Annotated in this window: 41 protein-coding genes, 2 rRNA genes and 1 pseudogene; 31 read left to right on the top strand and 13 right to left on the bottom strand. The window is 60.6% G+C overall.

Annotated features, from left to right (window positions below; genetic code table 11):
• The 5 genes from CAF65_RS27170 to recD form a co-directional block, all read left to right on the top strand.
• Positions 1-80, top strand: a 23S ribosomal RNA gene (locus CAF65_RS27170); the annotation flags it as partial.
• Between the two features lie 145 nt (positions 81-225).
• Positions 226-341, top strand: a 5S ribosomal RNA gene (rrf, locus tag CAF65_RS27165).
• A 156-nt stretch (positions 342-497) separates the two neighbouring features.
• Positions 498-3,947, top strand: a complete 3,450-nt coding sequence (gene recC / locus CAF65_RS27160) for an exodeoxyribonuclease V subunit gamma (protein WP_085719063.1) — start codon at positions 498-500, stop codon at positions 3,945-3,947.
• Positions 3,947-7,636 carry an exodeoxyribonuclease V subunit beta gene (recB, locus tag CAF65_RS27155; RefSeq protein WP_085719062.1) on the top strand — a complete coding sequence of 1,230 codons (3,690 nt, stop codon included), beginning with the start codon at positions 3,947-3,949 and terminating at the stop codon, positions 7,634-7,636. The genes recC and recB overlap by 1 nt, the downstream gene beginning before the upstream one ends.
• Positions 7,633-9,720 carry an exodeoxyribonuclease V subunit alpha gene (recD, locus tag CAF65_RS27150; protein ID WP_085719061.1) on the top strand — a complete coding sequence of 696 codons (2,088 nt, stop codon included), beginning with the start codon at positions 7,633-7,635 and terminating at the stop codon, positions 9,718-9,720. Before recB ends, recD begins: the two co-directional genes overlap by 4 nt.
• A 32-nt stretch (positions 9,721-9,752) precedes the next feature.
• Here the strand turns inward: recD and CAF65_RS27145 are convergent, their stop codons facing one another.
• The gene (locus CAF65_RS27145; protein WP_085719060.1) at positions 9,753-10,700 is read right to left on the bottom strand and encodes a LysR family transcriptional regulator; all 948 of its coding nucleotides are present in this window, start codon (positions 10,698-10,700) and stop codon (positions 9,753-9,755) included.
• A gap of 150 nt (positions 10,701-10,850) precedes the next feature.
• On the opposite strand from CAF65_RS27145, the gene CAF65_RS27140 reads away from it, so the two are divergent.
• Positions 10,851-12,377 carry a CoA-acylating methylmalonate-semialdehyde dehydrogenase gene (locus CAF65_RS27140; RefSeq protein ID WP_008018847.1) on the top strand — a complete coding sequence of 509 codons (1,527 nt, stop codon included), beginning with the start codon at positions 10,851-10,853 and terminating at the stop codon, positions 12,375-12,377.
• A 10-nt stretch (positions 12,378-12,387) separates the two neighbouring features.
• Positions 12,388-13,275 (top strand): 3-hydroxyisobutyrate dehydrogenase, encoded by an 888-nt coding sequence (gene mmsB, locus CAF65_RS27135; RefSeq protein WP_085719059.1) that lies wholly within the window; start codon positions 12,388-12,390, stop codon positions 13,273-13,275.
• 409 nt (positions 13,276-13,684) lie between these two features.
• On the opposite strand, the gene gabP is transcribed toward mmsB, so the two are convergent.
• A complete protein-coding gene (gene gabP, locus CAF65_RS27130; protein WP_085719058.1) occupies positions 13,685-15,085 on the bottom strand; it encodes a GABA permease in 1,401 nt (466 codons plus the stop codon).
• A gap of 501 nt (positions 15,086-15,586) precedes the next feature.
• Positions 15,587-15,931: a cupin domain-containing protein gene (locus CAF65_RS27125; protein WP_007900627.1), complete on the bottom strand. Its 345-nt coding sequence runs from the start codon at positions 15,929-15,931 to the stop codon at positions 15,587-15,589.
• Between the two features lie 265 nt (positions 15,932-16,196).
• On the opposite strand from CAF65_RS27125, the gene kynB reads away from it, so the two are divergent.
• Both kynB and kynA read left to right on the top strand, forming a co-directional pair.
• Positions 16,197-16,862: an arylformamidase gene (gene kynB / locus CAF65_RS27120; RefSeq protein WP_085719057.1), complete on the top strand. Its 666-nt coding sequence runs from the start codon at positions 16,197-16,199 to the stop codon at positions 16,860-16,862.
• Positions 16,859-17,713: a tryptophan 2,3-dioxygenase gene (gene kynA / locus CAF65_RS27115; RefSeq protein ID WP_085719056.1), complete on the top strand. Its 855-nt coding sequence runs from the start codon at positions 16,859-16,861 to the stop codon at positions 17,711-17,713. The genes kynB and kynA overlap by 4 nt, the downstream gene beginning before the upstream one ends.
• A 55-nt stretch (positions 17,714-17,768) precedes the next feature.
• Here kynA and CAF65_RS27110 read toward each other — a convergent pair whose 3' ends face one another.
• The 4 genes from CAF65_RS27110 to antA are packed head-to-tail and all read right to left on the bottom strand — an operon-like array spanning position 17,769 to position 22,140.
• The gene (locus CAF65_RS27110) at positions 17,769-19,172 is read right to left on the bottom strand and encodes an amino acid permease (RefSeq protein ID WP_085719055.1); all 1,404 of its coding nucleotides are present in this window, start codon (positions 19,170-19,172) and stop codon (positions 17,769-17,771) included.
• A gap of 44 nt (positions 19,173-19,216) precedes the next feature.
• The gene (gene antC, locus CAF65_RS27105) at positions 19,217-20,239 is read right to left on the bottom strand and encodes an anthranilate 1,2-dioxygenase electron transfer component AntC (protein ID WP_085719054.1); all 1,023 of its coding nucleotides are present in this window, start codon (positions 20,237-20,239) and stop codon (positions 19,217-19,219) included.
• A gap of 18 nt (positions 20,240-20,257) precedes the next feature.
• Positions 20,258-20,749: an anthranilate 1,2-dioxygenase small subunit gene (antB, locus tag CAF65_RS27100; RefSeq protein ID WP_085719053.1), complete on the bottom strand. Its 492-nt coding sequence runs from the start codon at positions 20,747-20,749 to the stop codon at positions 20,258-20,260.
• Positions 20,749-22,140, bottom strand: a complete 1,392-nt coding sequence (gene antA, locus CAF65_RS27095) for an anthranilate 1,2-dioxygenase large subunit (protein ID WP_085719052.1) — start codon at positions 22,138-22,140, stop codon at positions 20,749-20,751. The genes antB and antA overlap by 1 nt, the downstream gene beginning before the upstream one ends.
• 385 nt (positions 22,141-22,525) lie before the next feature.
• On the opposite strand from antA, the gene CAF65_RS27090 reads away from it, so the two are divergent.
• Positions 22,526-23,539, top strand: a complete 1,014-nt coding sequence (locus CAF65_RS27090; protein WP_085719051.1) for a helix-turn-helix domain-containing protein — start codon at positions 22,526-22,528, stop codon at positions 23,537-23,539.
• A gap of 15 nt (positions 23,540-23,554) precedes the next feature.
• Here the strand turns inward: CAF65_RS27090 and CAF65_RS27085 are convergent, their stop codons facing one another.
• Positions 23,555-24,028, bottom strand: coding sequence for an Lrp/AsnC family transcriptional regulator (locus CAF65_RS27085; RefSeq protein WP_085719050.1), 474 nt, complete (start codon positions 24,026-24,028; stop codon positions 23,555-23,557).
• Positions 24,029-24,249: 221 nt separating this feature from the next.
• On the opposite strand from CAF65_RS27085, the gene kynU reads away from it, so the two are divergent.
• The 3 genes from kynU to CAF65_RS27070 all read left to right on the top strand — a co-directional run bounded on the left by kynU (position 24,250) and on the right by CAF65_RS27070 (position 28,416).
• Positions 24,250-25,500, top strand: a complete 1,251-nt coding sequence (kynU, locus tag CAF65_RS27080; protein WP_085719049.1) for a kynureninase — start codon at positions 24,250-24,252, stop codon at positions 25,498-25,500.
• A gap of 104 nt (positions 25,501-25,604) precedes the next feature.
• A complete protein-coding gene (locus CAF65_RS27075; RefSeq protein ID WP_085719048.1) occupies positions 25,605-26,918 on the top strand; it encodes an OprD family porin in 1,314 nt (437 codons plus the stop codon).
• 88 nt (positions 26,919-27,006) lie between these two features.
• Positions 27,007-28,416 carry an amino acid permease gene (locus CAF65_RS27070; RefSeq protein ID WP_085719047.1) on the top strand — a complete coding sequence of 470 codons (1,410 nt, stop codon included), beginning with the start codon at positions 27,007-27,009 and terminating at the stop codon, positions 28,414-28,416.
• A gap of 30 nt (positions 28,417-28,446) precedes the next feature.
• Here CAF65_RS27070 and CAF65_RS27065 read toward each other — a convergent pair whose 3' ends face one another.
• Complete coding sequence (locus CAF65_RS27065) at positions 28,447-29,337, bottom strand: LysR substrate-binding domain-containing protein (RefSeq protein ID WP_085719046.1); 891 nt, start codon at positions 29,335-29,337, stop codon at positions 28,447-28,449.
• Positions 29,338-29,554: 217 nt separating this feature from the next.
• Between CAF65_RS27065 and CAF65_RS27060 the strand changes: the two genes are divergently transcribed.
• Positions 29,555-30,334, top strand: a complete 780-nt coding sequence (locus tag CAF65_RS27060) for a sulfite exporter TauE/SafE family protein (protein WP_085719045.1) — start codon at positions 29,555-29,557, stop codon at positions 30,332-30,334.
• On the opposite strand, the gene CAF65_RS27055 is transcribed toward CAF65_RS27060, so the two are convergent.
• Positions 30,309-30,623, bottom strand: coding sequence for a putative quinol monooxygenase (locus CAF65_RS27055; protein ID WP_085719065.1), 315 nt, complete (start codon positions 30,621-30,623; stop codon positions 30,309-30,311). The two genes, CAF65_RS27060 and CAF65_RS27055, sit on opposite strands and share 26 nt — an antisense overlap.
• Positions 30,624-30,786: 163 nt before the next feature.
• On the opposite strand from CAF65_RS27055, the gene CAF65_RS27050 reads away from it, so the two are divergent.
• The 8 genes from CAF65_RS27050 to CAF65_RS27015 all read left to right on the top strand — a co-directional run bounded on the left by CAF65_RS27050 (position 30,787) and on the right by CAF65_RS27015 (position 39,427).
• Positions 30,787-31,377, top strand: coding sequence for an NAD(P)H-dependent oxidoreductase (locus tag CAF65_RS27050; RefSeq protein ID WP_085719044.1), 591 nt, complete (start codon positions 30,787-30,789; stop codon positions 31,375-31,377).
• A 66-nt stretch (positions 31,378-31,443) separates the two neighbouring features.
• Positions 31,444-32,355: a LysR family transcriptional regulator gene (locus CAF65_RS27045; protein WP_085719043.1), complete on the top strand. Its 912-nt coding sequence runs from the start codon at positions 31,444-31,446 to the stop codon at positions 32,353-32,355.
• Between the two features lie 103 nt (positions 32,356-32,458).
• Complete coding sequence (locus CAF65_RS27040; RefSeq protein WP_085719042.1) at positions 32,459-33,352, top strand: NAD-dependent epimerase/dehydratase family protein; 894 nt, start codon at positions 32,459-32,461, stop codon at positions 33,350-33,352.
• Between the two features lie 212 nt (positions 33,353-33,564).
• On the top strand, positions 33,565-35,010 hold the full coding sequence (locus tag CAF65_RS27035; protein ID WP_085719041.1) for a SulP family inorganic anion transporter: 1,446 nt from the start codon (positions 33,565-33,567) through the stop codon (positions 35,008-35,010).
• Between the two features lie 221 nt (positions 35,011-35,231).
• Complete coding sequence (locus CAF65_RS27030; protein ID WP_085719040.1) at positions 35,232-36,581, top strand: GntP family permease; 1,350 nt, start codon at positions 35,232-35,234, stop codon at positions 36,579-36,581.
• Positions 36,582-36,595: 14 nt separating this feature from the next.
• A complete protein-coding gene (locus tag CAF65_RS27025; RefSeq protein ID WP_085719039.1) occupies positions 36,596-37,456 on the top strand; it encodes a MurR/RpiR family transcriptional regulator in 861 nt (286 codons plus the stop codon).
• Between the two features lies 1 nt (position 37,457).
• Complete coding sequence (locus tag CAF65_RS27020) at positions 37,458-38,915, top strand: amidohydrolase family protein (RefSeq protein ID WP_085719038.1); 1,458 nt, start codon at positions 37,458-37,460, stop codon at positions 38,913-38,915.
• A 143-nt stretch (positions 38,916-39,058) separates the two neighbouring features.
• Complete coding sequence (locus tag CAF65_RS27015) at positions 39,059-39,427, top strand: glyoxalase superfamily protein (RefSeq protein ID WP_085719037.1); 369 nt, start codon at positions 39,059-39,061, stop codon at positions 39,425-39,427.
• A gap of 26 nt (positions 39,428-39,453) precedes the next feature.
• Here CAF65_RS27015 and CAF65_RS27010 read toward each other — a convergent pair whose 3' ends face one another.
• Entirely contained in the window at positions 39,454-40,482 is a 1,029-nt protein-coding gene (locus CAF65_RS27010) for an AraC family transcriptional regulator (protein ID WP_085719036.1), read from the bottom strand.
• Between the two features lie 209 nt (positions 40,483-40,691).
• On the opposite strand from CAF65_RS27010, the gene CAF65_RS27005 reads away from it, so the two are divergent.
• The 6 genes from CAF65_RS27005 to CAF65_RS26980 all read left to right on the top strand — a co-directional run bounded on the left by CAF65_RS27005 (position 40,692) and on the right by CAF65_RS26980 (position 50,473).
• Positions 40,692-42,287 carry an FAD-binding oxidoreductase gene (locus CAF65_RS27005; RefSeq protein ID WP_085719035.1) on the top strand — a complete coding sequence of 532 codons (1,596 nt, stop codon included), beginning with the start codon at positions 40,692-40,694 and terminating at the stop codon, positions 42,285-42,287.
• A 5-nt stretch (positions 42,288-42,292) separates the two neighbouring features.
• Complete coding sequence (locus CAF65_RS27000) at positions 42,293-43,882, top strand: glycerol-3-phosphate dehydrogenase/oxidase (protein WP_085719034.1); 1,590 nt, start codon at positions 42,293-42,295, stop codon at positions 43,880-43,882.
• 20 nt (positions 43,883-43,902) lie between these two features.
• Entirely contained in the window at positions 43,903-45,471 is a 1,569-nt protein-coding gene (locus tag CAF65_RS26995) for an FGGY-family carbohydrate kinase (protein WP_085719033.1), read from the top strand.
• A 239-nt stretch (positions 45,472-45,710) separates the two neighbouring features.
• On the top strand, positions 45,711-47,000 hold the full coding sequence (locus tag CAF65_RS26990; protein WP_085719032.1) for a phospholipase: 1,290 nt from the start codon (positions 45,711-45,713) through the stop codon (positions 46,998-47,000).
• A 60-nt stretch (positions 47,001-47,060) separates the two neighbouring features.
• A complete protein-coding gene (locus tag CAF65_RS26985) occupies positions 47,061-49,016 on the top strand; it encodes a DUF1302 domain-containing protein (protein ID WP_178076751.1) in 1,956 nt (651 codons plus the stop codon).
• Between the two features lie 83 nt (positions 49,017-49,099).
• The gene (locus CAF65_RS26980) at positions 49,100-50,473 is read left to right on the top strand and encodes a DUF1329 domain-containing protein (RefSeq protein ID WP_085719030.1); all 1,374 of its coding nucleotides are present in this window, start codon (positions 49,100-49,102) and stop codon (positions 50,471-50,473) included.
• Positions 50,474-50,648: 175 nt separating this feature from the next.
• Here the strand turns inward: CAF65_RS26980 and CAF65_RS29185 are convergent, their stop codons facing one another.
• On the bottom strand, positions 50,649-51,512 hold the full coding sequence (locus tag CAF65_RS29185; RefSeq protein WP_371919031.1) for a methyl-accepting chemotaxis protein: 864 nt from the start codon (positions 51,510-51,512) through the stop codon (positions 50,649-50,651).
• A pseudogene (locus tag CAF65_RS29180) lies at positions 51,507-52,433 on the bottom strand (methyl-accepting chemotaxis protein); the annotation flags it as partial. The gene CAF65_RS29185 and the pseudogene CAF65_RS29180, both read right to left, overlap by 6 nt.
• 394 nt (positions 52,434-52,827) lie before the next feature.
• On the opposite strand from CAF65_RS29180, the gene CAF65_RS26970 reads away from it, so the two are divergent.
• The 3 genes from CAF65_RS26970 to CAF65_RS26955 all read left to right on the top strand — a co-directional run bounded on the left by CAF65_RS26970 (position 52,828) and on the right by CAF65_RS26955 (position 55,794).
• On the top strand, positions 52,828-53,499 hold the full coding sequence (locus tag CAF65_RS26970; RefSeq protein WP_085719028.1) for a histidine phosphatase family protein: 672 nt from the start codon (positions 52,828-52,830) through the stop codon (positions 53,497-53,499).
• A 33-nt stretch (positions 53,500-53,532) separates the two neighbouring features.
• Positions 53,533-54,366: a phosphatase PAP2 family protein gene (locus tag CAF65_RS26965; protein WP_085719027.1), complete on the top strand. Its 834-nt coding sequence runs from the start codon at positions 53,533-53,535 to the stop codon at positions 54,364-54,366.
• Between the two features lie 432 nt (positions 54,367-54,798).
• Positions 54,799-55,794, top strand: a complete 996-nt coding sequence (locus CAF65_RS26955; RefSeq protein WP_256578750.1) for a metallophosphoesterase — start codon at positions 54,799-54,801, stop codon at positions 55,792-55,794.
• The last annotated feature ends 216 nt before the right edge of the window (positions 55,795-56,010 follow it).

The raw sequence follows: 56,010 nt of genomic DNA, 5'->3' as shown, positions 1-56,010 counted from the left end.
TACGACGTTGATAGGTTGGGTGTGTAAGCGCTGTGAGGCGTTGAGCTAACCAATACTAATTGCCCGTGAGGCTTGACCATATAACACCCAAGCAATTTGACTACTCGAAAGAGCATCAGATTGCGGTGTGTGAAGACGCAATGAACCGAAAGTTCGCACAACACACAAATCTATCGCATACCCAATTTGCTGAAACGTCGAAAGACGGGTCGGCACACCGAATTTCTTGACGACCATAGAGCGTTGGAACCACCTGATCCCATCCCGAACTCAGAAGTGAAACGATGCATCGCCGATGGTAGTGTGGGGTTTCCCCATGTGAGAGTAGGTCATCGTCAAGATTAAATTCCGAAACCCCTATCTGCATACGCAGGTAGGGGTTTTGTTTTTGGCCGCAGAAAAGCTCATACGACAATACCGGACAGGTCCAGGCTGTCACCGTCACCCTACAATGCTAAGGTTTGCCCCTGGCGTTTGTATTTTCCAAGGAAGCCTTTATGCCGGACGCGACGTCCCTCAGTGCTGGTTTTATGGTGGTTCACGGCAATCGCCTGGACGAGTTGCGCAGCCTGGTGGTCAGCTGGATGCGTCGCTACCCGCTGGCTCCCCTGGAGAATGAAATTGCCTTGGTGCAAAGCAACGGCATTGCCCAATGGCTGAAGCTGGCACTGGCGGAAGATTCTGAGGATGACGACATGGGCGGCTGTGGCATCGCCGCCGCCATCGACGTGCAGTTGCCCGGTAGTTTCATGTGGCAGCTCTATCGCATGGTCCTCGGCCGCGATGAGATTCCGGCCAAGTCCCTGCTCGATAAAGCCCCGCTGACCTGGCGCTTGATGCGCCTGCTGCCGCAGTTGATCAATCAACCGCACTTCGAGCCGCTGCAGCGTTTCCTGATCCATGACACTGACCTGCGCAAACGCTACCAATTGGCCGAGCGTCTGGCGGACCTGTTCGACCAATACCAGGTCTATCGGGCTGATTGGCTGGAAGACTGGGCAGAAGGTCGACATCAAACAAGAAACGCCAGGGGCGAAGCCAAGCCCCTGACGCCGGCCAATTGCTGGCAGGCAGAGTTATGGCGCGCACTCTTGCTGGATGTGGGGGAAGAAGGCATGGCGCAAAGCCGTGCCGGCGTCCATCAGCGCTTTGTGGAGCGTATCAACAATCTTGAAGTCGCACCCAGGGGATTACCCTCGCGAGTGATCGTTTTCGGGATTTCTTCGCTGCCTGCCCAAGCCTTGGAAGCGTTGGCGGGACTCGCACGCTTCAGCCAGGTCCTGCTGTGCGTACACAACCCCTGTCGTCACCATTGGGCAGACATCGTCGCAGATAAGGACCTGTTGCGGCATCAATACAAGCGTCAAGCCCGCAAAGGCGGGATGCCGGTAGTGATCGATCCGCAAACCCTGCACCAGCATGCTCACCCGCTGCTGGCTGCCTGGGGTAAACAGGGGCGGGACTATATCAACCTGCTCGACAGCCATGACGATCCCAGCAGCTATCGCTCGGCATTCCGCGACGGGCGCATCGACCTGTTCAGTGACGGTCAGCCGCTGAATGTGCTCAACCAGCTGCAGGATGACATCCTCGAGTTGCGTCCCCTCAACGAAACCCGCGAGCGTTGGCCGGCCATCGATCTGCAGAAGGACGAATCGATCCGTTTTCACATTGCTCATAGTGCTCAGCGAGAAGTCGAGATCCTTCACGATCAACTGCTCGCGCGCTTCAGCGCCGACCCGCAACTGCGCCCTCGGGACATCATCGTGATGGTCCCGGACATCGACAGCTACGCCCCGCACATTCGGGCCGTGTTTGGTCAGCTTGACCGTCAGGATCCGCGCTTCATTCCGTTTACCCTGGCGGACCAGGGCCAGCGTGGTCGCGACCCGCTGCTGATTGCCGTCGAGCACTTGCTCAAGCTGCCCGACAGCCGATTCCCCGTCAGTGAGATTCTCGATCTGCTGGACGTCCCGGCGCTGCGCGCGCGCTTTGGTGTCGAGGAGCGTGACCTGCCGACGCTGCACCGCTGGATCGAAGGTGCCGGCATTCGCTGGGGCATGAATGCCGAGCAACGTGCCGGGCTCGGGCTGCCGAATGAACTGGAGCAAAACAGCTGGCGTTTCGGCTTGCGCCGGATGTTGCTCGGTTATGCCGTTGGCAGCGCCGATGCTTATGAGGGAATCGAGCCCTACGACGAAATCGGGGGGCTGGACGCCGCGCTCATCGGCCCGCTGGTTGCGCTGCTGGACGCGCTGGAAGTGGCTCACCACGAGCTCTCCCAGCCTGCACCGCCACAGCAATGGGGCTTGCGCTTGCAGGCGTTGGTGCAGCTGTTCTTCCTTGCCAGTAACGAACACGACGACTACTTGCTGGCTCAGCTCGAAGAGCTGCGTGAGACCTGGCTCGAGACCTGCGAGTCCGTCGGGTTGCAGGACGAGCTGCCGCTGACTGTCGTCCGTGAAGCCTGGCTCGCAGGTCTGGATCAGGGCCGTTTGTCTCAACGCTTCCTGGCCGGTGCGGTCAACTTCTGCACCTTGATGCCCATGCGTGCTATCCCGTTCCGACTGGTCTGCCTGTTGGGCATGAATGACGGCGATTATCCGCGCGCGCAACCGCCGCTGGATTTCGATCTGATGGGCAGTGATTACCGCCCAGGCGATCGCTCCCGACGCGAAGATGACCGCTATCTGTTACTGGAAGCCTTGTTGTCGGCACGGGACCAGCTCTACATCAGTTGGGTGGGCCGCAGCATCCGCGACAACAGCGAGAGACCTGCTTCGGTACTGATCGGCCAGTTGCGTGACCACCTGGCCAGCGGTTGGCAATTGGCGCAAAGCGACAAGGACCTGATTGAGGGCATGACCCGGGAACACCCGTTGCAACCCTTCAGTGCGCGCTACTTTCACGAAGGGGATGACTCGTTCAGCTACGCCACCGAATGGCAGGTCCTTCATCAAACCACAGAGCAACAGGCAAGTGCCGAAGTGCTCGAGGCTCACGTTCAGGATGAACCACTCAGTCTCGGTCAACTGCAGGATTTCCTGCGCAATCCGGTACGGCACTTTTTCAGCCAGCGACTGAAGGTTTTTTTCGAGGCGGCAGAAGTGCCGTTGGCTGATGAAGAGCCTTTTGTCCTGGACGCATTGCAGCGTTACAGCCTCAGCGACCGTTTGCTCGAAGCGGGGCTGGCAGATCCCGGAAATGCCGGGCAGGCACTGGAAGATCAGGCGAGGCGACTGCAAAACAGCGGGTTGCTGCCCATGGCCGGATTCGGTGAGTGCCTGCAACGTGAATTGATCGAGCCATTACCTGACTTGCTGCAACGCCACCAGCAGCTCCTGGCTTTGTGGCCAACACCGCTGGGTAGCGCGTTGCCCGTCACTCTTGAACTGCAAGGCCTGCACATTGAGGGTTGGCTCAGCGGCCTGCACCAGCGCGCTGATGGTGGCTTGCTGACCATCACTACGATCCCCAACAGTATCGGCTCGATCAAGTCGCGCAAATGGCATCGCCTGACACGTCCGTGGGTCAATCATCTGATCGCTTGTGCCAGTGGAATGGCGCTGACCACCGCACTGGTGGCCAGCGACGACAGCCTGTTGCTCGGTCCGCTGGACGAGGCCGTAGCACAGGAAATTCTCGGCGACCTGTTGATGGCCTGGCAGTCGGGTATGCGCCAGCCTCTGCCAATCGCGGTCAAGACAGCCTTCGCGTGGCTGGATCAAACCGACCCGGTCAAGGCCGAGGCCGTTGCGCGCAAGGCCTATGAAGGCGACGGGCAGACGACGGACGGAGAACGGGGCGAAAGCCCTGCACTCGCCCGCCAGTTCGCCGATTACGCTGCCTTGACCGCCGATGAGACGTTCCCCCAATGGTGTGATGCGCTCTATCGCCCGCTTCTTGAAGCCCCTTGGCGTTCACTGTCCAGTGAGGAGCCGCGTTGATGAGTACGAAGACACCTCTGGCCCTGGCATTCCCGCTGCGTGGCAGTCAACTGATCGAAGCCAGCGCCGGCACCGGCAAGACGTTCACCATTTCCGCGCTGTACCTGCGCCTGGTCCTTGGCCATGGTGACGAGGGCTCAGGGTTCGGGCGAGAGTTGCTGCCGCCGCAGATCCTCGTCGTGACCTTCACCGATGCCGCGACCAAAGAGTTGCGCGAACGCATTCGCACGCGGCTCGCCGAGGCCGCGCGATATTTTCGCGATGAAACCCCGGCCCCCGACAGCTTGATTGCCGAGTTGCGTGGTCAGTACTTGCCCGAGCAATGGCCCGGGTGCGCAAACCGCTTGGATATCGCCGCCCAGTGGATGGACGAGGCGGCGGTTTCTACCATCCACAGTTGGTGCCAGCGCATGTTGCGCGAGCACGCCTTCGACAGCGGCAGCCTGTTTACCCAGACCCTGGAAACCGACCACAGCGACTTGCTGGGGGAAGTCCTGCGTGATTACTGGCGGCTGTTCTGTTACCCGATGCAAGGTGACGCGCTCAATTGGGTGCGCAGCAATTGGGGCGGCCCGGCGGCGTTGCTGCCGCGGATTCGTGCGCTGTTCGCCAGCGAGCGGGATACGCTGCAAGGGAAAGAGCCCGCCGAGGTGATTTCGCAGTGCTTGCAAGAGCGACGGGTTGCCCTGATCGAACTCAAGCAGCCCTGGCTGCAGTGGGCGGACGAGTTGCTTGCCATCTGTCACCAGGGCGTTGCCAGCAAGGCTGTCGACGGTCGCAAGATGCAGGCCCGCTATTTCGAGCCCTGGTTCGAAAAGATCAAGGCCTGGGCCAAAGACGAATCCCTTGAACAGCTGGATATCGGCACCGGCTTCACGCGCCTGACCCCTGATGGCATGGCCGAAGCCTGGAAGGGCGAAACGCCTCGACATCCGGGGCTCGATGCGATGGCCGGCCTCAAGGCCAGTCTCGATGGGCTGCCAACACCCGATGCCGCCGTATTGCAACACGCCGCCCGCTGGGTCGGGGCACGATTCGAAGAAGAGAAACGCCGCCGTGCGGAAATGGGTTTCGACGACATGTTGCTGCGCCTTGATGCGGCCTTGCAGTCCGATGGCGGCGAGCGACTGGCAACCCTGATTCGTGAGCAGTTTCCGGTTGCACTGATCGATGAGTTCCAGGACACCGACCCGGTGCAATACCGGATCTTCGAGAGCATCTACCGGATTGAAGAGAACAGCCCCGAGTGCGGCCTGTTCCTGATTGGCGACCCGAAACAGGCGATCTACGCTTTTCGCGGCGCCGACATCCATACCTATCTGCGCGCTCGACAGGCCACCACTGGCCGCCTGCACACCCTGGGCACCAACTTTCGCTCAAGCCATGGCATGGTCAACGCGGTGAACCATGTGTTCGAGCGTGCCGAAGCCCGGGAGTCAGGGCGCGGGGCTTTCCTCTTCCGGGAGAAGAATGGCGACAATCCGGTTCCGTTCACGCCGGTTGCCTCCCAGGGCCGCAAAGAAGTCCTGCGCATAAATGATCAGGCAGTCCCGGCCTTGAACATCTGGCACCTGGCGACCGAACAACCGTTGTCCGGTGCGGTGTACCGGCAACATCTGGCGGCTACCTGCGCCAGTGAAATCACGGCGTTGCTCAATGGCGGACAACAGGGGCAAGCGGGGTTCACCCAGGACGGCAAAGCCTTCAGAGGCCTGCTGCCGGCGGACATCGCCATCCTGGTACGCGATGGCAAGGAAGCGCAGGCGGTTCGTGCCGAATTGGCCGCCCGGGGCGTGCGCAGTGTTTACCTGTCGGACAAGGACTCGGTGTTCGCCGCTCAAGAGGCTCATGACGTGCTGACCTGGCTCAAGGCCTGCGCCGAGCCGGATGTCGAGCGACCATTGCGGGCAGCGTTGGCCAGCATCACCTTGAACCTTTCGTTGACTGAGCTGGAGCGGTTGAATCAGGACGAGTTGGCCTGGGAATCCCGGGTCATGCAGTTCCGTGGCTATCGCGAAGTCTGGCGCAAGCAGGGCGTATTGCCGATGCTGCGGCGCTTGCTGCACGACTTCCGTCTGCCCCAGGCGCTGATTGCACTCAGCGACGGTGAGCGGGTATTGACGAATCTGTTGCACCTGTCCGAATTGCTGCAACAGGCGGCCGCGGAACTCGATGGCGAGCAAGCACTGATCCGGCATCTGTCCGAGCATCTGGCATTGTCCGGGCAGGCTGGCGAAGAGCAGATCCTGCGCCTGGAAAGTGATGAGCAATTGGTCAAGGTGGTGACCATTCACAAGTCCAAAGGCCTTGAATACCCGTTGGTGTTCCTGCCGTTCATCTGTTCGGCGAAACCGGTGGATGGCAGCCGTCTGCCGTTGCACTACCACGACGAATCAGGCAATGCCCAGGTCTCGTTGAAGCCGACCGCAGAATTGATTGCCCTGGCCGATGATGAGCGCCTGGCCGAGGATCTGCGCTTGCTCTATGTCGCCCTGACCCGGGCGCAACATGCCTGCTGGCTGGGGGTGGCTGACCTCAAGCGCGGCAACAACAATGGCTCGGTGCTGCACCTGTCGGCATTGGGTTATCTGTTGGGGGGCGGTGCGCCATTGACCGAGTCCGCGGCGTTGCAGCAGTGGTTGCGAGATCTGCAACAGGACTGCCCGGCGCTGGCCTATGCCCGGATGCCTGAAGCGACTGCCGAGCAATACCAGCCACCGCAAAACGACGCGGCGCTGCTGCCTCCGTTGATCCCGAAACGCAAGGCCAGCGAAAACTGGTGGATCGCTTCCTACAGCGCATTACGCATTGGCGACACCCTGAGTGTCGGCTCGGACGAGGCGCCAGAGAGCCCGCAGGCGCAAAAACTGTTCGATGACGAACGCCTTGACCCGCAGGCCCCGAGAGAAGTGGTGGCCGGTGGTGCCGATATCCATCGCTTCCCGCGTGGCCCGAACCCCGGCACCTTCCTCCATGGTCTGCTCGAATGGGCGGGAGGCGAGGGTTTTGCTGCTGGGCCACAAGATGTGAACGACGCCATTGCCCGTCGCTGCAATCGTCGAGGCTGGGAGGGCTGGATCACCACGCTCAGTGACTGGCTGCAGCATCTGCTCAAGTCGCCGTTGGCGCTGGGCGCCGGACAGGCACCGGTGATATTCGGGCAGTTGACGCAATACCAGGTCGAGATGGAGTTCTGGTTCGCCAGCCATAAGGTCGATGTGCTCAAGCTCGACGCGTTGGTGTGCCAATACACCCATAACGGCGTGGCCCGGGTGGCCGCCGAACCGGTGTTGCTCAACGGCATGTTCAAGGGCTTCATCGACCTGACGTTCGAGCACAATGGCCGCTATTACGTTGCCGACTACAAATCCAACTGGCTTGGCGCCGATGATGCGGCCTACACCCTGCAGGCCATGGAACAGTCGATTCTCGACAACCGTTATGACCTGCAATACGTGTTGTACCTGTTGGCCCTGCATCGCCAGCTCAAGGCGCGTCTTGTCGATTACGACTATGACCGGCATGTCGGTGGTGCGTTGTACCTGTTTTTGCGTGGTACCCGTGCGGCCAGTCAGGGCGTGTTTTTTGCCCGTCCGCCAAGAGAACTGATCGAGCGTCTGGACAGACTGTTCCAGGGCAAGCCAGAGCCCAAGGCCGAGCCCGCCTGGGAACAGGGAGTACTGTTATGAACCGCACATTCGCCGATTTGTTGCCCACATCGCTGGCAGCCGAAAGCCTGTCTGAACTGGCGCCGCTGAGTCGCGCCGACGACTTGCTGTTGTTGCTCACGCGTTGGGTCGAGCGAGGCTGGTTGCGAGCACTGGACAAAGCCTTTGTGGCGTTTCTGCATGAGCTGGCTCCGGATGGTGATCCGCTGGTGTTGCTGGCTGCCGCGCTCACCAGCCACCAATTGGGCCACGGGCATGTCTGCCTTGACCTGTTCGAGACACTGAAAGAACCTGACTTCGCCCTGTCATTGCCACCCGAGGGTGACGTGCAGGGCGGCGCAATGCTGTTGCCGTCGCAATTGCTGGGCTCGCTGGACGGGGCCCATTGGTGCAAGGTGCTGGCCGCCAGCAACCAGGTCGCACTGGCTGTCGACAGTCGTGACCACGTGCGCGAACGACCTTTGGTTTTATCGGGCAAACGCTTGTACCTGCGCCGCTATTGGGCCTACGAGCGACGGATCGACCTCTCGTTGCGCGAGCGTCTGACGGAACAGGAGTCCACGCCGAACGACTTGCTCCAGCGCCTCACCGGTTTGTTTGGTCCTGCCCGGCCCGGCGAGGTGATCGACTGGCAGAAGCTCGCCTGCGCACTGGCGACCCGCAGCGCCTTCAGCATCGTGACGGGGGGGCCGGGAACCGGCAAGACCACCACCGTCGTGCGTTTGCTGGCGTTGCTCCAGGCGCCAGCGGTCGAGGCCGGCAAGCCCCTGCGCATCCGCCTCGCCGCACCGACCGGCAAGGCCGCGGCGCGTCTGACAGAATCCATCAGCCAGCAAGTACGGACCTTGAAGGTTTCGCAAGACATTCGAGACAAGATCCCGTCCGATGTCACCACCGTTCACCGCCTGCTCGGCAGCCGGCCCGGGACTCGCCATTTTCGACACCATGCGGGCAATCGTCTGCCGCTTGATGTGTTGGTGGTGGACGAGGCCTCGATGATCGACCTGGAAATGATGGCCAATCTGCTCGACGCATTGCCTGCCCATGCGCGCCTCGTGCTGTTGGGTGACAAGGACCAGTTGGCTTCGGTAGAAGCCGGAGCGGTACTGGGGGACCTGTGCCGCGACGCCGAGGCTGGCTGGTACAGCCCACAGACACGCCAGTGGCTGGAAGCCGTCAGTGGCGAAAGTTTGCAGGCCAGCGGATTGCAGGAGGATACGCAGGGCGCTCATCCACTGGCCCAACAGGTGGTGATGTTGCGCCATTCCCGGCGATTCGGTGAGGGCAGCGGTATTGGTCAACTGGCTCGCTGGGTCAACCAGCAGCAACCCGATGAAGCACGCAGGTTGTTGTCTGCGCGCAGCCATGACGATGTGTATTCCCTGTCCCTGAAGGGGGAGCAGGACCGGGCCCTGGAACGTCTGCTTCTCGACGGCCATGGTGAGGGCCCGCAGGGTTATCGACATTACCTGAGCGTGCTGCGTAATCAGCGGCCGCCACTCGACAGCCCGCTGGAGGGTTCGCGCTGGATTGATTGGGCTCGACAAGTGTTGCAGGCCTTCGACGCGTTCCAGTTGCTATGTGCCGTACGCAAGGGACCCTGGGGTGTGGAGGGCTTGAACCAGCGAGTGACGGACGCCTTGCTGAGGGCACGCCTGATCGACAGTGACCAGCAGTGGTACGAAGGCCGCCCCGTACTGATGACCCACAATGATTACGGGCTGGGTTTGATGAACGGCGATATCGGCATCGCCCTCAAGCTCCCGGAGCAGGAGGGCCATGAAACCGGGAGGCAGGTCCTGCGAGTGGCGTTCCCGCGAAATGATGGCCAGGGTGGCGTGCGATTTGTCCTGCCCAGCCGCCTGAATGATGTCGAAACCGTATACGCCATGACCGTGCATAAATCCCAGGGCTCGGAGTTCGCGCATACCGCGTTGATTCTGCCTGACGCCTTGAATCCGGTACTCACCAAGGAACTGATCTACACCGGAATTACCCGGGCCAAGGACTGGTTCACCTTGATCGAGTCGCGTGCGGGCGTGTTTGAAGAGGCGGTGAAACGCAGGGTCAAACGCTTGAGCGGGCTGATGCTGGAGCTCAAGTAAGGCCGCGACTGACAGCATTTGCTGCGAGCCCATCAGTCGGCGAACAGCATCTCCCGACTTTCACCCATCAACAGACCCTGATTGCGCTCAGTCACCTCACGGATGTAATCCCACAACAGGGTGATCCGCTTGAGCTTCCTCAAATCCTCCCGGCAGTACATCCAGAACTGTCGAGTGATGTTGATTTCCTGCGGCAACACCGGCAGCAGGCTCGGGTCCTGAGTGGCGAGGAAGCACGGCAGGATCGCCAATGAGCGTCCCTGCTGCGCGGCCACGAACTGCGCGATCACGCTGGTGCTGCGCAGGTTGGCACTGGCGCCGGGCAATACATTGGCCAGATACAACAGCTCCGAGCTGAACGCCAGGTCGTCGACGTAACTGATAAACGAATGTTTCGCCAAGTCTGCCGGGCGGCGGATGGCCGGGTGGTTGTCCAGATAATCCTGGGTTGCGTACAGCTGCAACCGGTAGTCGCACAGTTTGCAACAGACGTACGGGCCATGCTCCGGACGCTCCAGGGCGATGACGATGTCGGCCTCGCGCTTGGACAGGCTGATGAAGTGCGGCAGCGGCAGGATATCCACCGAGATCGCCGGATAGGTGTCAACGAAGTGGCTCAGTTGCGGCGTGATGAAAAAGCTGCCGAAGCCTTCGGTGCATCCCATGCGCACATGACCGGACAGCGCCACGCCGGACCCGGAAACCTGCTCGCACGCCATGTGCAAGGTGCTTTCGATCGACTCGGCATAGCCCATCAACCGCTGGCCTTCAGCGGTCAAGACAAAGCCGCTGGTCCGGGATTTCTCGAACAGCAATGTGCCCAGCGCCGTTTCCAGGGAACTGATGCGCCGCGACACTGTGGTGTAGTCCACCGCCAGGCGTTTGGCCGCGGTGCTGGCTTTGCGGGTGCGGGCGACTTCCAGGAAAAACTTGAGGTCGTCCCAGTTCAATGAGCCGAGGGAGGTGATGTTTTTTTGCATGTTGGACCGGTTTTTATGTGCGTTCTTATTAGAAGTTTGCACATCTATACTCCAAAAACAGCCCGTTAACCAATTCGCGGCACACGCCTCTTCTCAAGGCGACTATTTCGCCTTGGCTCCCAAGATAACAACAAAGATCTGGAGACCCACATGAACGTATCGCTCACGCCCAATGACACCACCGTGCAAAAGGTCAAACTGTTGATCGACGGCCAGTGGGTCGAATCCAAGTCCACCGAATGGCACGACATCATCAACCCGGCGACCCAACAGGTGCTGGCCAAGGTGCCGTTTGCCACCGCTGAAGAAGTCGATGCTGCCGTCAGCGCCGCTCATCGTGCATTCCAGACCTGGAAGCTGACACCCATTGGCGCGCGCATGCGCATCATGCTCAAGCTCCAGGCGCTGATCCGCGAACACTCCAAGCGCATCGCCGCCGTCCTGAGCGCCGAGCAGGGCAAGACCATTGCCGACGCCGAAGGCGATATTTTCCGTGGCCTGGAAGTGGTCGAGCACGCCTGCTCCATTGGCAGCCTGCAAATGGGCGAGTTCGCCGAAAACGTCGCCGGTGGTGTCGACACCTACACCCTGCGCCAGCCGATCGGCGTGTGCGCGGGCATTACTCCGTTCAACTTCCCGGCGATGATTCCGCTGTGGATGTTCCCGATGGCCATCGCCTGCGGTAACACCTTCGTGCTCAAGCCGTCGGAACAGGACCCGATGTCGACCATGCTGTTGGTGGAACTGGCGATTGAGGCGGGTATTCCGGCTGGCGTGCTCAACGTCGTGCATGGTGGCAAGGATGTGGTGGATGGGCTTTGCACCCACAAAGACATCAAGGCCGTTTCCTTCGTCGGTTCGACCGCCGTCGGTACTCACGTCTATGACCTGGCCGGCAAGCACGGCAAGCGTGTGCAATCGATGATGGGCGCGAAGAACCACGCCGTGGTGCTGCCGGATGCCAATCGCGAACAAGCGCTGAATGCGCTGGTGGGCGCCGGTTTCGGTGCCGCCGGTCAACGTTGCATGGCCACTTCGGTGGTGGTGCTGGTGGGCGCGGCCAAGCAATGGCTGCCGGATCTCAAGGCGCTGGCGCAAAAACTCAAGGTCAATGCCGGCAGCGAGCCGGGCACCGATGTCGGTCCGGTGATCTCGAAAAAAGCCAAGGCGCGGATTCTCGATCTGATCGAAAGCGGCATCAAGGAAGGCGCGAAACTGGAGCTGGACGGTCGCGAGATCTCGGTTCCCGGTTACGAGAAAGGCAACTTTGTCGGCCCGACCCTGTTCTCCGGCGTGACCACCGACATGCAGATCTACACCCAGGAAATCTTCGGCCCGGTGCTGGTGGTGCTGGAAGTTGCCACCCTCGATGAAGCCATCGCCCTGGTCAACGCCAACCCGTTCGGCAACGGTACGGGCCTGTTCACCCAGAGCGGTGCAGCGGCGCGCAAGTTCCAGAATGAAATCGATGTCGGCCAGGTCGGTATCAACATCCCGATCCCGGTGCCGGTACCGTTCTTCAGTTTCACCGGTTCGCGCGGTTCCAAGCTTGGCGACCTCGGCCCGTACGGCAAACAAGTGGTGCAGTTCTACACTCAGACCAAGACCGTCACCAGCCGCTGGTTCGATGACGACAGTGTCAACGACGGTGTGAACACCACCATCAACCTGCGTTAAGGAGCCGGACATGAAAATCGCTTTTATCGGTCTGGGCAACATGGGCGCCCCGATGGCGCGCAACCTGATCAAGGCCGGCCATGCGCTGCGCCTGGTCGACCTGAACAAAGCCGTGCTGGCGGAACTGGAACAACTGGGCGGTAGCATCAGCGCATCGGCCCGCGAAGCGTCAGAGGGCGCGGAACTTGTGATCACCATGTTGCCTGCCGCCGTGCATGTGCGCAGTGTGTGGCTGGGTGAGGACGGCGTGCTCGCCGGTATCGGTAAAGGCGTACCGGCGGTGGATTGCAGCACCATCGATCCGCAGACTGCGCGGGACGTGGCCGCTGCCGCCGCGAAACAGGACGTGGCCATGGCCGACGCGCCGGTCTCTGGTGGCACTGGCGGTGCAGCCGCCGGGACACTGACCTTCATGGTTGGCGCCACGCCTGAGCTGTTCGCCACCCTGCAACCGGTACTGGCGCAAATGGGCCGCAACATCGTCCATTGTGGTGAGGTCGGCACCGGGCAAATCGCTAAAATCTGCAACAACCTGCTGCTAGGGATTTCCATGGTCGGCGTCAGCGAGGCCATGGCGCTGGGCGACGCCCTGGGCATCGACACCAAGGTGCTGGCGGGCATCATCAACAGTTCCACCGGGCGTTGCTGGAGTTCGGAGATGTACAACCCATGGCCGGGCATCGTTGAAACGGCACCGGCGTCGCGCGGTTACACCGGCGGCTTTGGGGCCGAACTGATGCTCAAGGATCTGGGGCTGGCTACTGAAGCGGCGCGTCAGGCGCACCAGCCGGTGGTACTCGGCGCGGTGGCCCAGCAGTTGTATCAGGCGATGAGCATGCGTGGGGAAGGCGGCAACGACTTCTCGGCGATCATTAACAGTTATCGCAAACCATTGTAGGAGCGAGCTTGCTCGCGATGGTCGTTAACGATAACGCGGGGTATCTGACACACCGCGTTGTCCTCGGGTTTTTCGCGAGCAAGCTCGCTCCTACAGGCAAGGCATGTGCGCATCAACATTTACCGGGGGGCCGCGTCGGGCGGCTTCCCGGTTTTTTCATCGGAAAAGGATCGCAGGCTTTGTGAGGGACGTTACCAGGGATGATCGCCCATCCGGACGCTGGCAAATGTCGACTCATTTCGCGCTTGCTCCAGAGTAGTCACCGTCACCGTACCGACGGATACGCTGGAGCTCGATGACATTGTGGTCATGTCCTCACAAAGAGCGATGGCGTCCAAGGCACGGTAGCGTGTAACGCCCCTGCCTCGGGTACGCGCAATTATCAGGTTCTTGCAGGTTCTCTCTTGTGTTATCCCACTGACGTTGCTCTTGCGGATTGCGCAGGCTGACGCGATGTGACCAGGCCGATAAAGGAGATCGCCAGCGCCAGGCCAATGGTCGTGCTCACTTCGGAGCGGTGTTGCGGGGAGACCATCATCACAGCCAGCGCAGCGCAAATGAACGCGATCACCAGCCATGTGAGCCATGGAAACAGCCACATGCGAAAGGTCAGTTCGACGTTCTGTCGACGCAACATCCGGCGCATGCGCAACTGCGATACCGCAATGGCCAGGTACACCAGCAAGGCGATCGCGCCGGAGCTGGCCAGCAGGAACTCAAACAACCCGGCGGGCATGAAGTAGCTCCAAACGGTAATCGCCGCCCCCAACACGGTACTGGCGATGACCGCCGCCCGTGGCACGCCTTCGGAGGAGGTCGCCTTCAGCACTTTCGGCGCATCGCCACGACGCCCCAGCGAGTACAGCATGCGCGAGGCAATATAAATCGAGGAGTTCATGCAACTGGCCACGGCAATCAGCACCACCACGTCCACCATGAACTTGGCGTGGGGAATGTTCATGATTTCCAGTGCGCGCTGGTAGGAGCCTACCGAAGCCAACAGCGGGTCGTTCCAGGGCACCACGGAGATGACCACGAAAATCGACAGCAGGTAAAACACCCCGATGCGCCAGATCACCGAACGGGTTGCCTTGGCAATGTTCTGTGCCGGGTTGTTGGATTCGGCGGCGGCGATGGTGACCGCCTCGGTACCGATGAAGCTGAACATGATGGTGATGAAGGCGCCGACTACCGCCGACAGGCCGTTGGGAGCAAACCCGCCGTGCTCGGCCATCAGACCGCTCAATCCACTGACTTCCCGATCGGGAATCCAGCCCATCAACACGGCAAAACCCACACCGATGAAACCAATGATCGCCACGACCTTGGCCATGGCGAACCAGAACTCGAATTCGCCGTACTTGGAGACACTGAACAGGTTGGTCACCACCAGTGCAATGATCGACACCAGGGCAAACAGCCAGGCATCGATCTGCGGAAACCACTGGTTCAACACATGGCCGGCGGCCAGCGCTTCGATAGGGATCACCAACACCCAGAACCACCAGTAGAGCCAACCGATGGTGAAGCCCGCCCAACGGCCGATGGCCTGGTCGGCATAGGTGGAAAACGAACCGGTGTCCGGATTGGCCACCGCCATTTCACCGAGCATGCGCATGACCAGAACGACAAGCAGGCCAGAGAACAGATAGGCCAGCAGGACGGCCGGGCCAGCCGCCGCAATGGCATGCCCTGAGCCCACGAACAAACCGGCGCCGATAATCCCGGCGATAGACAACATGGTGACGTGACGAGGCTTGAAGCCCTGCGCCAGTTGGCCACTCGAATCCTTGGAGCTCGGGCTGATCATTATTGTTTTTCTCTGGTGAACGACATTTAGGCGTGCTGATGGGGGGCCGCGATCATCACGGGTTGCCTGTTGCTCTTTCTGAAAGCGGCGCTCTCCAGGCGCTGCTGTTCTAGTCAAACCCATCATCGTTATGTGGTTATTTCGATAAAAAGCAGCGCCACCTTACCCGGCTTGTCTGACGTACCAGTTTTCTGATCGCGTCACCACAGTGTCTGAAATCGACACGGGCAAGCTTTGCGTTCGCGATTAAAACCAGTCGGTCACGGAATGGCAATAAGCAACCATTTTGTTTGGTCGAGAGATCTGCCAGGTACACGGCGAAAGAGGGCGTGTGGGCGTTTTGAGTGTGCAGGGCGTTTTCGGGAGGGGCCGAATGCAGGTGTTGGTGATTGCGCAGGGCATGTGCCGCAGCGAGTAGCTATTTTGGTAGCCACTCGTTGCGTCAGGGTACTGCGAAGACGATTTACAGGTTGCAGCGGGCTGTGGTTTTAGCGGGGGTGTTCAAGCAAACACAAAATACTTGCGCACGGTTTCCACTACTTCCCAGGTGCCTTTCATCCCCGGCTCGATGACGAAAATGTCACCGGCGCGCAGGTGGATCGGCGCCATGCCTTCCGGGGTGATGATGCAGTAGCCTTCCTGGAAGTGGCAGTATTCCCACTTCACGTATTCCACGTACCACTTGCCCGGCGTGCAGATCCAGGTGCCCATGATCTTGCTGCCGTCTTCGCTGGTGTAGGCGTTGAGGTTGACGGTGTGCGGGTCGCCTTCGAGTTTTTCCCATTTGCAGGCGTCGAGTACGGGCAGCGGGTGGGTGTCGCGAAGAACGGTAATCGGTGCGGTCATGATGACTCCGGGCATGAGGGAGAGCTGAAGTCGCACCCTATAGGGCTTGGCCGGGCATCAGTTGTCTGTGCTCGACATTGATGTATCCAGAAACGCAGCGGTCATTGCCTGGCCGCGTTATCCGAAGCAGTTGAAATTTACCCTCGATAATTGATCGATTTCCGGCGGTTTCTGCGAAAGACCCAAGCATTACCGAAAGTTTTCGCAAGAACATGCACAGGTATCGCTCGTATCATTCACTTCGGAAAAGGCCGAGAGCTTTGCTATGAAAAAAACAATGTCGTGGTGGGACATCAGCCCACCCCTGAGTACCGCAACCCCGACCTGGCCGGGTGATACGCCGTTTCAGGAAGAACGCGTCTGGAGCTTGGGGCCCGAGTGCCCTGTGAATGTCGGGCGCATCACGCTGTCGCCGCACACCGGCGCCCATGTCGACGCGCCACTGCACTACAGTGCAGATGGCAAGGCCATTGGCGAAGTGTCGCTGGACGTCTATATCGGGCCTTGCCGGGTGTTGCATTGCCTGGACAGCGGCCAACTGGTGCAGCCGGAGCAACTGCGGGGGCGCCTGGACCATCTCCCTGAGCGCGTCTTGCTGCGTACTTATCGAAACGCACCGCTGGCCACCTGGGACCCGAATTTCGCCGCCGTCGCCAAAGAAACCGTCGATCTGCTGGCCAGCCTCGGCGTGCGGCTGATCGGCATCGATACGCCGTCGCTGGACCCGCAGCAATCCAAGACCATGGATTCGCACAACGCGGTGGCGCATCACGGCATGGCCATTCTCGAAGGCATCGTGCTCGATGAAGTCCCCGAAGGCGATTATGAACTGATCGCGCTGCCGTTACGTTTTGCCAACCTCGATGCCAGCCCGGTCCGGGCCATATTGCGTCCACTGAATTCACCGCAACGTGAGGAGCCTGCTCAATGAGCCAATGTCCCTATTCTTCGGCCAATCCGACTGCGGAATGGCATAACGCCGAGTTGGATTTTTCCGACTCCATGAGCTACGGCGACTACCTGGACCTGGGGCGCATTCTCAGTGCGCAGCACCCGTTGTCACCCGACCACAACGAGATGCTGTTCATCATTCAGCACCAGACCTCCGAGCTTTGGATGAAGTTGATGTTGCACGAGCTCAAGGCTGCCCGCGAACACATGCGGGCGGGCGAGTTGCCGCCCGCTTTCAAGATGCTGGCGCGAGTCTCGCGGATCTTTGATCAATTGGTGCATGCCTGGACGGTACTGGCGACCATGACGCCCACCGAGTACCACTCGATCAGGCCTTTTCTGGGGCAGTCGTCGGGTTTTCAGTCATTCCAGTACCGAGAGATCGAGTTCATTCTGGGCAACAAAAGCGCGACCTTGTTGCGGCCCCACGCGCATCGTCCGCAGCTGTTGGAGGCGCTCGAAAAAGCCATGGCCACACCATCGCTGTATGACGAAGCGATTCGCTTGATGGCCAGTGCCGGTCTGACGATTGATCCACAGCGTTTCGAGCGTGACCCGACCAGCCCGACACAGCATGACGCCTCGGTCGAAGCCGCCTGGCGAGTCGTCTACAAGGATCCTTCGCGCTACTGGGACCTCTATCAGTTGGCCGAAAAACTCATCGATCTGGAAGACTCGTTCCGCCAGTGGCGCTTCCGCCATGTGACCACGGTCGAGCGGATCATCGGTTTTCAACCGGGCACCGGCGGCACTGAAGGTGTTGGCTATTTGCGCAAGATGCTCGACACCGTGCTGTTTCCAGAGTTGTGGCGAGTGCGTTCGACCCTCTGATTGCGGATAAGAAAAGCCCCGGCACTCACTGAATGCCGGGGCTTTTTTTGCGCGTTTACTGCGCGACTGGCAGGTTGCGATGCGCGGCCATGCGAATCCGGTAGAACACGTAGATGATCGCGATCCAGATCGGCACGGCAATCACCGAGGCACGGATACCGGGGATCATCCACATCACGTAAATGACCATCGCCATGAACGCCAGGCACAGGTAGTTGGTGTACGGCGACCAGAAAGCCTTGAAGCCCGGCACGATGCCGCGCTCAGTCATGGCCTTGCGGAACTTCAGGTGCGTCAGGCTGATCAGCGCCCAGTTGATCATCAAGGACGCGACCACCAGGGCGAACAGCAACTCCAGCGCTTCGTGCGGGGCAACGTAGTTGACCACCACCGCAAGCATTGTGATCAGCGCCGAGACGCCAAGCGCCAGCAACGGCACGCCCTGCTTGTTCACCTTCATCAGTGCCTTGGGCGCATCGCCCTGTTCAGCCAGGCCGAAGAGCATGCGGCTGTTGCAGTAGACACCGCTGTTGTAGACCGACAGCGCGGCGGTGAGCACCACGAAGTTGAGGATCTGTGCGGCGGTGTCGCTGCCGATCAGGGAAAAGATCTGCACGAATGGGCTGCCGCTGTAGGCATCGCCGGACGCGCCCAGGGTTTGCAGCAGTTGGTCCCATGGGTACAGCGACAGCAGCACGGTGAGAGCGCCGACGTAGAAGATCAGCACCCGGTAAACCACCTGGTTGATGGCCTTGGGAATGACTTTGCGCGGTTCGCTGGCTTCGGCGGCGGTGATGCCGACCAGCTCCAGGCCACCGAAGGAGAACATGATGAACGCCATCGCCATCAGCAAGCCGCTGTAGCCGTTGGGGAAGAACCCGCCGTGGTCCCACAGGTTGCTCACCGAGGCCTGCGGGCCGCCGGTGCCACTGAACAGCATGTAGCAGCCCAGTGCGATCATGCCGATGATCGCCACCACCTTGATGATCGCGAACCAGAACTCCATCTCGCCGAAAATCTTCACGTTCAGCGTGTTGATCAGGTTGACCAGCACGAAGAACACCGCGGCGCTGACCCAGGTCGGCACCTCCGGCCACCAGAACTGTATGTACTTGCCGACAGCTGTCAGCTCCGCCATGCCCACCAGCACATACAGTACCCAGTAGTTCCAGCCGGACAGAAAGCCAGCGAAGCTGCCCCAGTAGTTGTGGGCAAAATGACTGAAGGAGCCGGCGACCGGCTCCTCGACGATCATCTCGCCGAGCTGGCGCATGATCAGGAAGGCGATAAACCCGGCAATCGCATAACCGAGGATCATCGACGGCCCGGCGGACTTGAGCACTCCGGCAGAGCCGAGGAACAACCCGGTACCAATGGCTCCGCCCAAGGCGATCAGTTGAATGTGTCGATTCTTCAACCCTCGCTTGAGTGTTCCCGTTTGTAAAATATCGTCCGCCATCGCGTTCCCTTCTGAGTTTTTGTAGTCAGGCTTGAATTAAGGGGTCAAATATTACTCTCAGTGAACTTTTCGTAATACAGGTGCACGTTATCCAGCGCCTGCTCCTGCAACCAGGACTTGATCGATTCGACCATCGGCGGCGGGCCGCAGACGTACATGTCAGCCTCGGCATCACGCAGTTCGCTGACATCGAAGTGCTCGGCGATGTAACCGCGTTTCCCCGCCCACTGCGGCGATGGCTCGCTGACCACTTCGGTGTAGCGAAACCCCGGGATGCGCTCGGCATAGGCGGCGATGCGCGCTTGTTCGCACAGATCGGCGGCGTCTCGCACACCGTAATACAGATGCACCGGTAGCCCGCAGCCTCGTTCGGCCAGTTCATCCAGCATGCCCAGCAACGCCGACAGCCCGGTGCCGCCGGCCACCAGAATCAGTGGCTTGGCGACGTGACGCAGGTAAAACGCTCCAAGCGGCGCCTCCAGGGCAATGTTGTCGCCGACCTGGCAACGCTCACGGATGTAATTGCTCATGACTCCGTCGGGCAGCAGACGAATCAGGAACTGCAACTGATTGTGGCAGCCCGGCCGGTTGGCGAATGAGTACGAGCGCAGGCTCTCGGTGCCGGGTACCTGCAACCGGGCGTACTGCCCCGGCAGGTAGTCCAGCGGTTGCGTGGCGCTGCCCAAATCCAGATGCAGGATCGCCGTACTGGCCGACACCTGGCTGACGGCGGTGACCGTCGCGTGGAGCCGATCCGGCCCGCTGGCATTGCACAGGCTGGATGCGAAGTCGAAGTAAAACGCCGCATCGGACTTCACCCGCGTCTGGCAGGTGAGCATTTTGCGCTGTTGCAAGTCCAGGCTGGAGAGGGCTTCCTCGTCCACATAATCCTGGCTGTAGTCGCCGGATTCGCAGCGACCCTGGCAGGTTCCGCAGACGCCTTCGCGGCAATCCAGGGGAATGTTGATGCCGTTGCGCAGGGCGGCGTCGAGCAGGATTTCGTTGGGCTGTACCGGAAAGAACAGGGTTTTGCCGTCGGCAAAGCTGAACGCTACTTTGTGATTCATGCCTCGGTCTCCATGGATTCAGAGGTGGTAAAAGTCGAGTACCGAGTTGATGGTGTCGTTGAGCAGCAGCACATGCTTGCGGCTGATCAGCCAGCTGTCGGCATGAGGCTTGAGATGATAGGTCGCGCGGCCAAAGAACTGCTCGGCCGTGGCCAGTCGATAGAACAGGGTGTGCCAGTTCAGGCGCACCTCCAGCTCGCCGTTCTCCAGTTCGTCGATCCGCACGTTGTTGATCAAATGCAAGGTGCGCGGCATCGGCGTCGAAGACGCGGACTTGCCCGTGCGCAAGCGGAACACGCGGTCTTCCAGGCCGGAACGGTTGGGGTAGTAGATCAGCGACATTTCACGTTTCGGATCGCGGGTGTAGACGTGTTCCGAGTCCCATTGCGGCAGGTGGAACTCACTCTGTTTGTCGAACAACTGGAGATAGGCGTCCCAATCCTGGGCATCACACAATTCGGATTTGCGATAGAAAAACTGTTCGATCTGGTACTGCAATTGCGCATTCATCATTGCACCTCACGGAGTTTCAGGGATTTCGCGTCCAGGCCATCGAGCAGGAATTTCTGCCAGTTGCTGTGCTGGTTGACGTACAGCCCTTCGTGGGTGAATTCAGTGCCGGTCATGGCCGGGGCAATGCCGATCGCCTCGCTGTTGGGCGTGGCGCCGGTGGCCCATTGGTGACTGCCTCGGGAAATGTCGCTCCAGCGCTCCAGGCGCGCCTGGAAACCGCGCTGGGCTTCACGGAATTCCACCAGGTCATCCGGTGTACCCAGGCCCGAGACGTTGAAGAAGTCCTCGAACTGGCGAATGCGGTTTTCGCGGTCGGCGTCCGACTCGTTTTTCACCCCCAGGCACTGGCTGATGATCTCGGTCTTGTTCCAGGCCACCGGGCGGATGATGCGCAGTTGCGAGCTGATCTGATCGAGGAAAAACAGGCTTGGATAGATGTTCAGGTTGCGCAGGCGATGCATCATCCATTCGGCTTTTTGCTGGCCGTGTTCTTCGACCAGGCGCGGCATGATCGTAGCGTAGCCGGAGCGCACCGTCGGGTTCGGCATGTCGCTGAACAACACGCTATGACCATTGTTGAAGGCGAACCAGCCGTCATCGGTATTGGCGTCGCCGGCACCGAGTTTGCTGTAGTCGAGGGTACTGCCGCTGCTGGTGCCGTTCTCGCTGTTGACCTGCTGGCGGTGTTGCACCGTGGCCACGTAGTTATAGTGAACGGTGCTGACGTGGTAGCCGTCGAGGCCGTTTTCGTTCTGCAGTTTCCAGTTGCCGTCATAGGTGTAGGCCGACTTGCCGGGCAGCACTTCCAGCTCACCGGTTGGTGACTGGGCAACCATCATGTCGAAGAACACCTTGGCGTCGCCGAGGAAGTCTTCGAGGCTGTTGTCGGCGTGTACGTCGAGGCTGATGAACACGAAGCCCTTGTAGCTCTCGATACGGGCCTTTTTCAGGCCCCGGGTGGCCTTGTCGAAACCTTCCGGGTACTCGCCGGGCGCCTTGACCTTCACCAGGCGGCCGTCGCTTTTGTAGCACCAGGCGTGGAACGGGCAAGTGAAGGTCGACTGGTTGCCCTTGCCGACGCGGGTCAGGGTTGTGCCGCGATGCTGGCAGGCGTTGATCAGGGCGTTGAGTTTTCCTTCGCCATCCCGGGTGATGATCATCGGCTGACGGCCGGCGCGCAGGGTGACGAAGTCGTGATTGTTGGCCAGCTCGCTTTCGTGGCAGGCGTAGATCCAGTTCTTCTCGAAGATCAGTTCCATCTCCAGATCGAACAACTGCGGCTCGGTGAAAATGTCCCGGGCGATGCGGAACACGCCCTCTACCGGGCGGAAATCCAGGCAGCCTTCGATAAACGCTTTCCACTGCTCGACGTTTTTTTCGCCACTCATGGGTGTGTACCTGTTTTTATTGGGGCTAATCGTGGGCTCATTAGAGGGGGCAGGGCGGGTAGGGGTCTATCCGGTTAGTCGGCGAAGGCAGTCCATAAAATTGGTGCGGTAACACCCACCCGGTATCAGGCTGGGCAGCGACGACTCAAACGGCACACCACGCGATGAACGGCTGCCCCTGTTTGCAGCAATCAGGTACTGTTTTGTGCAGCGTCGAATGCTGTTTGATAGCGATTGCCTGCCTATGGCCGGCGGCGTTATCCGCTTAGTCGAGGATTGCTATCCGCTAAGTTGGCGCTGGTGTTTTGTGGCTTGGAACTTGCCTTTCCAATCCGGAGACGCGCCGTCAGAGCGCGCCGAAAAAATAGCCCGTGGGTGCGCCGTGATGAACAGCAAAACTGATCCGCAGTGTCGCGACATTCGTGTCGACAGCGATGACCTTGAGGCCGCGAGGCGCTGGATGTCCGGTATCTGCGGGCCGCATCGACTCGTCACCACGACGCCCGAACGGATCCGTTTTCATCACAGCGCCAATATGTTCAAGTCGATGGCCACAACCCTTGGCACCATCGAGTACGGCACAGATGTCACCATCGATATCGAGGACGCCGAGCACTTCAGCAGTTACAGCCTGAGTCTGCCGCTGGTGGGCGAGCAGGAGTTGAGCAAGAACGGCAGCGTGGTGAAGTCCGACCGCGATCAAGGGGTGATCATTTCCCCGAATGAAAACCAGCTGTTGGCGATCTCCGGCGATTGCCGCAAGGTCCAGGTGGTGATTACCCGAGTCGCCATGAGCGAGTCTCTGGAGGGGCTTCTACAGCGGCCTCTGGATACGCCGCTGCGGTTCGAGCCGGTGATGGACGCGGTCGACGGAGCGTCGGCCTCATGGTGGCGCATGGCGCGCTATTTCATCGCCGAGCTGGAGCGCAGCAGCGAACTCTATGAGCAGGTGGCCTTCACTCGGGACATTGAAAGTTCGCTGATCAAAGGCTTGATCCTCGCTCAGCCGAACAACTATTCAGAAGAACTGCGAAACGTGCTGGGCGTGAAGTTGCCGCACTACCTGATCAGGGCCCGGCAGTACATCCATGCAAACGCCCGCGAAGCCCTGCACCTGGAGGACATCGAAGCCGCCGCCGGCGTCTCGCGCTTCAAGCTGTTCGAGGCGTTCAAGAAGTACTTCGCCTTGTCGCCGATGGTCTACCTGAAAAAATACCGCTTGAACGCCGTGCGTCAGGAGATTCTTGAGCACGGTTCTGCGCGCAATATTTCCGCGATCGCCATGGGCTGGGGCTTCACCCATCTCGGGCGTTTTTCCGCCGAGTACCGCAAGTTGTTCGACGAAACCCCGACCATGACGTTGCAGCGCAACGAAGCCCGCCGCATGCGTGGCTTCTGAAGGGGCAGGGCGCCCTTATTTGCGCACCACCAGATCCAGCAATTCGTCGCGTTCCTTGATTTTCTGCAGGACGATTTCCGAGCGGATATCGGTGACGCCCGCCGTGCGGTTCAGGTGGTTCACGATGAAATCCGAGAAGTGTTTCAGGTTGCGCGCCTGTACTCGCAACACATAGTTGCTCGCCCCGGTAATCACATACGCGGTGACCACTTCCGGCCACGACTGGACCTTCTTGATGAAGGTCTCGTGCCAGTCCGCGACGTCCTGTCGCAACGACACATGAACGATGGCTTCCAGTTCGATTCCCAGCCGTTCGGCATTCAGCACCGCGCGATAGCCGGTGATGATTCCCTCGCTTTCCAACAGGCGTAATCGACGCAGGCAAGCTGACGGCGACAGTGCGACTTTCTCTGCCAATTCCTGGTTGCTGATACGACCATCCTGTTGCAGTTGGTGAAGAATTCGCAGGTCTGTCGAGTCAAGATTCATGGTTGAAATAAATCCGTGTTTATTGGCGTTGGAGTCGAATTTTCTGCGAGATAAGTACTATAGCGCCGCTCACTTTGCACGAAAATTCTCCAAGGCTTAGTTCATTATCTCTCCACCAAAAAGGCGCAAATAGCGCCTGAAACAGGGTGCTGGGCGCTCTGCTCGCCTCGACTTTCACGATGTGCCCGGACGGCATGTCATTCAAAAAAACAGGACATCCAATGACGACAAGAAACGATTGCCTGGCGCTTGATGCACAGGACAGTCTGGCGCCTCTGCGTCAGCAGTTTGCGCTTCCTGAAGGCGTGATTTATCTCGATGGCAACTCCTTGGGCGCACGCCCTGTCGCGGCATTGGCTCGCGCTCAGGCGGTGATCGCCGAGGAGTGGGGCAATGGCCTGATCCGCAGTTGGAACAGCGCGGGCTGGCGCGATCTGTCCGAGCGTCTGGGCAACCGATTGGCCACACTGATTGGTGCCCGCGACGGCGAAGTGGTGGTGACCGACACCACCTCGATCAACCTGTTCAAGGTGCTCAGCGCCGCGTTGCGTGTGCAGGCCACCCGGTCGCCAGAGCGCCGGGTGATCGTCACCGAAACCAGCAATTTCCCTACCGACCTGTACATCGCTGAAGGCCTGGCCGACATGCTGCAGCAGGGGTACACCTTGCGTCTGGTCGACAGTCCGGAAGAGTTGCCGCAAGCGATTGACCAGGACACGGCGGTGGTGATGCTCACCCACGTCAATTACAAGACCGGCTACATGCACGACATGCAGGCCCTGACCGCGCTGAGCCACGAGTGTGGCGCGCTGGCTATCTGGGATCTGGCGCATTCCGCCGGGGCGGTGCCGGTTGATTTGCATCAGGCGGGCGCCGACTACGCCATCGGGTGCACTTACAAATACCTCAATGGCGGTCCGGGTTCGCAGGCGTTTGTCTGGGTCTCGCCGCAGCTGTGCGATCTGGTGCCGCAGCCCTTGTCGGGCTGGTTCGGCCATTCGCGGCAGTTCGCCATGGAGCCTCGCTATGAGCCGAGCAGCGGCATCGCCCGCTACCTGTGCGGCACCCAGCCAATCACTTCATTGGCGATGGTCGAGTGTGGGCTGGATGTTTTCGCCCAGACCGATATGGCCAGCCTGCGCCGCAAATCCCTGGCCCTGACCGACCTGTTCATTGAACTCGTCGAGCAGCGCTGCGCCGCTCATGAGCTGACCCTGGTCACGCCACGTGAACACGCCAGGCGTGGCAGCCATGTCAGCTTTGAGCATCCCGAGGGTTATGCCGTGATCCAGGCCCTGATTGACCGCGGTGTGATCGGTGACTACCGCGAGCCGCGGATCATGCGCTTCGGCTTCACCCCGCTGTACACGACGTTCACCGAGGTCTGGGATGCGGTGCAGATCCTCGGCGAAATCCTCGACCAGAAAACCTGGGCGCAGGCCCAGTTCCAGGTCCGCCATAGCGTCACCTGAGTTAACCAATGTCCGCGTCTTGCTGCCGGGTTTTCCTGGCAGCAGGGCTTCGGGTGCCGTCAATCAAGAGTTCTGTGCAAACACAATAATAAGGATCACGCAGAATGAAATTGTCCCTCTGGCCCGCCTTGCCGCTCGCCATCACCAGTTGCCTCGGTCAAATAGCTTATGCCGCAGCCGACAATGGATTCGTCGAAGACAGCAGCCTGGTCCTGACCAACCGTAACTTCTATTTCTACCGCAACAACCTCAACAACCCGGGTGGTCAGAACTATCGGGACGAATGGGCCCACGGGATCATGCTCGATTACCGTTCCGGGTATACCCAGGGCACGGTGGGTTTCGGGGTCGATGCCTATGCGCAGTTGGGCCTCAAACTCGACAGCGGCAAGGGACGAACCGGCACCGGTTTGCTGCCGGTCGATTCCGACGGTCGCCCCGAGGATGAGTATTGCGAAGCAGGTGGTGCGCTCAAGGCGCGAATCTCCAACACCGAACTCAAGTACGGCAACCTGACCCCGCTCAATCCGGTGTTCGGCACGGGCAATGCGCGGCTGTTTACCAGCGTGGCCACCGGCTTTCAGCTGACCAGTAATGAACTCAAGGCGCTGCAAGTGGACATCGGCCACTTCACATCCGGCAACGACAGTAATTCCACCAACTCCGATGGCGCCCTGAAAGCGCTGTATGCCGGGGTGGAAACCCGCAGCGTCGACTATCTGGGCGGCAGCTATGCAGTGAGCGATCAACTGAGCGTCAGTCTTTATGGTTCGCAGTTCGCCGACATTTGGCGGCAGTACTACGCCAACGCCAACTACACCTACCCGTTGACGCCCGATCAGTCGCTGAACCTTGATTTCAATATTTATCGCACCAACGACGATGGCCAGAGCCTGGCCGGCAAGATCGACAACACCACCTGGTCGATGTCTGCTGCCTACAAGGTCGGCGCCCATCGGGTGACCCTGGCTTACCAGCGCGTCGATGGCGATGAGCCGTTCGACTACCTGGGGTTCGATCAACAACCGGGGACTTCGATTTTCCTCGCCAACTCGATCCAGGTCCTCGACTTCAACGCCCCCAACGAACGTTCCTGGCAACTGCGCTACGACCTGGACATGGCGCCATTCGGCGTGCCGGGCCTGAGCTTCATGTCGCGTTACGTCAGCGGTGACCATATCGACGACAGCCACTACGACGGCGGTCCCAACGGCGCTTACGGGCGTTACGGCGATGACGGCAAACGCTGGGAACGCGACATCGAAGCGCGCTACGTCGTGCAGTCGGGCAAGGCCAGGGATCTGTCGGTGCGGGTGCGTCAGGCCAGTGTGCGTTCGACCGCTCAAGTGGCGCGCGCCGATACCACGGACAACAACGAAGTCCGCGTCATCATCGAGTATCCACTGAGTATTTTCTGATCCGTGCCCTGCTGTGCGTGGCTGATCCCCACGAGACCATCCAACCACGTGCTCACTTCAAGAAAGACAATATTCAGAGGACAGACAAATGACCGATAACTCCGGTTTTGAAACGATATCCAACCGTGAACACGGCTTGCGGCGTCAACTGACGTCGGGGCAGATGAGCATGATCGCCATTGGCGGTGCGATTGGCACCGGGCTGTTCATGGGCAGCGCCTACGCCATCGGCTATGCCGGGCCGAGCGTGCTGCTCAGCTACGCCATCGGCGCGATCATCACCCTGCTGTTGATGGGCTGTCTGGCGGAAATGACCGTGGCCCATTCGACCTCGGGTTCGTTCGGTGCCTATGCCGAATTTTATGTCAGCCCGCTGGCCGGGTTCCTGGTGCGCTATGCCTACTGGGCGGCGATCGTGCTGGCGGTCGGTACGGAAGTGACGGCGGTGGCGATGTACATGAAGTACTGGTTCGCCAACGTGCCGGAATGGATCTGGATCGTCTCGTTCTCCAGTGTGCTGATCGTGCTCAACGCCATCAGCGTGAAGACATTCGGCACCTTCGAGTACTGGTTCTCGACCATCAAGATCGGCGCGATTGTCGGCTTCATCATTCTTGCGGTGTATGTGGTATTCGGCTCCGGCAACCCGGAATACGGCGTGCATAACTACACCTCCCACGGCGGCTTTTTTCCCAATGGCTTGCAAGGGATGTGGGTTGCGGTGATCGTGTCGATCTTCAGCTACCTGAGTGTGGAGATGATCGCGGTGGCTGCCGGAGAGGCGAAGGATCCGGAGCAAGCGGTGAAGAGGGCCTTTCGCGCGACCATCGTACGCCTGGTGGTGTTCTACCTGTTGACCCTCGCGCTGATGCTGGCGATTGTCCCGTGGGTCCAGGCCGGTCAAGCCCAGAGCCCGTTCGTCACGGTCATGCAGTCGATCGGTATTCCCGGCGCGACCGGCGTGATGAATTTCGTGATTCTGATTGCGGCGTTGTCGGCGATGAACAGTCAGTTGTACATCACCACGCGCATGATGTTCAGCTTGTCCCGTGGTGGTTATGCGCCGAAGTCCATGGGCGTGTTGAGCAAGAGCGGGATTCCGCTGAACGCACTGTTGCTGTCGAGCTCGGGCATCGCCCTGGCGACCTTGCTCAACATCCTGTATCCGGAAAGCTCGTTCACCTTGATGATGGCAATCTCCATGTTCGGCGCCATTTTCACCTGGTTCATGATTTTCCTGACGCACTACTGTTTCCGTCGTTATCACCAACGCAACGGCGAACGCAAACTGTCGTTCCGCATGCGACTGTTCCCTTACTCGACCCTGTTGGGGCTGCTGCTGATGGGCGCGGTGATGATCACCACCTATTTCACCGACGCCTTCAAGATGACCCTGGTCTTCGGCGTGCCTTTCCTGCTGGTACTCACGGTGATCTACGGCCTCTTTTTCAGAAAACCCAAGACTGCCGAAGCCTTGCGTCCGTTGCCCAAGGTCTAGCCTGGAGGCGACACGGCGTGGCGACAGTCTTCAAAGGCTGTCGCCCTGCAATGCCTCGAACAGGGCTCTGGCATAACCGGGCAGGTTGTCGAATGAGCGAGCACAGAGCAGCAGTTTGCGCTGCGCCCAGTCTTCCTTCAGCGCGACAATTTTCAACGGCTCATCGAGCGACCCGCGCTGGATCGCCGCCAACGGCACAATCGCCAATCCGGCGCCGTGTGCGACCATGCGCATCACCCCGTCGAAGCCGTCGGCGCGGATGCGGATCTGCATCCGTGAGCCGGTGTGCAGCGCCTGTTCCTCCAGGTACACGGCGAGGGCGCTGTTGGCGTTCAGGCCGACGTAATCGTGATGCAATGTGTCGGTGAAACTAACTGAGGCCGCCTGTGCCAAGGGATGCTCGCGGGGCATGATCAGTACCAGCGGATCATCGCGAAACGGGCGGGTTTGCAGGTCGTGGGTGTCGATGGCGTCGGAGACGATACCGAGGTCCGCCGCCCCCTGGCGCAGGGCATGGGTGATACGGGTGCTGGGCAGTTCCTGCAGGTCGATGTCGAGGTTGGGGTGGTCGCGCAGGAAATCGGCGAGCAACTCCGGCAGGTATTCGGTGATCGCCGTGGTGTTGCACAGCAACCGCACCTGGCCTTTGACGCCCTTGGCGTATTCGGCCAGGTCCTGCTGCAGGCGTTCGGCCTGTTGCATCAGGGTTCGGGCATGCTGAGCCAGGGCCTTGCCGGCAGGCGTTGGCGTTACGCCGCGCCGGCCTCTTTCGAGAAGCTCGATCCCCAGTGAGGCTTCCATTGCACGAATGCGCGCGCTGGCCGCCGCCAGGGACAGATGACTGCGTGCCGCGCCGGCGGTGATGTTGCCGGTGCCGAGGATGTTCAGGTACAGGCGCAGGTCGGTCAGGTCGAAGTGCATCGGTACAACCTTGAATGTGATGTTGTCTGGGCGGGCGCCTTCGCGAGCAGGCTCGCTCCCACAATGGATTTGTGAACGACGCAAAACCACTGTGGGAGCGAGCCTGCTCGCGAATACGCCAGTCGCTGCAATGAAATATTCAGCCTCTGTCAAGGCAAGAGGCAGCCTCAGTATATGGCAGATTTTCAACCAGCCCATGAGGGCTCACCATAGCCCCATGAACACACTCTCGGCGTTTTATCAGAATCTCGGATTGGCCCTTTCACTGTTGGTTATCGGTACCTTTGTGCTGGCCGGTATGATCAAGGGCGTGATCGGTCTCGGCCTGCCGACCGTTGCCATGGGCCTGCTCGGTCTGGCTATGGCTCCGACGCAGGCTGCGGCGCTGTTGATCATTCCGGCGACCCTCACCAATGTCTGGCAACTGGCATTCGGCGGGCATCTGTCGGGGCTGGTCAAACGGCTGTGGCCAATGCTGCTGGCGATTTTTTTCGGTACCGGGACGGGCACGCTGTGGATCGGCATGAGTGGTGGCCATTGGGTGGTGCGGGGGCTGGGGGCGGCATTGTTGCTGTATGCGTTGAGCGGTTTGTTCCTGCCGACTTTGTGCGTGGGGCGGCGCAGCGAACGCTGGCTTGGGCCATTGTGTGGCGTGCTGACCGGTGTCATCACTTCGGCCACCGGCGTGTTCGTGATTCCGGCGGTGCCTTATCTGCAAGCGCTGGGTTTGAGCAAGGACGAGCTGGTGCAGGCGCTGGGCCTGTCGTTCACCGTCTCGACCCTGGCCCTGGCCGGTGGGTTGCTATGGCTCGGCGCTCTCGGTGGGGGTGAGTTGAGCGCGTCGCTGCTGGCGCTGATCCCGGCAATGCTCGGCATGTGGCTGGGGCAATCGCTGCGCCAGCGGATCAGCGCCCTGTGGTTCAAGCGTGTGTTCTTCATTGGCCTGGGCTTGCTCGGTGGCCATTTGCTGATCAGCGGCTGGCGGACGACGGGCTGATCATCTCGATGGCACGGATTTCGAAGTCCTGTTCCAGGTATTCATCGCGCTGTTCGAGGAACTGCTTCATGTGCGGCAGGTTCGAGTGCACGTCGAGGTGGGCCTGGGATTGCCAGATCTCGTAGAAGATGAACAGGGTCGGGTCCTGTTTGTCGCGCAACATGTGGTATTCGATGCAACCGGGTTCGGCTCGGCTCGCTTCCACGTAGCGGCTGAAAAACGCTTCGAAGGCGTCGGATTTTTCCGGGCGGGTCTTGGCGTGCAGGATGAAGCCCTGAATTCCACTCATGTACATCTCTCATCAAGTCAGAACTGGCGCCAGTCTAAGGCAACAATCGCCTGTTGATTCATGCTTTTGGGTCAAATGATTTTTGCCAAATCGATGCTTATTCCGCGCGAAGCCGGTCGGTACTCTGCCGCCATCGAATTCCTGACCCTTCCCGAGACCTTCCATGAGAAAAGTCCTGTTGCTCAATGGCGGCAAAAAATTCGCGCACTCCGATGGTCGCTACAACACCACCCTGCATGAAACCGCGTTGAGCGTGCTGGATCGCGGTGGCGTGGATGTCAAAACCACCTTCATCGACGAGGGCTACGACATCGCCGAAGAAGTGGCCAAGTTTCTCTGGGCCGACGTGATCATTTACCAGATGCCCGGCTGGTGGATGGGCGCGCCGTGGACTGTGAAGAAGTACATCGACGAAGTCTTCACCGAAGGCCATGGCAGCCTCTATGCCAGCGACGGTCGCACCCGTTCCGATGCCTCGCAGAAGTACGGCAGCGGTGGCCTGATTCATGGCAAACAGTACATGCTGTCGCTAACCTGGAACGCCCCGCAGCAAGCCTTCGACGACCCGAGCGATTTCTTCGAAGCCAAGGGTGTGGACGCGGTGTACTTCCCGTTCCACAAGGCCAACGAGTTCCTTGGCATGACCGGTTTGCCGACCTTCCTGTGTGTGGACGTAATGAAACACCCGAACATCGAAGGCGACGTGGCACGCTATGCGCAGCATTTGACTGAGGTGTTTGGCCTCAAGGCGTAGCGCTCGGCTACTATCCGATGCAACGGCCAGGAAGATCGCCGCGCCGATTCGCAAAAGAGGACATCCGTGAAAGCCAGATCCGATGAATTGCAGGTATTCGTCTGCGTGATTGAATGCGGGTCGATTTCTGCGGCGGCCGAGCAGGTCGGGCAAACGCCTTCGGCGGTCAGTCGTACGCTGTCGCGGCTGGAGGCCAAACTCGACACCACGCTGATCAATCGCACCACGCGGCGCATGGACCTGACCGAAGAGGGCAAGTACTTCTTCGAGCACGCCAAGCGGATTCTCGATCAGATGGACGAACTCGAAGAACGCCTGTCCTCACGCCAGCAAACGCCGTCCGGGCGTTTGCGCATCAACGCGGCATCACCGTTCATGCTGCACGCCATCGTGCCCTACATCGATGAATTCCGCCGGCTCTACCCCGACATCCAGCTCGAACTCAACAGTAATGACTTGATCATCGACCTGCTGGAACAGAGCACCGACATCGCCATTCGCATCGGCACCCTGAGCGATTCGACCCTGCATGCCCGCTCCCTGGGTTGCAGCCCGCTGCACATCGTCGCCAGCCCCGCCTACCTGGAAAAGCACGGCACACCGACAGCCGTGGCTGACCTGGCCAACCATACGCTGCTGGGGTTCACCCAGAACGAAGGCCTCAACCAATGGCCGCTGCGTTACGTGCATGGCGATCGCTGGCCGATCCAGGCATCGATCAGTGCTTCCAGCGGTGAGACCATCCGCCATCTGGCACTGGACGGCCAGGGTATCGCCAGCCTGTCGCATTTCATGACCATCGAAGACATTCGTGCCGGACGCTTGAAAGTCTTGTTGGCCGAGTTCAACAGCGGCTATCGCCAGCCGATCAACGCGGTGTACTACCGCAACTCGCAACTGGCCCTGCGGATTCAATGCTTCCTGGACTTTATCCAGGGCAAGCTGGCGGATTACGCGAGCGCAGACTTCAAGGGTTGATTCGTGATTCCTGCGCAAGAGTGAATTGGGCCGGCAGGGATTTTTCGCCAGGAATAGCTGCTGGATACTCCTTGCATCACTTATCAACGCAGGGAGTTTCTCCATGAATGTTTTCGTTACCGGCGCTGCCGGTTTTATCGGCGGTTCCATCGCCACGGGCCTGGTCCAGGCCGGCCACAACGTCACCGGCCTGGTACGTAGCGCCGAACAAGCGGATGAACTGCGTGCACTGGGCATCACACCGGTGATCGGCACCCTCGACGACTCCGCCCTGTTGGCCGATCAGGCGCTGGCTGCCGACGCGGTGATCAACGCCGCCAGCAGCGATCATCGTGGTGCGGTGGAAGCATTGCTCGATGCCTTGCGCGGTGCCGGCAAAGTGTTCCTGCATACCAGCGGTTCGAGCATTGTCGGTGATGCCTCAGGCGGTAAATCCAGCGATGTCATCTACTTCGAAGACAACCTGCCGGAGCCGACCGTCGACAAGGCGGCGCGAGTGGCCATCGACAACCTGATCCTGGCGGCGGCCATGGACGGGGTGAACTCGGCGGTGATCTGCAACACCCTGATCTACGGTCACAGCCTGGGCGTCCATCGTGACAGCGTGCAACTGCCGCGCCTGCTCAAACAGGCGCGAAAAAGCGGTGTTGTGCGTCATGTCGGCCCGGGCCGGAACATCTGGTCCAACGTGCACATCGAGGACGTGGTGGCGCTGTATCTGCTGGCGCTGACTGAAAATGTCCCCGGCACGTTCTACTTCGTCGAAAGCGGTGAAGCGTCGTTCATCGACATGACCACGGCCATGGCCCAGGCGCTGAACCTTGGCGAGCCGCAAGACTGGCCGCTCAAGGACGCCGAAGCCGAGTGGGGCTATGAAATGGCCAACTATGGCCTGGGCTCCAACAGCCGGGTGCGCGGCAAGCAGGCGCGGGAGCTGCTGGGCTGGGTGCCGAAGCGCACGTCGGTGATCGAGTGGATTCGCACCGAGATGGTGTGAGTTCGCTTTAGACCGAGTTGCTTCCATCGCGAGCAGGCTCGCTCCCACAAGGGATTTGCGTCGTACACAAATTCTGTGACCGGTGTAGATCAAATGTGGGAGCGAGCCTGCTCGCGAAGCTGTTTCAGCAGCCCATTAACTGGCCGGGCCGCCCCTGATTCCGTAACATTCGCACACTCTTTTTTCGTCTCTCCCAGTGTGCGGTCCCCCCCATGAAAGCAAAACGTCTACGCGCCGATGTCCTGGCCGGACTTACCACCTCCTTCGCCCTGTTGCCCGAGTGCATCGCTTTCGCGCTGGTGGCGCATCTCAATCCGCTGATGGGGCTCTATGGAGCATTCATCATCTGCACCCTGACCGCGCTATTTGGCGGGCGACCAGGCATGGTGTCCGGTGCGGCGGGCTCGATGGCCGTGGTGATCGTCGCGCTGGTGGTGCAACACGGCGTGCAGTATTTGCTGGCCACGGTGCTGCTGGGCGGACTGATCATGATCGCGTTCGGGCTGCTCAGGCTCGGCAAACTGGTGCGCATGGTGCCCTACCCGGTGATGCTCGGCTTCGTCAACGGCCTGGCGATCGTCATTGCCCTGGCGCAACTGGAGCACTTCAAGAACGGTGAGGCCTGGTTGAGCGGTACGCCGCTGTACATGATGCTCGGGCTGGTGGCGGTGACCATGGCCGTTGTCTATGTGCTGCCGCGCCTGACCCGTACGGTGCCGCCGGCGCTGGTGGCGATTCTCGGTGTGGGCCTGGCGGTGTATCTGCTTGGCCTGCCGACCCGCACCCTGGGCGATATGGCGCACATTGCCGGCGGCTTGCCGACGCTGGCGCTGCCGGACATCCCATGGAATCCGGACACCCTGCGGATCATCGCGCCCTACGCGATTCTGATGGCGCTGGTCGGGTTGCTGGAAACCCTGTTGACCCTGAACCTCACCGACGAAATCACCGAGAGCCGTGGTTACCCGGATCGCGAGTGCGTGGCGCTGGGGGTGGCGAATGTGGTGTCCGGTGCGTTCGGTGGCATGGGCGGTTGCGCCATGATCGGTCAGACCATGATCAACCTCAGTTCCGGCGGGCGCGGGCGCGTCTCCGGGGCGGTGGCCGGGGTGTCGATCCTGCTGTTCATCCTGTTTCTGTCGCCGCTGATCGAGCGCATTCCATTGGCCGCGCTGGTCGGGGTGATGTTCGTGGTGTCGCAACAGACCTTCGCCTGGGCCTCGTTGCGGGTGCTGAACAAAGTGCCGCTGAACGACGTGCTGGTGATCATCGCGGTGACGGTGATTACCGTGTTCACCGATCTGGCCATTGCGGTGCTCTGCGGCATCATCATTGCGGCGCTGAACTTTGCCTGGCAGCAGGCCCGCCAGCTGTATGCCGACAGTCATCTGGAGAACGACGGCAGCAAGCTGTATCGGCTGCATGGCACGCTGTTCTTCGCCTCGACCACACCCTTTCTCAATCAGTTCGATCCGGCCAATGACCCGGTGCAAGTGACTCTGGATTGTCGTCACCTGAGTTTTGTCGATTACTCGGCCATCGCTGCGCTGGGTACCTTGCGCGAGCGCTACGCCAAGGCTGGCAAGCACTTGCGCGTGCTGCATTTGTCCGAGCGCTGCAAGAAACTGCTCAAGCGCGCCCGGATGCAGCACGACTGAGCTCAGCCATTCGATTGTTCCCACCCTGAGCGTGGGAACGATCTGTCTTTCGGCGATGAAAATTCGTGCGGTCGACTTTCATAATTCGCGACACGCCATGTCTCTGTACGACACCCCTTACCCGTGAACGAAAATTACTTTCACCTCGTTTGAAAATCACCTGTCGAAATGTTTTAAGAGTTTCACAAATATTTCGACGTGACCCTCTCGAGGAGTACCGCATGACCCCGTCCTTCGGCTATTGGCTGCTGGTGTATGCCGCCGTTGCCATCATCGCGCTGATCGTTCTGATCGCTCGTTACCGGCTCAATCCGTTCATTGTCATCACCCTGATTTCCCTTGGCCTGGCGCTGGTCGCCGGGATGCCGCCGTCCGGTGTGGTGGGGGCGTACGAGGCGGGTGTTGGCAAAACCCTGGGACACATCGCGCTGGTGGTGGCGCTGGGGACCATGCTCGGCAAGATGATGGCCGAGTCCGGTGGCGCCGAGCAGATGGCACGCACACTGATCGACCGTTTTGGCGAGAAGAACGCGCATTGGGCGATGGTGTGCATCGCGTTTCTGGTCGGGCTGCCGCTGTTCTTCGAAGTCGGTTTCGTCTTGCTGGTGCCGATTGCCTTTACCGTGGCGCGGCGCGTGGGTGTATCGATCCTGATGGTCGGCTTGCCCATGGTCGCCGGGCTCTCGGTGGTGCATGCGCTGGTGCCGCCGCACCCGGCGGCGATGCTGGCGGTGCAGGTGTATCAGGCATCGGTGGGGCAGACGTTGCTGTACGCGATCCTGATCGGCATTCCGACCGCGATCATTGCAGGTCCCCTGTACGCCAAATTCATCGTGCCGCGTATTCAATTGCCGGCGGAAAACCCGCTGGAGCGTCAGTTCCTGGAGCGTGAACCCCGCGACAGCCTGCCGGGCTTCGGCATCACCATGGCGACCGTCCTGTTGCCGGTGGTGCTGATGCTGATCGGCGGCTGGGCCAATCTGATTTCCACGCCGGGCAGTGGCTTCAATCAGTTCCTGTTGTTCATCGGTAACTCGGTGATCGCGCTGTTGCTGGCTACTTTGCTGAGCTTCTGGACCCTCGGCCTGGCGCAGGGCTTCAACCGTGAATCGATTCTTAAATTCACCAACGAGTGCCTGGCGCCGACTGCGAGCATTACGTTGCTGGTGGGGGCCGGTGGTGGCTTGAACCGGATTCTGGTGGACGCTGGCGTCACCGACCAGATCGTTGGTCTGGCCCACGAATTTCATCTGTCGCCGCTGTTGATGGGCTGGCTGTTTGCCGCGCTGATGCGCATCGCCACCGGTTCTGCCACTGTGGCCATGACGACCGCTTCAGGTGTGGTCGCACCCGTGGCCATTGGTCTGGGTTATCCCCATCCGGAGTTGCTGGTGCTGGCGACCGGCGCCGGGTCGGTTATCTTTTCCCACGTTAACGACGGCGGTTTCTGGTTGATCAAGGAATACTTCAACATGACCGTTGCCCAAACCTTCAAGACCTGGACCGTGCTCGAGACGTTGATCTCGGTCGTTGCCTTCGGACTGACCGTTGGCCTTTCTCATCTGATTTAGCCGGAGTCACCCGCATGGACATCCTCTACCAGATTCGTGCCCGTCAGGATTCCTTCAGCGCCGGTGAAGGACGTATCGCCCGCCTGATGCTCGACGACGTAGGATTTGCCGCCTCCGCCAGCCTCGATGAACTGGCGCTGCGGGCAGAGGTCAGCACCGCCACGCTGTCGCGTTTCGCCCGCACGGTCGGCTGTCGGGACTTGCGCGACTTGCGTTTGCAACTGGCCCAGGCCAGCGGCGTCGGTAGCCGGTTTCTCGACCCGGCGGGCACGCCCGAGCAGTCGGCGTTCTACGGGCAGATCGTGAGTGACATCGAATCGACCTTGCGCCAGCACCTGGCGGCGTTCGATGAATCGCGCTTCGCCGATGCGGTGAAACTGCTGGGCAAGGCGCGGATGATTCACGCTTTCGGCATGGGCGGCTGCTCGACCCTGTGCAGCGACGAACTGCAAGTGCGTCTGGTGCGCCTCGGCTATCCGATTACGGCGTGTCACGATGCGGTGATGATGCGCGTCACCGCCGCCAGCCTCAGTGCTGAACAGGTGGTGATTGTCTGCTCGCTGACCGGGATCACCCCGGAGCTGATCGAAACGGTGGAGCTGGCGCGCAACTATGGCGCCCGTATTCTGGCCATTACGCTCGCGGGTTCACCGCTGGCGCAACTGGCTGACATCGTCCTGCCCCTGCAAAGTGCCGAAACCTCGTTCATCTACAAACCCACGGCAGCGCGCTACGGCATGCTGCTGGCCATCGATGTGCTCGCCACCGAGCTGGCCCTGGCCAATCCTGAAGACAATCAAGAACGTCTGCGGCGGATCAAACTCGCCCTCGACGAATACCGCGGCGGCGACGATCACTTGCCGCTGGGAGACTGACATGCAGTACGACACGCTGATTCACAACGCCCTGATCATCGACGGCAGCAACAGCCCCGGTTATCCCGCCGACGTGGCCATTCTCAATGGGCGCATCGAGCGTATCGGCGATTTGCGCGATGCCCATGCAAACGAAGAAATCGACGCCGCGGGCCAGGTGCTGGCGCCGGGCTTCATCGACGTGCACACCCATGACGACACCGTGGTGATTCGTCAGCCGCAGATGCTGCCCAAGCTCAGCCAGGGCGTGACCACGGTGATCGTCGGCAACTGCGGGATCAGTGCGTCGCCGGTGAGTTTGCGCGGCGATCCGCCGGATCCGATGAACCTGCTCGGCACGGCCGCGGCGTTCGTTTATCCGACCTTCCGCGAGTACCGCACGGCGGTCGAAGCGGCGAATACCACCTTGAACGTTGCCGCGCTGGTCGGCCATACGGCGTTGCGCAGCAATCATCTGGACGACCTGTTTCGCACCGCCACGGCCGATGAAATCAGCGCGATGCGCGAGCAACTGCGCGAAAGCCTCGAAGCTGGCGCCTTGGGCTTGTCCACCGGCCTTGCCTATGCCAGCGCCTTCTCGGCATCGACCGATGAAGTGATGCAGCTGACCGAAGAATTGACGGCATTCGGAGCGGTCTACACCACCCATTTGCGCAGCGAGTTCGAACCGGTGCTGGAGGCCATGGACGAGGCGTTCCGGATTGGTCGCCATGCACAAAGCCCGGTGATCATTTCCCACCTCAAATGCGCCGGTGCCGGTAACTGGGGGCGTAGTCCGCAGTTGCTGGCATCCCTCGAACAGGCGGCGAAGACCCACCCGGTCGGTTGCGACTGTTATCCCTACGCCGCGAGCTCATCGACCCTGGACCTCAAGCAGGTGACCGATGCCCACCGCATCACCATCACCTGGTCGACACCGCATCCGGAGATGGGCGGCCGTGACCTGATGGACATCGCCGCCGAATGGAATGTGTCGTTGCTGGAGGCCGCTCGCCAACTGCAACCGGCCGGTGCGGTGTACTACGGAATGGATGAGGCCGACGTGCGCAGAATCCTCGCGCATCCACTGTCGATGGTCGGCTCGGATGGCTTGCCGGAAGACCCGTTCCCACACCCACGTTTGTGGGGCGCATTCCCCCGGGTGCTCGGACATTTCAGCCGTGACGTAGGACTGTTTCCGCTGCACACCGCCGTGCACAAAATGACCGGGCTGTCGGCGGCACGCTTCGGTTTGAAGGAGCGCGGTGAAATCCGTGAAGGTCATTGGGCGGACCTGGTGTTGTTCGATCCGGCAACTATCCGCGATGTCGCCGATTTCAACGATCCACAGCGGGCGGCGCAAGGCATCGAGGGCGTATGGGTCAACGGTGTGTTGAGTTACCGCGAGGGCCAGGCCAACGGGCGCAGGGAAGGACGGTTCCTGGCTCGGGAAGGGGATTTGCGGACGGGGTTCGAGTGAGTTTCGAGGACTGCATCACAATGATGGCACTTTGAAATTAAAGAATGGCACTTTCGGGCCGAAGGACTGATACCAAACACGACAACCTAATGCTGTTCAATCATGTAGGCGCGAGCAGGCTCGCTCCTGCAGGGAGCAATCCGATGAGCTTCGGCAAAACCACTCCGGTCCTGCGTATTTTCGACGAAGCCAAGGCAGTGGAGTTCTACGTCGACTTCCTCGGTTTCAAGATCGATTGGCAGCATAAATTCGAAGCGAATTTCCCGCTGTACCTGCAAATCTCCCGTGGCGAATGTGTGCTGCACTTGTCCGAGCACCATGGCGACAGTACGCCGGGTTCTGCGCTGCGGATTGAGACGGATGAGCTGGAGACGTTTCAACAGCAGCTGTTGGCCAGGGAATACAGCTTTTCCCATCTACAGATTCAGGCCATGCCGTGGGGCAGCCAGGACATGACCATCGCCGACCCGTTCGGCAATCGGTTGGTGTTCACCAACGCGATCAGCCTCTGAGCTTTCAGCCCCTCAGACTTAAGCCTTCAGCCTTCGTTCGGCACCCGGTGGGTTTGGCGAAACTCGCCGGGTGGCATCCCGCGCCGGCTTTTGAACGTGCGGTGAAACGAGCGGGGTTCGGTGAAACCCAGGTACTGGGCGATGTCCTGAATCGGCAGGGTGCTGTTGAGCAGGTAATGCTCGGCCAGCTCCTGGCGCAACTCATCGAGGATCTGCTGGTACGACGTACCGGCCTGATGCAGTTGGCGTTGCAGCGTGCGCACCGACACGGCGAGATGCTCGGCCACCTGCTCCTTGCGTGGCAGACCTTCCTTGAGCAACTGGCGCAGGATGCTTTTGACCCGCTGTTCCAGCGATGCATCCTCCAGTGTGGCCATCAATCCCTGGGCATGTTCTTCCAGTGTGCGCAGCAATTGCGCATCGGCCTGGCGCAAAGGCAATTGCAAATACGGCAACGGGACAATCAGCGCCGAATAAGGCTGGTCGAACAGTACCGGACAGTCGAAGAACTGCTCGTACTGTGCCAGCGTCGTGTCGGCCGGACGTGCATGTTCCAGCCAGACGGCGGCCGGCGACATATGCGTGTCGGCGATCCAGCGCGCGTATTGCAGCCAGGAACCGAGCACGTTTTCCACCAGGTGCCGGCGAATTCGCGGGCGTTGATGGCGGCATGTCCAGATCAGGTGCACGTTGCTGTCCTGCACCTCGGCACGGCTGACGCCCATGTCTCCCACCAGCTTCTCGAACGGCATGATGCGGCTCATGGCGTCGCCCAATGTCGCGCAGTTCATGGTGATGTAACCCAGCACGCTCCAGGAGTTGGGCAACACAAAACGCGCGGCGTTGAGACCGAACAGCGAATCGCCCGAGTGTTCGCAGAAATAATCGAGCAGCCGTTCATGGGCTTCACCCGGCAACCGCAGGCTGTTGTCACTCAACTGCTGCGCCTGCAACCCGGCAGCCGCCAATGCAGGCTCGATGGCCATGCCCAGTTGTTCGGCATGACGCAGGTATTTGAGCAGCGGCGGAACTGAAGTGAAGCCCAGGGATTGCATGATCGTTTCCTTTGATCAAGGCCCGCGTGCGCGGATGAATGCCCTGAAAGGTAATTTGAAACCACGGCTAAAGTAAATGGCTGACGCTTGCGCGACGTTTGACTCAATTGGCTACTCGAACTGGCCGGATGCGACCGTGACACTTTCCGGCGGCTGACTAGTATGGGGGCCTGAAATATCACTGATCAGAACCGCAAAAGGACACACGCATGCGACGCTGGAACGGCTGGGGAGATGCAACCACGGTGGTCGAACTGCCGGCCCAGGGCGCGAGTTTTCTCGCCAAGCGGGTGGGTGACGGTCGAGCGCTGCCCGATGCGACGCTTGAGACGGCATTGGCCCGCGTGCCCCCGTCGCGGTTGCAGCAACACTTCTTGTACAGCGTAGATGCCCATGATCGTTTGCTGCATGCCCGGGGGCAGAGTCTGCCGGACTGGCTGGCGTTGCGTGAAGGCGCGCTGGGTAATTATCCCGACGCCGTGGCCTATCCCACGAGCGCTGAACAGATTCGCCGATTACTGCTGCTCGCCCATGAACAGGACCTGTGCCTGATTCCTTATGGCGGCGGCACCTCGGTGGCCGGTCACATCAATCCACCGAGTTCCGCGCGGCCGGTGGTGACGGTTTCCCTGGCCCGCATGAATCGCCTGCTGGACCTCGACGAAGAGAGTTTGATGGCCACCTTCGGCCCCGGTACCAGCGGACCGCAGGTGGAAAGTCAGCTACGCGCCCGTGGTTACACCCTGGGGCATTTTCCGCAGTCGTGGGAACTGTCGACCCTGGGCGGTTGGGTTGCCAGCCGCTCCAGTGGCCAGCAGTCGTTGCGCTATGGGCGAATCGAGCAATTGTTCGCCGGCGGGACGTTGGAAACCTTTGCCGGCCCATTGGAGATTCCCTCCTTCCCGGCCTCGGCGGCCGGCCCTGATCTGCGCGAGGTGGTGTTGGGCTGCGAGGGTCGTTTCGGGATCATTTCCGAGGTGAAGGTACGGGTCAGCGCACTGCCCGCCGATGAACGTTTCTATGGGGTGTTTTTGCCCGATTGGTCCAGGGCATTGCAAGCCATCCGCCAGTTGGTCCAGGCGCGCGTACCGCTGTCGATGCTGCGCCTGTCCAATGCGGTGGAAACCGAGACCCAGCTGGCGCTGGCCGGTCACCCGCAGCAGATCGCCTGGCTGGAAAAGTACCTGGCCATGCGCGGCGCAGGTGAGGGCAAATGCCTGCTGACGTTCGGCGTGACCGGAAATCGTCGGCAAAATGCGCTGTCCTTGCGTCAGGCCCGGCAGCACCTCAAGACGTTCGGCGGGGTGTTTACCGGCACCTTGCTTGGCAAGAAGTGGGCGCAGAACCGTTTTCGTTTTCCCTACCTGCGCGAAAACCTGTGGAACGCCGGTTATGTGGTGGACACCCTGGAAACGGCCACGGACTGGAGCAACGTCGATAACCTCCTCACGCTTGTCGAAAACAGCCTGCGCGACGCCTTGGCTGCCGACGGCGAACGGGTGCATGTCTTCACCCACCTTTCCCATGTCTACGGCGAAGGATCGAGCATCTACACCACCTATGTGTTTCGCCCGGCGGCGGACTACCCCGCGACCCTGGCCCGCTGGCAGGCACTCAAGCAAGCGGCCAGCCAGACCATCGTCGACAACCACGGCACCATCAGTCACCAGCATGGCGTGGGCAAGGACCACGCGCCGTACCTGCGACGAGAGAAGGGCGCGCTGGCGATGGAAACCCTGCAGGCACTGAGTCGGCATTTTGATCCGGCCGGGCGACTGAACCCTGGCACGCTGTTGCAGGAGTGACGGCCATGAGCCTGGACTGGAACGCGGCGTGGCGACAGCAGGTGCTGCCGACGCTGGCGGATGAAACCTGGGACCTGATCGTCATCGGCGGCGGCATCAGCGGCGCCGGTATCCTGCGCGAAGCCGCGCGCCGAGGGTGGCGTTGCCTGCTGCTGGAACAGCGCGATTTCGCCTGGGGCACCTCCAGTCGTTCCTCGAAAATGGTCCATGGCGGCCTGCGTTACATCGCCAGGGGCCAGTGGCGCCTGACCCGCGATTCGGTCCGCGAGCGCCAGCGCCTGCTCGACGAAGCACCGGGGCTGGTGGAACCAATGAGTTTCATGATGCCGCATTACCGTGGCGGTTTTCCCGGGCCGCGGGTGCTGGGTGGTTTGCTGTCGGTCTATGACGCATTGGCCGGGCGGCGCAGCCATCGCTTCCATGACGCGCAACAACTGCGTTATCTGGCGCCTGGGGTGAAGGAAGATGACCTGCTGGGCGGCACCTGTTTTGTCGATGCGCTGACTGATGATGCCCGCTTGGTGATGCGCGTATTGAGTGAGGGCCGGGCCGACGGCGCCGTGGTGCTCAACGGTGTGCGCGTGCAGCAATTGCTGCGTGAAGAGGGGCGCGTTTGCGGCGTTCAGGTCGAGGACTGCGAGGGTGGCGGACTACTGACATTGCGTTGTGGTGTGCTGGCCGTGGCCACCGGCGCGTGGGCCGAGCGCTTGCGCCCGCCCGATGCTCCTCGCCAGTTGCGCCCGTTGCGTGGCAGTCATTTGCTGTTGCCGGGCTGGCGTCTGCCAGTGGCGCAAGCCTTTACCTTTCTGCACGAGCGCGACCGTCGACCGGTGTTCGTTTTCCCTTGGGAGGGGGCCACGGTGGTCGGTACCACGGACCTCGATCATCACGGCGATCTGGACCAGAGCGCGAGCATCAGCATTGATGAACTCGACTATCTGCTAGCTGCCTGCAGTCAACAGTTCCCCCAGGCCGAGGTGGTCGCTGCCGATGTGCTGTCGACCTGGTCGGGAGTGCGCCCGGTGGTGGGCAGCGCTGCGGGTGAACTCAAGCCCTCGAATGAAACCCGTGAGCATGTGCTGTGGCAGGAACCGGGTTGCGTGACCCTGGCCGGCGGCAAGCTGACCACCTTTCGCCCGCAGGCGATCGAGGTGCTCAAGGCCTGCGCGAGCATGCTCGACCGGCCCTTCAATGACGCCGCCGCGCCGGTGTTCGCCGTCGTGCCGCCGCTGGCGGTTCCGGGGCTCAGCGCCAACCGGTGGCGGCGCCTGGCCGGGCGGCATGGCCGTGACTTGCCGAGGCTGGCGAAACTGATCGCGGAACTGGGCCATGACACCGTCGGTGGCACTGACACCTTGTGGGCGGAGCTGGCAGTTGCCTGCGATACGGAAATGGTCCTGCACCTGGATGACCTGTTGCTGCGCCGCACCCGCCTGGGCTTGTTGCTGCCTCGAGGCGCCGAAGATTATTGGCCGGCGATTCGTCGACTCTGCCAGCCGCGGCTGGGCTGGGACGATGAGCGTTGGCAGCAGGAGCAGCAGCGCTACCTGGTGTTGTGGCAGCGCCATCATGGTTTGCCGGATGCCGCGCATTGATGCCCACTGAAGAGAGCTCCATGGATAACCACCCGAACAAGCGTTACCTGTTGGCCATCGACAATGGCACCCAGAGCGTGCGCGCGCTGCTCTTCGACCTGCAGGGCAATCTGCTGGGCAAAGGCAAGGTCGAGTTGCAGGCCTACTACTCGACTCAACCCGGCTGGGCCGAGCAGGACCCGGAGTATTACTGGGCAAAACTGGGTGAGGCCTGCCAGCAGTTGTGGCAGCAAACCGGCATCGATCGTTCACGGATTGCCGGTGTATCCCTGACCACCCAGCGCGGCACGGTGATCAATGTCGATGCCCAAGGCAGGGCGCTGCGTCCGGCGATCCTGTGGCTCGATCAACGCCAGGCCGAAGTCGAAGGCGGTATCAAGGGGCCGTGGGGCTGGCTGTTCAAACTGGTCGGCGCGCAAGCCACGGTGGACTACTTTCGCGCCCAGGCCGAGGCCAACTGGATCGCTCGTAACCAGCCGGAAGTGTGGGCTGCGACCGACAAATTTTTGCTGCTTTCGGGGTTTCTCACCCATCGCCTGTGCGGGCGCTTTGTCGATTCCGTAGGCTGTTGCGTCGGTTACCTGCCGTTCGACTTCAAGCGCTTGCGCTGGGCCGCGCCCGCCGACTGGAAATGGCAGGCACTGGCGGTGCGTCCCGAGCAACTGCCGAGCCTGCACAAGCCTGGTGAAACCCTCGGCTACATCAGCGCCGAGGCCAGCCGCCACACCGGCATTCCCGAGGGGCTGCCGCTGATCGCCGCGGGTGCCGACAAGGCCTGCGAAGTCGTGGGTGCCGGCGTCGTCGACGCCGGCACCGTGTGCCTTTCCTACGGCACCACGGCAACGATCACCAGCACCCGCTCGCGCTACCTGGAAATCGTCCCGTTGATTCCGCCTTACCCGTCGGCGGTGCCGGATCAATTCAACTGCGAGGTAATGATCTATCGCGGCTACTGGATGGTCAGCTGGTTCAAGAACGAGTTCGGCCTGCGGGAAATGCAGCAGGCCAAAGCCCAGGGCGTGGAGCCTGAGCAACTCTTCGATGCACTGGTCGACGCCGTGCCGCCGGGCTCCATGGGGTTGATGCTGCAACCCTACTGGTCGCCCGGCATCCGCGAGCCGGGGGTGGAAGCCAAGGGCGCGATGATCGGCTTCGGCGACGTGCATACCCGCGCGCACATTTACCGGGCGATCCTCGAAGGCCTGGCGTATGCCTTGCGTCAGGGTATGGAGAAGATCGAGAAACGTTCGAGGGTCTCCATCACGCGCTTGCGCGTCGCCGGTGGTGGCTCCCAGAGTGATGCCGCGATGCAACTCACGGCGAACATTTTCGGCCTGCCGGCCGAGCGTCCGCATGTCTACGAAGCATCCGGCCTGGGCGCGGCCATTTGCTGCTCGGTGGGGCTGGGGCTGTACGCGGATTTCCCCACGGCGATGGCCGCCATGACTCGGGTCGGTGCGGTATTCATGCCGCAACCCGAGGCGCAGCAGATCTATGAGCGACTGTACAAGGAGGTCTACCTGCGCATGTATCGACAGCTCAAGCCGTTGTACCAAAGCATCCGTAAAATTACCGGTTACCCGGCATAGGAAAACACCCGGGAACCCTGTGGGAGCGAGCCTGCTCGCGAAAGCGGAGTGTCAGTTACCTCCTTTTTGACTGTCCCGCCGTCTTCGCGAGCAGGCTCGCTCCCACATTGGTCCGTGGTGTTTTTTGCACCGAGGCGTGGCGCTATCGGAGAACTTTTCTGGTGAGATTGGACAGTGTCAGGGGCAGGGGCGGTTGTTAGGCTCAACCCCCACTGCACATCCAATAAGAACCAAAAGCAATGAAGCTGACATTCCTCCTGTTGCTGCTTTGTGCAACGGCCCCGACAGCGTGGGGCTGGTCCAACCATACGGTGGGCAGTTACCTGGCGTTGCAGGGCCTGCCGGCGTTGCGCGATGCGCCACCGGTCGAAGTCGAGCCACTGGAGCAGTTTCTCGCGCAGCAATATCAAGCCGTGAGCGCGCTGCTCGATGAGCAGGAACGCTTTGCCCGCGAGCATTTCGCCCAGTACCCACCGCGCCCCGACAGCCTGAAATTGCCAGCCGTACCTGGGGACAATCTGCGCCACGACTTCCTCACCGCGCTGCGGATCAATCCGCAAATTCATCTGGCGATGGTCATTCAGCCGCTGCCCGGCAAGGATCTGCCCGAGCGTGAACACCTCAAGGCCGAACAGGTCATGGTCGAGCAGACGCTCTCGCCATGGAATCGTCAGCGCTTCATCCGCATAACCGAACACGAACAAGTCGCGCCCCTGGCCGTGTTGGCCAGCGCAGCCGATGAGCCTGATTACGGCCACGACATCAACCTGTTCAGCGACAACCCCGGCGAAGTCGGCGAGTTGTACGGCTTCGGCCCTCAGCCCTTCGGTGACGCCCGGTTTCAGTACAGCTCCCAGGCGCCGTTCCATATGGGCTTCTTCCATGAGAGCCCGGTGGTGTACGCCGCTGCCGGATTTCTCGAGCGCAGTTGGCCCGACTGGCGCGCCTATCAATACCTGGGTTTGGCGCGACTGGCCTTTGCCAGCGGCCATTCTTACTGGGGCTATCGCTTTCTCGGCTGGGGCCTGCACCACATTCAGGATCTGACCCAGCCTTATCACGCCAAGCCATTGCCCGGCGTCGACCTTGCCAATCTTCTTCTGTTGGAAGGCAAGGCACTGGCCGGTTTCGCTGCCGATAAGCAGGCGTCCATCGAACGCGTTGCGACCCGGCACATGGAAGTGGAGAAGTATCAGTCGGCCTGGCTGCGTCGTTTGCTGCGCGCGGGGCAGCCCCATCCGATGCTTGACGCTTATGCCGATTCTGCCCAGGACGCCCATTACCCGCCGTACTCGGTGGACTACCTGCGTGAAGTGGTGAGTGCCGAGTCTGTCGACGAATCCGCAGCGTTTGATGAAGCCATCGGCCAGTGGCTGGACACAGCGCCGATCACCAGCGATTTCAGCAGCGGTAATCAGCTGCAGCGCGAAGATTTCGACCATCCGGCACTCAACCGGCAGTTGTTCAAACTGCTGGGACATTTCGGTGCGCACAGTCGGATTTATGCCACAGCGGGATTGGCGCCATAGCCATCGCAGCCACATTGCCAGAACACAAAAACAATAAAACCAGGGAAAGGGGAACAGATCATGAGGACTCGATTTCGCCTGTCTGGCGCGGTGCTTCCCGGCGCCAGTCTGGCAGGGCTGCTGCAGCTGTGCGCGGTCGACGTCGTGCAGGCCGGGGAGTTCAGTGTGCTGGACAATCAGATCACCGGTTCATTCGACAGTACCTTGTCTTATGGTCGCCTGTGGCGGGTCCAGGGCCGGGACAAGAACAACGACGACGTCAACACCAACGACGGCAATCGCAACTTCGACACCGGGCTGGTTTCCGAGGTGTACAAGATCACCTCGGAGCTCGAGGCCAACTATCAGAACTACGGGATGTTCGTGCGCGGCACCGCGTTCTATGACACCCAACTGATGGACAAGCGCAACGATTACTACCGCAACAACAACCCGTCGCAACCCAGTCAGAGTTTCCCGCAGGATGACCATTTCACCAGCCAGACCCGCGATATCGCCGGCAGCCGGGTGGAGATGCTCGACGCCTACCTCTATGGCAATTGGGACGTCGCGCAGATGCCGGTCACGGCACGGATAGGGCGCCAGGTATTCAACTGGGGCGAGGGGATTTTCTACCGTGGCGGGATCAACACCACCAACCCGGTGGATGCGGCCAAGTACCGATTGCCCGGGGCCGAAGTCAAGGAAGTGCTGGTACCGGTGGAAGCGCTCAGCTTCAACATCGGCTTGACCGACACCCTGACCATGGAAAGCTTTTACCAGACCAACTGGAAGGAAACCCGTATCGACCCGGTCGGCACTTTCTACTCGCAGACGGACCTGTTCGCCGACGGCGGCAACACCGCCTACAACAACTTTACCGGTACCGCGCTGGACACCCCGGTACCTGGCTTCGGCAACGTGATCGGTCTGTACAGCGCGCTGGGCAACAACCCGGTATTCAACCAGGCCCTGAGGACCACCGGCCTGTACGCCGGCGGGGTCACCCCTGCCTTTGGCAACACCGTCAAGGTGGCCTCGGTCGGCAAGGATTTCAACGCGCGCAACGACGGCCAGTTCGGTTTCGCTTTTCGCTACATCGCCGAAGAACTCAACAGCACCGAATTCGGGTTGTACATGGTCAACTACCACGCCAAGGAACCGACCATTTCCGCCGATCTGGGAGGGTACAAGGGCATCGACATGAATGCCCTGACCAACCTGTTGACCGGTGTCGCCGGCAGTCAGGCGGGGCAACTGGCCAACGGCCTGGCGACCGTGGATGTGCTGGGCAATATCCAGGCGCATCGGCGCTACGCCGAAGACATCCGCATGTACGGCTTCAGTTTCAACACCACCCTGGGCCAGGCGTCGGTATTCGGTGAAGTGGCTTATCGGCCGAACCTGCCCATCGGGATCGCCGCCACCAACGACCTGATCGGCGACCTGGCCAATGGCGCTGCCGCAGCGGCGGCCGGCCAGACCATCAACATTGGCGGGCAGCAGGTCACGCTCGCCAGTCAGATCAATAACGCCGAGCGGGTGGAAGCGTTCAACACCTCCATCGGCACCATTTACAACTTTGGCCCGAGCCTGTCATTCGACTCGATGTTCGGCGTATTCGAACTGGCGTCCGAGCACCTGCGCGGCAGCAGTCTGCAATACACCGCTTTTGACGGCAGTACTCGTTACTTCGCTGGCACCGGTAACTTTTCCTATGTGTCCGGCGGCGAGCGCAGCGACCAGGTCAACCGCAACTCCTACAGCTACACCGCGATGCTCAACGGCACCTGGAACGACGTGTATGCCGGCGTCAACGTCTCGCCTTATGTCGTCTACAAGGATGACTTCGAGGGCAACAGCTATCAGGCGGGCAACGTCATCGAGGGACGCAAGGCCTACACCCTGGGGATCAAGGCCAACTACCAGAACAAGCTGGAGGCCGAGCTGCAATACACCGAGTTCTATGGCGGTGGGCAGGACAACGGTCTGCGTGACCGCGACAACGTCGGCTTCAACCTCAAGTACTTCCTTTGATTACCCAGAACACAGATGTAGCGCCTGTGGGAGCGAGCCTGCTGTGCGTTGCAGGCCTGCTGCCTTTAATTCGGAGAACGATCATGTTTCACACTTCAAGACTGACCAAGACCACACTGGCGCTGTTCCTGAGCCTGGCCGCCGGCAGTGCGCTGGCCGCGGTCACGCCCCAACTGGCCGAGCAATTGAAAACCACGCTGACGCCGCTGGGAGCCGAACGTGCCGGCAACGCCGCCGGGACCATACCGGCCTGGAACGGCGGCATCACCCAGGCGCCGGCGGGCTACAAGCCCGGTCAGCATCATCTGGACCCGTATGCGACGGACAAGCCGCTGTTCACCATCACCAAGGCCAACCTCGATCAGTACAAGGCCCACCTCAGCCCGGGTCAGATCGCACTGTTCAACAGCTACCCCGACACCTTCCAGATGCCGGTCTATCCCTCTCGCCGCTCTGGTTCGGCGCCGCAGTGGCTGTATGACAACACCTTGAAAAATGCGACCTCGGCCAAGCTGCTCGATGGCGGGACCGGTTTCGCCGATGCCTACGGCGGTGTGCCGTTCCCGGTGCCCAAGGACGGGATCGAGGTGCTGTGGAACCACATCACCCGTTATCGCGGCATCTATGTGGTCCGGCGTGCCTCCGAAGCGCCGGTACAACGTAACGGCAGCTTCGCGCTTGTGACCTCGCAGCAGGAGGGGTTCTTCAACTATTACCGTCCGGGCGGGCAGTTTGCTGACCTGAAAAACATCCTGTTTTACTACCTGGCGTTCGTGAAGAGCCCGGCCCGGCTGGCTGGCGGTGCGGCGTTGGTTCACGAGACCCTGGACCAGCTCAAGGACCCGCGTCAGGCCTGGGTCTACGACGCGGGCCAACGCCGCGTGCGTCGGGCGCCGAACCTCGCGTATGACACCCCGATCGCCTCTTCCGACGGCCTGCGCACGGCGGACGACACCGACCTGTTCAACGGCTCGCCGGATCGCTACGACTGGAAGCTCAAGGGCAAGCAAGAGGTCTACATTCCCTATAACAATTACAAAGTCGGCAGCCCTGAGGTGAAGTACGCGCAGTTGCTCGCACCGGGCCACCTCAACCCGCAGTTCACCCGTTATGAGCTGCATCGGGTCTGGGTGGTCGAAGGCACGCTCAAGCCGGGCGCGCGGCATATCTACTCCAGGCGCGTGCTGTTTCTGGACGAGGACAGTTGGGGCGCCGCATTGGTGGATCAATATGATGGACGAGGGGATTTGTGGCGGGTGTCGATGGCCTACCTGAAAAACTTCTACGACCTGCCCACCACCTGGAGTGCGCTGGACGTCTTCCATGACTTGCAGGCGCGTCGTTACTACGTGCAGAACCTGGACAACGAAGAGCCGACCACCGTGGACTTCGCCCAACCGGTGCCGGAAGACGCGTACTTCATGCCGTCGGCATTGCGCCAGCGCGGCACGCGGTAAGTCGCGCAGCACACCCTTTCAGATGCAGTCTGTGAGATCGCCATCGCGAGCAAGCTCGCTCCCACAGGGTTTTGCGTCGTTCACAGATTCTGTGTTCGACTCTCTACCTGTGGGAGCGGGCTTGCCCCGGGCGGCGATCCGACGAATGGGTCTTTCAATCACCGCAGGTGTACGGTTACACGCGGAAGTGGCTCACCATCTGCTGCAGTTGACCACCCAGGCGCGCCAGCTCAACGCTGGACTTGGCGGTCTCATCGCTCGCCGCAGCGGTCTGTTCGGATACGTCGCGCACGTTGATGATGCTGCGGCTGATCTCTTCGGCTACCGCGCTTTGCTGTTCGGCAGCGGCAGCGATCTGCTGGTTCATCGACTGGATGTTGGACACCGTGCGGGTGATGTTCTCCAGTGACTCGCCAGCCTTGCGGGTCAGGGCCACGCTGCTGTCGGTGAGGGTGCGGCTGCTGTTCATCACGGCCGACACTTGTTGCGTGCCGTTCTGCAGGCCGGCGACCAGGCCTTCGATTTCCTCGGTGGATTTCTGCGTGCGCTGGGCCAGGCCACGGACCTCGTCGGCTACCACCGCAAAACCACGGCCGGCTTCCCCGGCGCGGGCCGCTTCGATGGCGGCGTTGAGCGCCAGCAGGTTGGTCTGCTCGGCCACGGCCTTGATCACGTCCATGACGCTGCCGATCTTGTCGCTTTCCTGTTGCAGCACGCTCATGGCTTCAGTGGAACGCACCACTTCGCTGGCCAGGCGCTCGATCTGGGCGATGGCTTCGTTGACCACCTTGTCGCCTTCACGGGCTTCGCCGTCCGCCGCCGCAGCGGCTTGCGAGGCCTCTTCGGCGTTGCGCGCGACTTCTTGCACGGTGGCGGTCATTTCGTGCATGGCGGTCGCGACCTGATCGGTCTCGACTTTCTGGCTGTTGACCCCGGCGCTGGTCTGCTCGGTCACGGCCGACAGCTCTTCGGCGGCGCTGGCGATCTGGGTCACGCCGTCGCGGATGCCGCTGATCAAGTCACGCAGGGTCACGCCCATGCGTGCGATACCTTGCTGCAACACGCCGAGCTCGTCGCGGCGGGTGACCAGCACGTTCTGGGTCAGGTCACCGCTGGCGATGCGGTCGACCACCGCCAGGGTTTCGCGCAGTGGACGGGTGATCTGGCGAGTGATGAGCACGGCGGCAATGACGCCCACCAGCAACGCCAGCAAGGTGCTGACCAACTGCAAGGTGCGCGCCCGGGCGCTTTCGGCGTCACGACGGTCGAGCTGGATCTGATACAGCTGATCGCTTTGGGAGACGATGGCGGTGCCCTGATCGGTCATTTCCTTGCGCGCTTGCACCGCGTCATTGCTGGCGGCCTTGTAGGCCTGCAAGGCGCTGCGGTAGTTGCCCAGTGCTGCCTCCAGCTGACGCAGGGCGTCTTGCTGGGTATCGGCGAAATGCGCGTTCAGCGGTTTCAGGCTGGCAATGGCGGCGTCCAGTTGGCCGAGCGCTTTTTGCTCGGTCTCGGCATTGGTACTGGCGGTGTAGCCGCGCACTTCGTAGCGGGCCAGCAGAAACGCTTCCCTGGCAGCAGTAATGGCCTGGAACTGTTCAAAGCGCTGGTCGCTCAGCGGCATTTGCTGAACGCGGGAAGTGATGTCATTGATCAGTGTGTTGGCGGTTTCGGCGTTGGCACTCATGGCGTCGCGGGCACTGTTGCCGGCGCGATAAGCGTTGCGCATTTTGCCGAGGGACACCTTGTAGGCGTCGATGACGGCACTTTGCTCTCGGAGCAGCTTGAGGTTTTCCGGGCTCTTGAACTTCGCCAGCAGGGCCTGTTGCTGGGCCGAGAAGGCGTCGAGGGTGGTCTGCACGCTCTGCGCGGCGGTTTCATCGCCGTTGGTCAGCATGTATTGCAGGCGAACCACGCGCAGCTTGGTCAGGCCGGCGTTGAGCTGGGTGATGTCGCTCATCCAGTTGCTGCGGTCGATCAACCCGCCCAGGCTGGTCCAGCCGGTCAGGGCGAGGACGCAGGTCAGTGCCAGCACCAGGCCAAATCCCAGGCCCAGTTTCAGGTTCACGCTGATGTTGCCGAACCAGCTATTCATCAAATTCCTCCAGGAACGTAGTGCTTCTATTTCGTCGGTTGGCTGGAAGATTGTTTTTTTTGGGGGCCGCCAAGCTGTGTAAGCAAGATGTATCGGCAGCAATCCCGGGAGCTGAAAGGTTTTTGTGCGGCGGATTCTGTAACAAGGTTTTTGCAGCGTTTTAAGCTTTTTTTCACATGTCTTTCACCCGCCGGCAACGCACGTGTCCTTAACCTTTCGGGATCTAATGAGGTGGTCCGTGCCGGCGAGGCGGCTTGATGTGGAATTAAGACTGAGTCTTTTCGGGATAAAACGCTCGATCGATCTGAACCGCTTCGCCCGTTATCGCAACGCTGCGGTGGTGTTGGCCTCGGCGCTGCTGGTTGTCCCGCTGACCGTGTTTTTGCTGCGTCCCGCCACTGCGCCGGACCTGGCTCACGGCAATGTGGCCGGTGCACAGGCTTTGATGGCGGGATGGGCCAAGGGCGATGTGATCGTGCTGGTGCGCCATGTCGAGCGCTGCGATCACTCCTCGGCGCCTTGCCTGGTTGGCAACGATGGCATTACCGAGCGCTCTCGCAGTGTTGCCGAGAGCCTCGGGGCACAGTTCAAACGCCTTGGCCTGGACAAGGCCGATATCTACAACAGCCCGATCCTGCGCACGGCACAGACCGCCAACTTCATGTTCAACAAGGTTGGCACGGGGGAGGACTGGCTGATCATTTGCAAGGGCACCATGCTGCGCGACGCGCTTGCGCACAAGGTAGCCGGACGTAACCTGGTTCTGGTGACCCACAGCGAGTGCATGGAGCAACTGGAAAAAGACCTGAAGTTACCGCCTTCGACACTGGGTTATGGCGCCTCGCTGTTTATTTCCGCCGAAACCCCTCAGACTCCGCGCATGCTGGGTTTCATCGAGGCTTCTGACTGGAGCTCGGTGAGCACTCATTGAGTTTTCCATCCTCTTTTTCAATCAGGATTCACAATGCTGACCGCTTCTCGCTACCGCTTTTACTGGGTGAATTTCGGTATTCCGCTGGCCTGCGCGGTCGTGGTGTTCCTGATGTTCGACATGACCACAATCGACATCGCCTTCAACAATTACTTTTTTGATCCGGTGACGCAGACATACCCTCTGGATCAGGTCCATCTGTTCGAAAAAATCACCCACAAATGGGCACGGATCATCCCGAACTGGACCGGCGAAATTGCGATTATCGGTGCCTTGCTGTCGTTTCTCTGGCCGCGTCTGAGGGCGGAAAAACATACGAAAATCATCGCATTCCTCGAAAAAATCAAAGTCGCACCGGTGCTGCGCTTTGCCACCCGGCACCGTCGGGACTTTCTCTATGTGGTGTTCGCGTTTTCCATCAGTACCGGGGTCATTCACTACCTCAAGGGCCACACCAGCGTGTATTGCCCGATCGAGACCACCCTGTACGGCGGCAAAATGGAGCACGTCGAGTGGTATGAAAATTTCGACCTGCTGAAAGTCGCCGGTGACGGTCGCTGCTGGCCGGGCGGACATGCGTCGGGTGGTTTCACCATGCTGGCGTTGTACTTCGTGGCTCGCCGTTATCGCTGGCGCTATTCCAAGGCGATCATGTACGGCTCGCTGACCCTCGGTTTCATCTACGGCACAACGCGGGTGCTGCAAGGCTGGCACTACATGTCCCACACCCTCTGGGCCGGGATCTTTGTGTGGCTGGCGTGTTTGCTGACGGCGCTGGCGTTTTACGGGCGAGCGAGGCTGGAACAACCCGTGCTTTCAATGGCGCAACAACCGCTATCGGCGACTCAGACCCAGCCAGTGAATTGAGTTCGCTTTGAACAGCAAAACCTGCAACCCGAAAGGGCTGCGGGTTTTTTGTTGCCTGGGGCAACCTTCAGTGAGCTCGGGGAGTGTGTTCGAGTCATTATCCAGCTGCATTTCCATGGCAATTCCGGCGACCCGTGCTTCGGTGGAGCCTTGTAGTTGGTGGTTGCCAAGAGCGAAGAATAACAGCAGGCAACACAGTGCAATCAGCAGTGGGACAGGGCGCGACATGACTCCTGGCTACTGGTGAAGGAAGGCTGAAAAAAGTACACGGAACGATTTCTTAACGAAGCGTGAACAACTGGTGATCTATTGGGGGTGAAAGTTGACCTTCATTTCGCCAACCAATCTGACATTCGATGCCCGGTGAATCCCTGATTGAATCGCACAAATCCCCCCTCGAAATTTACAAAACGCCTGGTGCTCCGAAGGGTCGTGCTCGGCTCAAGCATTGCCTTCGCGCTACTGCTGATCGCGGGCAGTTACTGGTTGCTCACGCCGCCTTCACCCTATGTTCCGCTGAGCGGCCTGGACCCTGCGTCGGCGTCGTTGATCGCCCTGGGCGATCAAGGCAGCGGTGACCTGCAACAGTGGCGAGTGGGGCAAGCCATGGAACGTGTCGCGGCCCGGGAGGGGCGCCTGGACATGGTGGTTTTCCTCGGCGACAACTTCTACGGCAAGCCATTGACCGGTACCCACGATTATCGTTGGGGAACCCGATTCGAGCGTGTCTATTGGGGGCACTGGCTCAGCCATGTGCCGTTTTACGCCGTGCTGGGTAATCACGATTATCCGGTGTCGCAAAAATACGAGATCGAGTACGGCCAACAGCACAGGGGCTCGGGTCGCTGGCAGATGCCGGCGAATTTCTACGTCAAGGATTTCGGTGACGTCGACGGGCGGCCATTGGTGCGGATGGTGTTCCTCGACACTTCGGCGCCACGTGAAAGTCTGCAGCAGCAAATCGACTTGATCGATCAGGCGTATCAGGCACCCGGACCGGCTCCGGTATGGCGAATAGCCGCGTCCCATCATCCGGTGCGCAATCAAGGCGAGCATGGCGAGGAGTCGGACCTGGTCACACGGCTGTTGCCAGTGTTGCAACGCAACCACGTCGATCTGCTTTTGTCGGGGCACGATCACAACCAGCAATTGCTGTTGCGTGCAGATGAACCCGCGTGGGTGATTTCCGGGGCGGGTGGCCAGAAGCTGGATGTCCTGCAAACGCCAACGCCGAATAGCACCTTTACTACCTCGCGGGCTGGTTTTGTCAAACTCGACCTGAGTGCCACTCAACTCAGGCTGGGGTATTACAACGACCGAGGCGATCTGGAATCCGGTTTTCGCTGGGCCAGAGACTGCCAGTGGATGGCCAAAGGCTGTTTGCTGCCCGAGCAATCGCAAGGGCGTGTCCTGCAAGCGGCGCCGTGACGGACGGTGTCGGCCGGATAAAACCAGCAGTGGTCGTCAGACAAAATTGCAGGCAAAAAAAGGTTCATCACGGATTACCGGGGAAGATTGGCGTTGGCGTTGGCGTTGGCGTTGGTTTTGTGAGTTGTGAGCTTATCCATTTGCCGAGGTGACGCTGAATCACCTTTGCGCCCTTACGGCGCCTTACTTTTTTCAGTCGAAAAAAAAGTAAGCAAA

It is taken from the genome of Pseudomonas sp. B28(2017) (genome assembly GCF_002113025.1).
Classification (GTDB): Bacteria; Pseudomonadota; Gammaproteobacteria; order Pseudomonadales; family Pseudomonadaceae; genus Aquipseudomonas.
Note: the sequence above shows the minus strand (reverse complement) of the source record. Positions and strands in the feature narration are given on the sequence as shown.

What these genes read in the sequence shown, in the direction of transcription:
- antA (WP_085719052.1), bottom strand. Translation starts at nt 22,140, where the DNA reads ATGAGTGGCGAAAAAAACGTCGAGCAGTGGAAAGCGTTTATCGAAGGC.
- CAF65_RS27070 (WP_085719047.1), top strand. Translation starts at nt 27,007, where the DNA reads ATGACCGATAACTCCGGTTTTGAAACGATATCCAACCGTGAACACGGC.
- CAF65_RS27005 (WP_085719035.1), top strand. Translation starts at nt 40,692, where the DNA reads ATGCGACGCTGGAACGGCTGGGGAGATGCAACCACGGTGGTCGAACTG.
- CAF65_RS27065 (WP_085719046.1), bottom strand. Translation starts at nt 29,337, where the DNA reads ATGCACTTCGACCTGACCGACCTGCGCCTGTACCTGAACATCCTCGGC.
- CAF65_RS27055 (WP_085719065.1), bottom strand. Translation starts at nt 30,623, where the DNA reads ATGAGTGGAATTCAGGGCTTCATCCTGCACGCCAAGACCCGCCCGGAA.
- CAF65_RS27085 (WP_085719050.1), bottom strand. Translation starts at nt 24,028, where the DNA reads ATGAATCTTGACTCGACAGACCTGCGAATTCTTCACCAACTGCAACAG.
- CAF65_RS27025 (WP_085719039.1), top strand. Translation starts at nt 36,596, where the DNA reads ATGGACATCCTCTACCAGATTCGTGCCCGTCAGGATTCCTTCAGCGCC.
- CAF65_RS27030 (WP_085719040.1), top strand. Translation starts at nt 35,232, where the DNA reads ATGACCCCGTCCTTCGGCTATTGGCTGCTGGTGTATGCCGCCGTTGCC.
- CAF65_RS27060 (WP_085719045.1), top strand. Translation starts at nt 29,555, where the DNA reads ATGAACACACTCTCGGCGTTTTATCAGAATCTCGGATTGGCCCTTTCA.
- mmsB (WP_085719059.1), top strand. Translation starts at nt 12,388, where the DNA reads ATGAAAATCGCTTTTATCGGTCTGGGCAACATGGGCGCCCCGATGGCG.
- recD (WP_085719061.1), top strand. Translation starts at nt 7,633, where the DNA reads ATGAACCGCACATTCGCCGATTTGTTGCCCACATCGCTGGCAGCCGAA.
- CAF65_RS27040 (WP_085719042.1), top strand. Translation starts at nt 32,459, where the DNA reads ATGAATGTTTTCGTTACCGGCGCTGCCGGTTTTATCGGCGGTTCCATC.
- recC (WP_085719063.1), top strand. Translation starts at nt 498, where the DNA reads ATGCCGGACGCGACGTCCCTCAGTGCTGGTTTTATGGTGGTTCACGGC.
- kynU (WP_085719049.1), top strand. Translation starts at nt 24,250, where the DNA reads ATGACGACAAGAAACGATTGCCTGGCGCTTGATGCACAGGACAGTCTG.
- CAF65_RS26965 (WP_085719027.1), top strand. Translation starts at nt 53,533, where the DNA reads ATGCTGACCGCTTCTCGCTACCGCTTTTACTGGGTGAATTTCGGTATT.
- CAF65_RS27125 (WP_007900627.1), bottom strand. Translation starts at nt 15,931, where the DNA reads ATGACCGCACCGATTACCGTTCTTCGCGACACCCACCCGCTGCCCGTA.
- CAF65_RS27015 (WP_085719037.1), top strand. Translation starts at nt 39,059, where the DNA reads ATGAGCTTCGGCAAAACCACTCCGGTCCTGCGTATTTTCGACGAAGCC.
- antB (WP_085719053.1), bottom strand. Translation starts at nt 20,749, where the DNA reads ATGAATGCGCAATTGCAGTACCAGATCGAACAGTTTTTCTATCGCAAA.
- CAF65_RS29185 (WP_371919031.1), bottom strand. Translation starts at nt 51,512, where the DNA reads ATGGGCGTGACCCTGCGTGACTTGATCAGCGGCATCCGCGACGGCGTG.
- CAF65_RS26985 (WP_178076751.1), top strand. Translation starts at nt 47,061, where the DNA reads ATGAGGACTCGATTTCGCCTGTCTGGCGCGGTGCTTCCCGGCGCCAGT.
- CAF65_RS27140 (WP_008018847.1), top strand. Translation starts at nt 10,851, where the DNA reads ATGAACGTATCGCTCACGCCCAATGACACCACCGTGCAAAAGGTCAAA.
- kynB (WP_085719057.1), top strand. Translation starts at nt 16,197, where the DNA reads ATGAAAAAAACAATGTCGTGGTGGGACATCAGCCCACCCCTGAGTACC.
- CAF65_RS27110 (WP_085719055.1), bottom strand. Translation starts at nt 19,172, where the DNA reads ATGGCGGACGATATTTTACAAACGGGAACACTCAAGCGAGGGTTGAAG.
- CAF65_RS27035 (WP_085719041.1), top strand. Translation starts at nt 33,565, where the DNA reads ATGAAAGCAAAACGTCTACGCGCCGATGTCCTGGCCGGACTTACCACC.
- antC (WP_085719054.1), bottom strand. Translation starts at nt 20,239, where the DNA reads ATGAATCACAAAGTAGCGTTCAGCTTTGCCGACGGCAAAACCCTGTTC.
- CAF65_RS27000 (WP_085719034.1), top strand. Translation starts at nt 42,293, where the DNA reads ATGAGCCTGGACTGGAACGCGGCGTGGCGACAGCAGGTGCTGCCGACG.
- gabP (WP_085719058.1), bottom strand. Translation starts at nt 15,085, where the DNA reads ATGATCAGCCCGAGCTCCAAGGATTCGAGTGGCCAACTGGCGCAGGGC.
- CAF65_RS27020 (WP_085719038.1), top strand. Translation starts at nt 37,458, where the DNA reads ATGCAGTACGACACGCTGATTCACAACGCCCTGATCATCGACGGCAGC.
- CAF65_RS27075 (WP_085719048.1), top strand. Translation starts at nt 25,605, where the DNA reads ATGAAATTGTCCCTCTGGCCCGCCTTGCCGCTCGCCATCACCAGTTGC.
- CAF65_RS27145 (WP_085719060.1), bottom strand. Translation starts at nt 10,700, where the DNA reads ATGCAAAAAAACATCACCTCCCTCGGCTCATTGAACTGGGACGACCTC.
- CAF65_RS27050 (WP_085719044.1), top strand. Translation starts at nt 30,787, where the DNA reads ATGAGAAAAGTCCTGTTGCTCAATGGCGGCAAAAAATTCGCGCACTCC.
- CAF65_RS26980 (WP_085719030.1), top strand. Translation starts at nt 49,100, where the DNA reads ATGTTTCACACTTCAAGACTGACCAAGACCACACTGGCGCTGTTCCTG.
- CAF65_RS26995 (WP_085719033.1), top strand. Translation starts at nt 43,903, where the DNA reads ATGGATAACCACCCGAACAAGCGTTACCTGTTGGCCATCGACAATGGC.
- CAF65_RS26990 (WP_085719032.1), top strand. Translation starts at nt 45,711, where the DNA reads ATGAAGCTGACATTCCTCCTGTTGCTGCTTTGTGCAACGGCCCCGACA.
- recB (WP_085719062.1), top strand. Translation starts at nt 3,947, where the DNA reads ATGAGTACGAAGACACCTCTGGCCCTGGCATTCCCGCTGCGTGGCAGT.
- kynA (WP_085719056.1), top strand. Translation starts at nt 16,859, where the DNA reads ATGAGCCAATGTCCCTATTCTTCGGCCAATCCGACTGCGGAATGGCAT.
- CAF65_RS27090 (WP_085719051.1), top strand. Translation starts at nt 22,526, where the DNA reads ATGAACAGCAAAACTGATCCGCAGTGTCGCGACATTCGTGTCGACAGC.
- CAF65_RS27010 (WP_085719036.1), bottom strand. Translation starts at nt 40,482, where the DNA reads ATGCAATCCCTGGGCTTCACTTCAGTTCCGCCGCTGCTCAAATACCTG.